Source organism: Streptomyces mesophilus, assembly GCF_040300965.1.
Taxonomy (GTDB): Bacteria; Actinomycetota; Actinomycetes; order Streptomycetales; family Streptomycetaceae; genus Streptomyces; species Streptomyces mesophilus_A.
This window is the reverse complement of record NZ_JBEPEW010000059.1, coordinates 1-47,101: the sequence shown is the minus strand read 5'-3', so window position 1 is coordinate 47,101 and position 47,101 is coordinate 1. Positions and strand designations below refer to the sequence as shown.

Genomic DNA, 47,101 nt, shown 5'->3' with positions numbered 1-47,101 from the left:
CGCCTGGATCACCGCGCGCGGCAGCGACGGCAGCCGGGTCCGCACCCCGGTCGGCATCCAGGCCGAGCCGGACAGCGCGACCCTGACGCTCGCGCCGGGCGACCTGCGCGAGGGCGTCAGCGAGACGTACACCCACGTGGTGTGGCAGAACGAGAAGACCGGCGCCTCCGACATCGTGGGCTTCACCACCGGCAGCGAGCAGGTCACGCTGCCCAAGGGCAGCTACCGGCTGCTCGCGGACGTCTGGGAGTACCGCAACGCCGCCAACGGCGAGACCACCGCCATGTCCACCGTCACGCTCGCCGAGCACGTGAAGCTCGACGGCGACAAGGCGCTGACCGTCGACGTCTCGGACGCGAAGCCAGTGGACCTCGGCGTCGACGACCCCAAGGCGCAGGTGGTGCCGGGCGGTTCCACGCAGGGGCTGGTGTCCGACACCGGTACGGGTCCCACAGGGCTGCTCACGCCGATCTTCGACGGCCAGTTCAAGGCGTACACCGTGCAGAGCGCGCGGATGGACGGCCTGACGTACTTCGCGGGCGGTACCTGGGCGGAGCCGCTCCTTCGGGCCACGACCCTCGGTGAGAAGCCGCTGAACATCCGCGTGAACCCGTACTTCTACGCCCGGATCGACTGGGACGTCGAGGCCGAGGTCGCGGACGCCGGCACGGGCAAGGACCTCACCGGGCTCGAACTCACGGACAAGATCGTGCTGTTCACCCCGGAGCGCGAGGCGCCGGGCGCCGAACGCACCCGCCGCTACCAGGCGATCATGGCCGAGAAGCCGGCCGCGGTGATCTTCTCCGGTACGTGGATCGACGGCGAGGAGGGCGACAACCTCCTGGTCACGCAGGAGCCCGGACCGACACTGCTTCGCGAACGGCTCGCGGACGGTCCGGTGCGGATGGAGATCGTCGGCAAGCGCAACGCCGACGACGTCTACTTCACCTTCCACCGCTCCGAGGACGGCGTGCCGGGCGGCGCGAAGTGGACGGACCGCAAGCGGGACCTCGCCTCCGTCGCGCACAGCCAGCGCACCACCGGGTACCCCAACGACCCCAAGGGCGTGTACGGCTGGGTGACATACGAGGGGGTCGTGCTCGCGCAGCAGCAGACCGTCGTGCGGGCGCCGCACCGGTTCACCGGGCACTACACGCCCGGACTGCCCTGGACGACGGCGACCTTCGAGTACGCCAGCGACGAGGCGGGTGCGCTCGGGGCCCAGTACACCGCGCCGACCGTGTACGAGGCGGGGAGCAAGGGCGCGGACCACTGGCTGTCCGGGCCGTTCGGGCCCGCGCTCGGGGTGACCACACTCGAAGGCCGTACACCCGTCACGCGCGACCGGGACCGGCTGCGGGTGGACGTGCCGATGTTCTCGGACGCGGCCGGACACCGGAGCGAGTCGCCGGCCGTGATCGACTCCGGCGGCACCGAACTGCGGGACTCCGACGGGGATTTGGTCGGACGCAACGGCTACGGCGGACGCGGTCTGTTCGACCTGCCGGCCCGCTCGGACTGGTACACGCTGAGCGCGACGGCAGAACGGGACGACCCCTCGTGGTTCCTCGGCACGGAGGTCAGCGACACCTGGAAGTTCCGGTCGGGGCGTACGGCCTCGTCGCGGGCGCTGCCGCTGCTCGATGTGCGGTACGACATGTCCGCCATGGACGGGGACAACTCCTTCGCCCCCGAGCGGCCGTTCGGGTTCGGGGTGTCCTTCCCGTACCAGGAGGGGTCGCGCGGGGCGCCGGTGAACCGGGTCGCCGTGGAGTACTCCACCGACGACGGCGCGACCTGGTCGGGGGCCGCCGTCTCCCGTGCCGGCAACGGCGCCTGGGAGGTCGAGGTCCCGGGCCTGGCCCAGTCCCGTGTGTCGCTGCGTGTGACGGGCACGGCTTCGGACGGCACGTCCGTCACGGAGACGGTGACGCGGGCGTTCAAGGTGGGCTGCCCTGAGGACTGGTGCTCCTACGCGCCGCCGTGGCCGGGCTGGAACGGCTAGGGAAGTGCATGGCTGAGGGGCCTCCCGGACATCCGGGAGGCCCCTCGGCTCGTGCGTCCTCAGGCGCGGAACGCGTCCGCGTGCTCCGCCGCCCATTCGGCGAACGTCCGCGCCGGGCGGCCCGTGACCCGCTGCACGACGTCGGTCACCGTCCGCCCCTCCTCGGGCGTGTTCCCGTACACCATCACCAGGAACTCGATCGTGTCCGCCGGCAGTCCCTGCGCGGCCCACTGCTCCCGAGCCTGCGCCTCGCTCAGCTCCACCAGTTCGACGGCGCGCCCACGGGCCGCCGCGAGGGCGGACACCTTGTCCTGGAGGGTGAGGACCTGCGGCCCGGTGACCACATACGACTGTCCGGCGTGCCCGGGCGAGACCAGTGCCTCGGCCGCCACCGCGCCGATGTCCGCCTCGTGCACCATCGCGCTGAGCCGGTCGACGAAGGGCTCGCGGACCTCGTCGGCGGTGCGGATGCCGTCCGCCCACTCCAGGGCGTTGGACATGAACTCGACCGGCATCACCACCGTCCAGTCGATGCCGGACGCCTTGACCGTGTCCTCCAGTGGGGTCGGACCGCCGCCGTGCAGCACGGTGATCCGCCGCACCCCGGCCTTCTCGGCGAGCGCCACGATCTGCGGGCCGGTCTCGAGGGGTGCGAACGCGGCGCCGCCGAAGGTGATCAGGTGCACTCCGGTGACGCCCTCGAAGGCCGGGGCCAGGCTGTCCGGGTCGGTGAGATCACCCCGTACGACCTCCACGCCCTCCGGAAAGGACGTCCGCGCCGGGTCACGGGTCAGAGCGCGTACCTTCACGCCCTTCGCCAGCAGCTGCTCGACGATCCGACGGCCTACGGAACCGCTTGCGCCTGCGACCAGAAAGGTCATGGTCCGAGCTCCTTCGTTTGGTTGATGAGACCAAGGTAGAAGCCGTTGCGGACAACTTCTGTCCTAGTTCCGGGCGGCTGGAGGAGATGAATTCGGACCGTTTCGAGGGTCCGTTTCAGGCCACTGCGACGCGGCCCGAGCACGGACCCTCTCGCTCAATCCGTCGATACGGGCTGGGGTGCAGGCGCCGTCCTGGCCCCGGGCCCCTCGTAGAACTGCCGTACCCGCGCGGCCACTTCGGCCGAGGCCCCCACCTGATCGAGGCCGAGCAGCGCCGCCCCCAGCACCGGCCGGGCGGTGACCACCTGGGCCTGCGCCAGCGGAGCCGCCGTGGCCAGACGTTCCCGTATCCCCGCGTCCAGGAGGGGGTGCCGGGCCGCCAGCACGCTCCCGCCAAGCACCACGGGCACCGGCGTCGACAGCAGGTCGAGGCGGCGCAGGGCCACCTTCACCATCGCGAGGACCTCGTCGGCCAGATGGTCCACGATCGACCGGGCCACCGCGTCGCCCGCCGCCGCCGTGGCGAAGAGCACCGGCGTCAGCTCGTGCCGGCGCGCCATCGGGATCCGGTCCAGATGCAGCGCCTCGATCAGCGCGTACATGGTCGGCAGGCCGAAGTGGCCGGGCAATGTGCGGGCCAGATCCGTCGGTTCGCCCCGGCCGTCCTCGGCGCGCGCGGCGAACCACAGGGCCTCCTCCGCAAGACCCCAACCGCCGCCCCAGTCACCGGAGATACGGCCGATCGCGGGGAAGCGTGCGGTACGCCCGTCGGGGGTCATGCCGACGCAGTTCATACCCGCGCCGCAGACCACCGCCACGCCGAGGGGCGTGTCCACTCCCGCCCGCAGGATCGCGAAGGTGTCGTTGCGGACCACGGCCGACGCACCCCAGCCGCGCGCGGCGACGGCGGCGGTCAACTCCCGTTCCTCGACCGGGAGATCGGCGTTCGCCAGACAGGCCGAGACCAGTGACACCGATGTCACGCCGGCCTCGTCCAGGGCCTTCGTGACCGGAACGGACAGGGTGTCCATCGCCGCCTCGACGCCCACCCGTGGCGGCTGGAAGCCTCCGCCGCGGGCGGTCGCGAGGACCGTGCCGTCCTCGCCGACCACCGCGACATCGGTCTTGCTGTTGCCCGCGTCGATGGCGAGCACACTTGCCGTCAGGCCCACGCGAGATGCTCCCGGTTGTGTGCGATCAGCCGGTCCGTGAGGCCTTCGGCCGCGTCGTACTGGCCGATGAGGGGGTGCGCGAGGAGCGCCTTGAACACCCGGTCGCGGCTCCCGTGCAGGGCGGCTTCGAGGGCCAGATCCTCGTACGCGGTGACATGGGCTATCAGGCCCGAGTACAGCGGGTCGAGCTTCGGCACCGCGAGCGGCACCGCACCCTCGCGGCCCACCCGCGCCTGCACCTCGATCACCGCGTCGTCCGGCAGGAAGGGCAGCGTCCCGTTGTTGTACGTGTTGACCACCTGGTGCGGCGATCCGCCCACCCGTCTCCCACCACCGCCCGTGCCGGAGGGGCCTTCGGCCCCGCCCCTCTGATCGCCGAGCAGCGAGGCCGCGAGGTCCACGGCCGCCTCCGAGTAGTACGCGCCGCCGCGCTTGGCGAGCAGCTCCGGCTTCTCGTCGAGCGCCGGGTCGCCGTACATGGCGAGCAACTGCCGTTCCATCTCGGCGACTTCGGCCGCCCGGGACGGCTTGGTCCCCAGCTCCCGTACGACCTCGTCATGCGCGTAGAAGTAGCGCAGATAGTACGAGGGCACGACGCCGAGGCGGTCGAGGACCGAGCGCGGCAGCTTCAGCATGTCCGCGAGCTCGTCGCCGCCCTCGGCCAGGATCTTCGGCAGCACGTTCTCGCCCTCGGGGCCCCCGATGCGTACACCGAACTCCCAGGTGAGGTGGTTCAACCCCACGTGGTCCAGATGGACTTGGGAGGGAGTGACGCCGAGCGCCGAGGCCCAGCGCCGCTGGAACCCGATGGCCACATTGCACAGCCCGACCGCCTTGTGCCCGGCCTGCAGCAGGGCCCGGGTCACGATCCCCACCGGGTTGGTGAAGTCGATGATCCAGGCGTCCGGGTTGGTGCGGCGGACGCGTTCGGCGATGTCGAGCACCACCGGCACGGTCCGCAGGGCCTTCGCGAGGCCGCCCGCGCCCGTGGTCTCCTGGCCGACGCAGCCGCACTCCAGCGGCCAGGTCTCGTCCTGGTTGCGGGCCGCCTGTCCGCCGACGCGCAGCTGGAGCAGCACCGCGTCGGCGCCCTCGACGCCCGCGTCCAGGTCGGAGGTGGTGACGATCCGGCCGGGATGACCCTGCTTGGCGAAGATACGGCGGGCCAGGCCCCCGACCAGCTCAAGCCGCTCGGCCGCCGGATCGACGAGCACGAGCTCCTCGATCGGCAGGACCTCCCTCAACCGGGCGAATCCATCGATGAGTTCGGGGGTGTACGTGGAGCCGCCCCCCACTACTGCGAGCTTCACAGCACTTAGCCTTTCACTCCGGTCAAGGTGACGCCCTCGACGAATGCCTTCTGGGCGAAGAAGAAGAGGAAGATCACGGGCGCCATGACGAGAACGGTCGCCGCCATGGTGAGGTTCCAGTCCGTCTGGTGCGCGCCCTTGAAGGACTCCAGGCCGTAACTCAGGGTCCACGCGGCCGGGTTCTCCGAGGCGTAGATCTGCGGTCCGAAGTAGTCGTTCCACGAGTAGAAGAAGTGGAAGAGCGCGGCCGCCGAGATGGCGGGCTTGCACATCGGCACCACCACGCGGATCAGCGTACGGAACTCGCCGCAGCCGTCGATCTTCGCGGCCTCCGTGTACTCACGCGGGATCGTGAGCAGGAACTGCCGCAGCAGGAAGATCGTGAACGCGTTGCCGAAGCCCATCGGGATGATCAGCGGCCACAGCGTGCCGGCCAGATCGAGCTGCTTGGCCCAGAACAGGTACATCGGCACGATGACCACCTGCGGCGGCAGCATCATCGCCGCGATCACGGCCATCATCATCACGTTGCGCCCGCGGAAGCGGAACTTGGCGAGCGCGTACGCCACCGGCAGGCTGCTGCAGATCGCGAGCAGCGTGCCGAGACCCGCGTACAGGAGGGTGTTCTTCCACCAGGTCAGAAAGCCCGGCGTCTCCCAGACGGTGCCGAAGTTGCCCCACTCCCAGGTCTTCGGCCACAGATCGCGGGTGAGCGCCTGGTCGTCGCTCATCACCGCGGTCAGGAAGACGAAGACGAACGGGAGCAGGAAGAACAGCCCGACCGCGATCGCGAGCGAGTGCACGGCGACCCATTCAAGTGCCGCCTTGCGCTTGGCCGTCCGGTGCGCCGGGGTTGCGGTACGGGGAGCCGGCGCCGGTGCCTTGACGGGGGCGAGGGTCGTGTCGGTCATCTCAGTCCTCCGCCGAAAGGAAGCCGCTGCGGCGGCGCATCAACAGCGCCGTGAACGCCATGGCGAGCGCGAAGAGCACAAGCGCCACCACACAGGCCGCGCCGGTGTCGAAGCGCTGGAAGCCCAGGTTGTAGATCACCTGCGGCACCGTGAGCGTGGACTTCTCGGGGTAGCCGGGCTCGAACTGCTGGCCCGAACCACCGATCACCCCGCTCGCCACCTTCGCGGCGACCAGCGGCTCCGTGTAGTACTGCATCGTCGCGATCACGCCCGTGACCACGGAGAACAGCACGATCGGCGAGATGTTCGGCAGCGTCACGTACCGGAAGCGGTGCCAGCCGTTCGCGCCGTCGAGCTCCGCCGCCTCGTACTGCTCCTTCGGTACGTCGAGCAGCGAGGCCATGAAGATGACCATGAGGTCGCCGATGCACCACAGGGCCAGGATCGTGAGCGAAGGCTTGGACCAGGACGCGTCGTTGAACCACTGCGGGCCCTCGATCCCGACCTTGTCGAGCAGGGTGTTGACCGGTCCCGTACCCGGGTTGAGCAGGAAGACGAAGGACATCGTCGCCGCCACCGGCGGGGCCAGGAACGGCAGGAAGAACAGGGTGCGGAAGAAGCCCGCGCCCGTCTTGATCTTCGTGATCAGCAGGCCGATGCCCAGCCCGAAGACCACGCGCAGCGACACCATCACGACCATCAGCCAGAGGGTGTTGCGCAGGGCCGGCCAGAAGAACGGGTTGTCCTGGAGGACATACGCCCAGTTCTTCAGGCCCACCCAGGTCGGGGCCGTGAACCCGTCGTACTTCATGAAGGAGAAGTAGACGGTGGAGATCAGGGGGTAGAGGAAGAAGACCGTGAGGCCGATGAGCCAGGGGGAGAGGAAGCCGAGGGTACGAAGCGTCGCCTTGCGACGCTTCGCCCTCAGCCCGTACGGGACGGTGCTCATCTGCCTCAGCCGGCCTGCTCGTTGTCCTTGTCGACCTGCTGGTCGTTCTTCTTCAGCAGGGCGTCGGTGTCCTTCTCCGTGCCCTTCTCGTACTTCAGCGCGTAGTCCTGGAGCGTCAGCAGGAAGGCGCCGCCGTTGACGGACGAGGGGGCATGCGAGGACTTCGGGTGCTGGGCGATGTCGACGAACGTGCGGTAGACCGGGTCGCTGTTGAGCTTGGGCGACTTGATGGCCTCCTGCGTGGAGGGCACGTTGTGGATCGCGTTGGCGAAGGAGACCACCGCGTCGGTGTCCGTTGACAGGTACTTCACCAGCTCCCAGGCGGCGTTCTTCTTCGCGCTGGTGTTGGCGATGCCGAGGATCGTGCCGGACAGATAGCCCTTGCCGTAGTCGGCGACCTGGTCGTCGGGGACGGGGAACGGGGCCGCGCCGATCTCGAAGTCCAGGTCCGCGTCGGCGGCCATCTTGCCGCGCCATTCGCCGTCCAGCTGCATGGCGACCTGGCCGGTGTGGAAGGGGTGCTTGGGGCCCCACTCGTCACCGAGCGAGGTGCGGAACTTGTTCAGTTTCGCGGCGCCGCCCAGGTCGTCGACCAGGTTCTTCTGCCACGTGAGCATGTTCTTCACGGCCGGGTCCTTGGCGGTGTTGGACTTGCCCTCGCCGTCCAGGTACTGCACGCCGAACTGCGAACCGTAGTGCTCGACCGTCGTCTCGTAACCGAGGTAGCTGGGCATGAAGCCGAGCCGCTCGAAGCCGTCGCCCTTGGTCTTGGTGAGCTTCTTGACCACCTTGTCGAACTCGGAGAGCGTCTTCGGCGGCTCGGTGATGCCGGCCTCCTTGAACGCGTCCTTGTTGTAGTAGAGGCCGTACGCGTCCCCGAGCAGCGGCACCGCGCAGCGCTTGCCGTTGTGCTCGGTGTACTTGGCCATCTGCGGCAGGAAGGTCTTCGCCGGGTCGATCTTCGCCTTGTCGAGGAAGGGCTTCAGATCGGCGAAGGCGTTGGAGGAGCAGAAGCGGCCGACGTTGTCCGTGGTGAAGGACGAGACGACGTCCGGGGCGTTCGAACCACCGGCCCTGAGCGCCTGGTTGATCTTGTCGTCCGTCAGGCCCTTGACGACCTTGACCTTGATGTTCGGGTGCGCCTTCTCGAACGCCTTCACGTTCTCGGCGATCGCCTTCACCTCGCTGGGCGCGGACCAGCCGTGCCAGAAGGTCAGCGTGGTCTTGGCGTCCGGATCGTCGTTCGCGCCGTTCTCGGACGAACCGACGCAGGCGGAGGCGAGCAGGGATATCGAGGCCACCGCTACGGCAGCGGTGATCTTCCGGTTTTTGGGCATGACGGTGTCTCCCAGGGCAGGGCTGAGTGCCGGAGGTGTGGGTGCTGTGGTGCCGGAGGTGTGGGGTGCTGTGCTGTGGAGCGGGGTGCTGTGGGGTCAGCGGGAGGTGTCGAAGATCTCGTCGCGGGTGTCGGCGAGGGCGCTCTCCAACGCCCCGCGCAGAACGGGCTGTTGCTGCACCTCACCGAGCACGAGCTGCGGCCGCGACGCGGCCAGCTCGGCGAGTTCGGCCTGGATCAGCGCACGCAGCGCCTCACCGCCGGCGGTCATCAACCCGCCGGACAGGACGATGAGTTCGGGATCGAGAACCGCCACGACCGAGGACAGACCGGTGGCGATCCGGTGGGCGGTCTGGTGCAGCAGTTCGGCGTGGCGGGGGTCGGTGGTGTCGGCGGACGCGCGGGTCAGGAGCTCGGCCGCGGCCCGTGCGTGCGGGGTGCGCTCGGACGTCCCTTCGATACCGAGCGATTTGGCGATACGGGGGACGGCCTGCGCACCGGCCAGCTCCTGGTAGCCGCCGCTGCCGGTCTTGGCGACCTGGCGTACCAGCGGTGTACCGGGCACGGGCAGGAAGCCCAGCTCGCCGGCGCCGCCGGTCCAGCCGCGGTGCAGACGGCCGTTGATGACGAGGGCGGCGCCGATGCCCTCCTCGTTCCACAGGAGGACGAAGTTGTCGTGCTCCCGCGCCGCGCCGAGCCGCTGCTCGGCGACCGCCGCGAGGTTCACGTCGTTCTCGTACTCGACGGGCATCGGCAGCGCGGCCGCCAACTCGTCGAGGAGGTCGGGGGAGTGCCAGCCCGGCAGGTGGTGGGCGTAGCGGAGGCGTCCGGTGTTGGGGTCGAAGGCGCCAGGCGTGCCGATGACGGCACGGTGCAGGTCCGAGCGGGCGAGTCCGGCGGCCTTGGTGGCGCCGTCGAGGGCCTTGAGCACCTGCTGCCGCACCCCGCCCGGTTCGGCACGGCCGGTGCGGCCGGGGGTGGCCAGCTCGAACTGTCCGACCGTGGCGCCGGTGATATCGGCGACCGCGGCGAGGATCCGGCCGGGGGTGACATCGAGTCCGGCGACGTGGGCGGCGCCCGCGTTCACCGCGTACAGCTGGGCGTTGGGGCCCGGGCGGCCCTCGCTCGTGCCGGTCTGCACGACGAGGCCCGAGGCCTCGAGCCGTGCGAGGAGCTGTGAGGCGGTGGGCTTGGACAGGCCGGTCAGCTTGCCGATCTTCGTACGGGACAGCGGGCCGTGCTCCAGGAGCAGGTCGAGCGCGGCACGGTCGTTCATCGCCCGCAGCACGCGCGGAGTCCCCGGTGTCGTCCCGGCCATGGTGCCCCCTCGTACAGCCCTGCTTCGTGACGGCAGGGACGGTACCCGGCTGTCTGTTAGGAAGGTTTCCTATCGCTTCTGGGGAAGTTAGCAGCGGGGGGCCGGGGGACGTCAAGGGTCGCGGCCGGCGGGGAGACCAACTCGTTACGGCAACTCGTCACGGCAACTCGTCACGGCAACTCGTCACGGGCAACGAGAAAGGGGCCGCGCCTTCCGGCACGGCCCCTTCGGTTCCTCTGGGTTACTTCGCCAAGTTGGGCGGCGGAGCGATCGGCGTCGCAGCGACGGACTGCGGCGACGTGGGCGACGCGTAGGCGGACGGCGCCGCGACACCCGCGGCCGGGTCGGGACCCGCGTCCTCCGCGGCGACCGGCGGCACCCCGCCCACGATCCTGATCCCCGCCGCGTCGAAGGCCTGCTTGATCCGCCAGCGCAGCTCCCGTTCGACCCCGAGCGCCTTGCCCGGCATGGTCTTCGCGGAGACACGTACGACCATCGAGTCCAGATACACGGCATCGAGCCCGAGCACCTCGACCGGTCCCCAGAGCCGCTCGTTCCAGGGCTCTTCCTTGGCCAGCTCCTCGCCGACCTCGACCAGCGTGGCGCGCACCTTCTCCAGGTCCTCGTCCGGCCGCACCGACACATCGACCATGGCGGTGGCCCAGCCCTGCGACAGGTTTCCGATCCGCTTGACCTCGCCGTTGCGCACGTACCAGATCTCGCCGTTGTCACCGCGCAGCTTGGTCACCCGGAGCCCGACCTCGATGACCTCGCCCGAGGCCACGCCCGCGTCGATGGAGTCACCGACCCCGTACTGGTCCTCGATGATCATGAAGACGCCGGACAGGAAGTCGGTCACGAGGTTGCGCGCACCGAAACCGAGCGCCACACCCGCGACACCCGCCGAGGCGAGCAGCGGCGCGAGATCGATCTCGAACGCGCCGAGGATCATCAGCGCCGCGGTCCCGAGGATCACGAAGGACGCCACCGACCGCAGCACGGAGCCGATCGCCTCGGACCGCTGCCGCCGCCGCTCGGCGTTGACGAGCAGACCGCCGAGTGCGGTGCCGTCGAGAGCCGGGGCGGTGCGGTTCATCCGTTCTATGAACTTGGTGATCGCCTTGCGGATGAAATGCCGCAGCACGGTCGCGATCACCAGGATCAGCAGCACCCGCAGCCCGACGGCCAGCCAGGTCGACCAGTTCTCCTCGACCCAGCCGGCGGCGTTCTCCGCCTTCTCCTGGGCGTCCTGGATCGACGGCGGCGCGCTGGGGTCGGCGGCCGCGAGAGCGGACAAGAGCACGGCAGGAACCTCCACGTGTAGCGGTCTGCCCGCCGGACAGCGTCGGCGGTGTGCGCGGGCAGACCAATAACACTAACGGGGCATTGCGCCTGGATCGTTGCCATGCAGAGGGGAGAGACGCGCCTCACCTGGGGATGTACTCAGTGTGGCCGACTGCACATTCCCGGGGGACAACCCCGGGACCCCCAGCCGGAGCAGTGGTGATGCCGTAAATTCCCTCGCCCCGTTACCGGGACATGGTGGCGCTTCGAGCAGCCATGAGGGGAGACTGGCTACAGATCGTCCCGGCGCGAGCCACGCGCCGCCGGCGTATTAGGAGGCATCGGTGCCGCATGTCCTGGTCCTCAACGCGTCGTACGAGCCGCTCGGCGTCGTACCGCTCCGCCGCGCGCTCATCCTCGTCCTCGAGAACAAGGCCATGTGCCTCGAGGAATCCGGCGCCTTCCTGCACAGTGCTACACGCACCATCCCAGCCCCCAGCGTCGTCCGGCTGAAGCGCTTCGTCCGGGTCCCCTATCGGGGGCCCGTTCCGCTCACCCGGCGTGCTCTGTTCGCCCGTGACGGCGGACGCTGTGTCTACTGCGGTGGCGTCGCAACCAGCGTCGACCACGTGATCCCCAAAAGCCGCGGCGGCCGCCACGCCTGGGACAACGTGGTGGCGTCCTGCCGGCGCTGCAACCACGTCAAGGCGGACCGCCACCTGGTCGAGATCGGCTGGCGGCTGCGCCACAAACCGGCCCCGCCCACCGGTCTTGCCTGGCGCATCATCGGCACCGGGCATAGGGACCCGCGCTGGCTGCCGTACCTGCAGCCATACGGCGCGGACGATGCGATGGCCCGGATCGACGGCATCTCTGCCTGATCTTCGATCCGGGTTTTTGTGTGCCCGTTTCCTGTACGGGGAGGTGGGCGCCGTCGCCTCGTACGGGGTGTGAGCACCGTCGCCGTCGTGCCTCTGCGAACGGGGGTGCCGCTGACGTTCAGCGGCACCCCCGTTCGCGTTCCCCCGTCGTCCCCCTCGGGACGGTCACTCGTAGCGGAGCTCCGCCGGATGCAGCGTGCGCCGCAGCAACGGCAAGGTGCAGGCGGTGGCCAGCAGGCACGCGGCGTACACACCGACCGGCACGAGCAGCGACGAGAGAAGCGGCAGCGGCCGTCCCATCAGGCCGCCGTACGCGACGTAGAGGGCCACTCCGCCGACACCCGCGACCAGCATCGCGGGAGCGAGCGGCAGCGCGGTCTCCAGGAGCACCGCCCGGCGCAGCACCGCCTGCGGGACACCCGCCGCGGACTGCGCGGCGAGCGCGCGGCGCCTGGTGATCAGCGATTCCGCGGTCCCCGTGAGCAGGGCGAGCAGCGCGATGACGGTGGCGACAAGCAAGGCGGCGGCGATCAGGTTGATGCCGCTGGAGTAGTAGCCGTCGTCGTCCTCGCTCCCGACGTCGGTCAGGATCAGGGCGCGGACGCCGACGAGGATCACGCCGGCCACGGTGACCAGGATCAGGGTGCCGTGGATACGGGCGGACGCCCAGGGGTCGGCCTTGAGCCGGCCGGCCGCGATCAGCACGTCGGCCCGCTGGGCGCGCTTGAGCAGGGCACCGCCCATCGACCGGGCGAAGGCGGCCGCGGAGGCCACCGCGCCGACTCCCACGAGGACGACGGCCACCAGGGCGAGCACGGGGAAGACCGCGGTCGCCAAGTCCGCCTGCAGGCCGAACTGGACCGTCACGTACGCGCCGGCCGTGCACAGCACGAACACCACGTAGAAGACACGGCTGCGCTGCTTGCGTGCCCGGCGCACCACCCCGAGCGGTGACGTCACGACGCGGTGCAGCACGAGGATGCTCAGGAGCGTGACGGCCAGCGGGACGGCGAGGGTCACCGCGAGGGCGGCGGGCCAGGCGACGCTCACGTCGCTGGGCCAGTTCAGCACCCGGTCGCCGGACTGGAGCCGTCCGAACAGGGCGTGCACGCCGAGGAAGAGCAGCAGTCCCGCCACCGCCCCGGCCAGACAGGTCAGCCCGGCCTCGACGGCCGCGAGCGAACGGACCTGGCGGGGCGTGGCACCGGCGAGCCGCAGGTTGGCGAACCTGCGGTCGCGATGGACGGCGCCGACCCGCGTGGTCTGGGCCAGGAAACCGAGCACCGGCACGAGCAGCATGGCGATGGCGAACGCGAAACCGGGGCGCACACCGGGGTCGTTCAGGACGGGGATGCTGTAGCGGTCGGCCACGGGCATCGCCTCGGTGCCACTCTGCAGACGGGTGTCCCAGGTGATCGACGCCACCAGGACCGCCGTGAGCGCGAACACCGTGGCCAGCAGCGACGCGAGCCCGGTGAGGCCTATCCGCCACCACTCCCGGCGGTTGGAGCCGCGCAGCAGGGTCGTCGCGAGCCTGGTGTTGCCGAGCAGCCCCGCTCGCACGGGTTTCGTCAGGAGGTCGCGCACGGGAGTGAGCTCAGTCATTGCCGTACACCTCCGCCGTGCTGAAGTGTTCGGCGGCCCACGGCTCGTCGGCCCTCACCACACCGTCGCGCAGCACCACTTCACGGTCCGCGTACGCCGCCACCTGGGCGTCATGGGTGATGAGCACGACCGCACAGCCGCTCTCGCGGGCCGACTGCACCAGGGTGGTCATCACCTGCTCCCCGGTCAGGGTGTCCAGGGCGCCCGTCGGCTCGTCGGCGAAGACCACCTTCGGCCCGGTCACCAACGCCCGTGCCAGGGAGACGCGTTGCGCCTGCCCGCCGCTCATCTCGCCGGGCCGCAGCCGCGCCTGTCCGTACACCCCGAACTTCCCCAGCCAGTCCGCGGCCTGTTGGTGCGCGGCGGCGCGGCGTACCCCCGCGAGCAGCAGCGGAAGCGCGACGTTGTCGATCGCCGACAGCTCGGGGATCAACTGGCCGAACTGGAAGAGGATCCCGAAGTCGGTCCGGCGCAGCTCCGTCCGCTGCGCCTCGGACAGGTTCTCCACCTGTTTCCCGTCATAGCGCACGCTGCCCGAGTCGGGCGTGACGATCCCCGCGAGGCAGTGCAGCAGCGTCGACTTGCCGCTTCCGCTCGTGCCGGTGACGGCGAGGATCTCGCCGGCGCCGAGGGTGAGCGAGGCGCCGCGCAGGGCGTCGGTCCTTCCGTACGCCTTCTCGAGTCCGCGTGCGGCGATCAAGGGCGCTGTCGATGTGGTCATACGTTCCTGATCTCCTCGGTGAGAGCGGCGAGCCGGCCGGCGGTGGTGGTCATCCAGCGCAGATCGGCGTCGAGATGGCTGAGCGCGTAATCGGCGGAGAGCACCGTCGCGAGATCCGCCCCCGGCGCGGTCTTCAGGGCCGTCAACTCCCGCATCCGCGCCATGTGGGCGGTGCGCTGTGCGCGCAGATACGCGGCCGGGTCGGCCGGTTCGCCGGCCGCCTCGGCGAGGATCGCGACGACGACCTTGGCGAAGATGTCGTTGGTGACGAAGGGGGCGGGCGGCGCGATCTCGCCCAGCCAGTGGGCGAGTTCGACGGAGCCCTTGTCGGTCGAGCGGTAGTGCGTGCGCTCCGGACCGCCGTCGGCGTCCGTGCCCTCGACCTCCGCGAGACCGTCCCGTACGAGCCGCTGCAGTGTCGTGTAGACCTGCCCGTACGCCAGTGGGCGCGCCTGCGGGAAGCGCTCGTCATGGCGTCGCTTGAGGTCGTAGCCGTGACTCGGGCCCGCGGTGAGCAGGCCGAGCAGGACGTGGCGGGTGCTCATGGCTCAACTATGTACCGGCTATATGTACTCAGTGAATAGCTGGCGGGAATGAGGCGGGAAGTGAGAGAAGGCGTTCCGCTCAAGTCCGGGACAAACAGGGGCGATACGGGGCGGAGTCTCGGCTACTCGGCGGCCGCGTAAGCCTCCACCGACCACAGCGACACCCCGTACTCGGTGGCCCGCTCGTCCATCTGCACCCGCACGAAGCGCACATCCCGCGCATCGAGGCCCACCGCCTCGCGCCCGCCCCGTCCGTCGCGCACGGTCGCGGCCGTACGCCAGACGCGGCCGTCGGAGGAGACCTGGATCCGGTAGCGGGAGGCGTGGGCGTCCTGCCAGGTGAGGACCACCTGGCCGACGCGGGCCGGCGAGGCGAGTTCCATCTGCCACCACTGGCCGTCCTCGACGAGCGAGGACCAACGGGTGTGCGGATCGCCGTCGTTGGCGTCCGCCGCGGGGAAGTCGGGGGTCTCGTCGCCCGAGGACGCGGCCTTCGCGGTGCGGGCCAGATCCGGGCCGGCCACGCGAGGATGCGCCCGTACGGTCAGCGTCCTGGTCTCCGAGCCGAACTTCACCGGAATCTCGTACGTCCCCGAGGGTGTGCCGGCCGGCACCTTGATCTCCACCGGCACGTCCCGCCGGGTGCCCCGCGCAAGCGTCGAGGAGACCGGGGTGCGCACCTCGATGCCGGCCGGGGGCTCCGCCGTGACCCGGCCGCTCACCGCGTCCGGGCGCCGGGAGGTGAGACGGGCGGCGATGCGCTGGGGAGCGCCGCCGATCTCCGCGTCGAGTTCGCCGCGGGAGAGCTTCAGGGCGGCGGACGGGCCGTCGGCGTACCAGGGGACGAGGTGTTCCACCCGGCCCGCCTCGCCCTGCCAGAGCACACGCAGCGAGTCCACGTTCTCCTGGGGAAGCCCGCGCGCCTCCGTCCAGCCGCTCTCCGACACCTCGCCGAGCGAGCGCCAGCCCTTGCCCGGGACATGGGCCTGCAGGGTGCCGCGCGTACCCGGCACCGTCATGACGGTCACCGCGTCGAGCGGGCGCGGACGGGAGAGCTCCAGGCGGTCCTTGTCCGGGCGCTCCACCGGGGCCTTGGAGTCCTTCGCGTCCTTGCGCGAGGGCGCGCGGTCGGCGCCGGTCCAGGCCGCGGCCTCCTCCTGGGCCCGGTCGAGGAACGCGTCCAGCACGCCCTCGCCGACCGTCACCTGCCCCGACCTCAGGGCGGCGCGCCGGGAGTCGAGCCGCCGCGCCGAGCGCCACGCGTCCTCGCCCTGCCCGCGCGCCTGCGCGAGCAGCAGCCCGACGGCGAGTTCGCCCGCCTCGCCGTAGCGTCCCAACTGCTCGGTCCACGGCCGCACTTCGCGCCCGAGGTCGGTGTCGTCGAGGCGGCCGGGGGTCTGCCGCATGACGGAGAACGCTTCGGAGAGCCGACGTGCCGCCTCGTCGAGTCGACCGTCGTCCGCCGTGGAGCGCGCCTGGAAGAACTCCTCGATCAGCGGCCGCAGATACGCCGACTCCCGGCCGCCGAGCACGGACGAGGCGTCATGGCCGGCCAGGGCGGCCACCGCCTCGCGCTCCTCGGCGTCGGTGCCGGCGAGATCGGCGATCGCCGCCCGCCAGGACTCCCCGGGCCGGTACGCCCTCGGGTTCCACGCGTAGTCGGCGGCCGTGAACAACGGGATGCGCGAGGCCGTGGGCTGCTGCATCGCATTGGCGAGCAGCGCCGCCGAACCGGTGGCCACGGCGGGTTCGCGTCCGGTGTACGGGCCGAGGAAGATCCGGTCCTCGGCGTAGTCGTTGACCGGGTAGTTGTCCATGGTCACCAGGTCATGGCCGTCGAACACCCGGCGTGCGCCGGCCAGTTCGCGCCCGGTGATGGTCTTCGGCACGACACCCACGCCGGTCCAGGCGACCTGCACCCCGTCGTTCAGCTCCTTCGCGAGCCGGTCGCGGTAGTCGGTCGAGCCCTCCTGGTAGTACTCGGTGGGCATCAAGGTCAGCGGTGCCGCCTGCGGGTGCCGCCCGGCCAGATGCTTCGCGACCGCGTTCGCCACGCGGGCCTGCGCCTTCGCCGCGGCCTCGGGGCCGGAGCCGAACTCGTCGGCGTCCTTGTCGCAGTGCCACTCGCTGTACGAGACGTCCTGGAAGTGGAGTTGGAAGGCCCGGGCGCCCAGCGCCCACATCGAGTCGACCTTCTTGATGAGCGCCTTGAGGTCGTCGCCCGAGGACAGGCACATCGACTGGCCGGGGGCGACCGCCCAGGCGAGCGTCACATGGTTGGCGCGGGCGCGCTCGGCGAGCTTCCTGAACTCCGCGCGCTGCGCCGCCGGATAGGGCTCGCGCCACTTCGCCTGGCGGTGGAGGTCGTCGCCGGGCGCGTACACATAGCGGTTCTGCTTGGTGCGGCCCATGAAGTCGAGCTGTTCCAGGCGCTCCTGGGTGGTCCAGGGGGTGCCGTAGAAGCCCTCGGTGGTGCCCCGTACCGCCGAAGCCGGCCAGTCCCGTACGCGCACCCCCGCGAACTGCCCGTCCGCGGCGAGCTGGCGCAGCGTCTGCACGGCGTGGAACAGGCCGTCGTCGCCGACGCCCGCGAGTGCCACCGTGTCCCGGCCGTCGACCCGGCCGACCCCGATGCGATAGCCGCCGGACGGCAGATCGCCGCGTTCGGCCACCTTCAGCGCCCGCAGTGCGGCGTCCGTCCCGGAACGGGGCGCGCGCGGGTGCAGAGCCGCCGGACTCGTCCGCCCCTGCTCCTGGCCGGCGCGCACGAGCAGCCCGGGCCCCGACACCTCGGCCGCGTCGCGCACCTCGGTGATCTGCCGCGCGCCGGCGTCCCGCAGCAGGGTGCGCAGCGCCTCGATCGCATACGGATCCGCCGCTTCGTCCGCGAGCAGGAACACCCGCTCGCCCACGGGCACGGGAGCGCCGGCGGACTGCAGCGAGTGGGGACGAGGCCATACGGAAGGGAGCGCCGCGTCGTTCTCGCGCTCGGGAGCGGTCAGGCCCGGCTCGGGCGGCTCGGCATACGCCCCCGGCGCACCACCGAGCAGACCGCCGATGACCGCGGCGGCGAGCGCGGCCGCACGCTTACGACCCCGGACCAGCACGGCTTCTCCCGCCCTTCTCCTTGGTTCCCACACGACCCCGACAGCCGCTTCGCACGGCCCTCGACGCGGGGATTCCGGATGGTGTCGAGCCCACCACCGCAGTGGTGACAGTGTCAATGCGAGTGGCCGTTGTGCCGGTTATATACCACCTGGGGGAGATCCTGGGCGGGACGTCGACGAAGCTGCGAACCGGGGTTCCAGGGGCTCCTGTTCGTCGCCCCTGGCGCCGGGTTTTTCCGTTCTGTCGCAGTCGGCGCCCGCGGTCTGGTCAACTCGCCGTCGATCCGCAGAATGTGAGCAGCGCCACGTTCGGCGCATGGCACCGAAAACGCTGGGTAGGGCTGAACGTCTGCCGATCACACCGGCCGGGCACGACCCGCGGCGGTGGATCGACGGGGACCGTCCCCCACACAAGGAGGCTCTGGGTGAGCGCTCAGCTGTTGTTCGACGCCCTGTCCAAACACGCGGAACTGCCGGAACTGCCGGACCTGTCCCGGGTCTCCGACCCGGACTCCGTGCTCTACGGCTCGTTCTCCGTGGAAGCACCCCTCACCAGCGAACCACCCCTGGCCGACGAGGCGCCGCTGACCAGCGAGCCCCCGCTCGCCGACGAGGCGCCACTGACCAGCGAGCCCACCGCGTTCGGCACCGCCTCCTTCCTCTGAACCCCCGCACCTCTTCGTATCCGGCCGCATACGACCGAAGGGGCGCCGATGTCCCTGGCCCAGCTCGCAGTGCTGTACGGCATCGACTCCTCCTACGAGCCCGCGCCCGGGGTGCGGCAGCCGGTCTCCCCGGCGGCCCTGCGGGCGGCGCTGGCGGCGTTCGGCGTGGACACCTCGACCGACGCGGCCGTCGACGGCGCGGTCTTCGACATCCAGGAACGGCGGCGCAAGCGCGTCCTGCCCGACACCGTCGTGGCGGGCTCGCGCGTCTTCGGCGCGCTGCCCGACGGCACACGGATGGTGGTCGCCCCGGAGGGCGGCGGCGCTTCGGTCGAGTGGTCCTGGTCCGGTGACCTGCCGCAACTCCCGTACGGCGTCCACCGGTTGTACGCGGAGACCCCCGACGGCCGCCGCGCCTCCGCGAGCCATCTGATCGTCGCCCCCGACCGCGCCCCCGCACCGCCGGGGCGCAGTCACGGCCTGCTCGTCCAGCTCTACTCCCTGCTCTCGCAGCGCTCCTGGGGCATGGGCGACCTCGGCGACCTCGCCGAACTCGCCGCCTGGTCGGGCCGTGACCTGGGTGTCGACTTCCTCCAGGTCAACCCCCTGCACGCCGCCGTCCCCGGCGCGCCCGGCGGCTCCACCGACCCCTCCCCGTACCGGCCCTCCTCGCGGCGCTTTCCGGACCCTGTCCATCTGCGGATCGAGGACATACCGGAGTACGCCTATCTCGCACCCGAGGACCGCGAACGGGCCGCGGCCCTGGCGGGGCGGGCCGCGGAGTTACGGGAGTCGGTGCTCGGCAAGGGAGCGCTGATCGACCGGGACGCCGTGTGGGAGCTCAAGTCCCAGGCCCTGGAGCTGATCCGGGCCGTGCCGCTCGGTCCGGGACGCCGCGCCGCGTACTGCGCGTTCCTGGCCGAGGGCGGAGACGACCTGGAGCGGCACGCCACCTGGTACGCCCTCGCCGAACGCCACGGTCCCGACTGGCGCGGCTGGCCCGAGGAGCTCCGCGATCCGGGCTCGGCCGCCACCGCGCGCGCCGCGCATGAACTGATGGACCGCATCGACTTCCACAGCCGCCTCATCTGGCTCACCGACACCCAGCTCGGCGCCGCGGCCGCTGCCGCACGCGACGCGGGCATGGCGCTCGGTCTCATCCACGACCTCGCCGTCGGTGTGCACCCCGACGGTGCGGACACCTGGGCGCACGGGGGCCTGTACGCGGCCGGCACCTCGGTCGGCGCCCCGCCGGACGCCTTCAACTCCCGCGGCCAGGACTGGGGCCTGCCGCCCTGGCGCCCGGACCGGTTGGCGGAGTGCGGCTACGCACCGTTCCGCGCGCTCCTGCGCGGTCTGTTCGCGCACGCGGGAGCCCTCCGTATCGACCACGTCATGGGCCTGTTCCGGCTCTGGTGGATCCCCGAGGGGCACCCGCCCACCGACGGGGCGTACGTCCGCTACGACTCCGAGGCCCTGCTCGCGCTGCTCGTCCTCGAAGCGCACCGGGCCGGCGCCGTCGTCATCGGCGAGGACCTCGGCACGGTCGAGCGCGGCGTACGGGAGGAGCTGGCCGCGCGCGGCATCCTCGGCACCTCGGTCCTCTGGTTCGAGCGCGACTGGGAGCACGGCAGCCGCCCCCTGCCACCCGACCGCTGGCGCGCGGACTGCCTGGCCACGGTCACCACCCACGATCTGCCGTCCACGGCGGCCAAGCTCACGGGCGACCACGTCCGTCTCCGCCACCGCCTCGGCCTGCTCTCCGGGCCGCTCGACTCCGAGCTCGCGGCCGAGGCCGCGGACGTCCGCGAGTGGCTGGCGCTCGCCGCCGAGCTCGGACTGCCGGCCGAAGGCCCCGAGGAGACCGATGTCCAGTCCCTCTACCGGCTGCTGCGCCGCACGCCCGCCCGCCTGACCGGCATCTGGCTGCCGGACGCGGTGGGGGACCGGCGGCCGCAGAACGTACCCGGCACCTGGGCGGAGTACCCGAACTGGCGTATCCCCGTCTCGGGGCCGGACGGGCGGGTGGTCACCCTGGAGGAGCTGGCGGGCTCGGCGCGGCTGCACGCGTTCATGGCGGCGGTGCGGGCCGAGTCGTGACGCCGGCGGGCACCCCGGGGCGCACACGGGTGAGCCCCGGACACGCGAGGGTGGCCCCTGGACGCGCGCGGGTGGGCACCCCGGGCGCGCGCGCCCGGAACGCATTCGCTAGGTTGGCACCGTGGACAAGAAGAACGCCCTGCGCGCCGGCGCCGTAGCAGCCGGTACGACGCTGATGATGCTGCTGATGTCGTCCCCCGCGCTCGCGCTGACCCGCGACGACGGTGACGACCCGGGTTCCGGTCTCTCCGTGGTGGAGACCCTCGGCCTGTTCGTCGTGGCCCCGGTCGCCCTGTTCCTGGTCATCGCCGGCCTGGTCATGGTCACGGACAAGTCCCGCAAGCAGCAGGGCTGACCCGAAACCTTCGAGAGCGCCTCCCGGTTCCGCCTCCGCGCGGAACCGGGAGGCGCTTTTGCGTGCCCGCTCACCGGCTCCCTGAACGTTCAGTTCAGCTTCATGGAACCATCGATTCTTTTCGATGGACCTAAGTGTCACCCTCCTGCCACTGTAGATCCCGAACGCACACGACAAGCGCCCCCACCAGGGCAGTTGGGCAAGGGATACCGATGGCAGTCCTCGACCGAGTACGCACCCCCGAGGCGACCGCGACGCCGACGAAGCCGAAGGGACGCGCGGCCGGTACCGCGACGCTCGGGCTGCTGCTCGCGCTCGTCGCGACGGTGGTCTGGTCGGGAAGCTTCATCGGCGCCCGGGCCCTCGCCGACACGGTGCCGCCGATCCAGCACGCCTACTGGCGCTGGATCGTCGCCCTGACCGCCGCCGCCCCCTTCGCCGCCCGGCACGCCTGGCGCGAGCGGCACATCATCGTCAAGCACTGGCGCTTCGTCGGCCTCGCCTCGCTGCTCGGCATCACCGTCTACAACACCCTCGTCTACCAGGCCGGCATCTCCACCTCGGCCGGCAACATGGGCATGATCATGGCCGCCTCGCCGGTCGTGATGACGGTCTACGAGAAGCTCGGCGGCGCCCGGCTCGGCGCCCGGCGGGTCGCCGGCATGCTGATCGCCTGTGTCGGTGTCCTGCTCCTGGTCAGCAAGGGCAAGCTCACCCCGGACTTCGCCCCCGGCGACCTGTGGATGCTGGCCGCGGCCCTCAGCTTCGCCTCGTACAGCGCGCTCCTTCGCCGCCGTCCGGCCGAACTGGGCGGTCTGGCCTTCCTGTTCACCAGCTTCGCGCTCGGCGCCGTGATCCTGTCGCCCGTCTTCCTCGCGAGCCTGGTCCTGCAGGGCGGCTTCACACCGACCGTCGGCACCGTCTCGCCGCTCCTGTACGCCGGAGTCTTCTCCTCCGCGGTCGCCTTCTTCACCTGGAACAAGGCGATCTCGCTGATCGGCGCCGGCCGCGCGGGCCTGGTCTACTACCTGCAGCCCGTCTTCGTCGCGATCCTCTCGTACGTGATCCTGGGCGAGCCGACCGGCCCGATGCAGATCCTGTGCATGGTCCTGATCCTGGGCGGCGTGGTCCTCGGTTCGGTGGGCCGGAGTGTCGCGGACGCCAAGGCCGGCCGGAGTGTCACAGCCCGCAAGTAACGTGCCGGGTATGACGATTCGCCGGATCACTCCCGATGTCCGTACCCAGGACCCCGACAAGAGCCGAGCGTTCTATGCGACGCTCGGCCTTGTCGAGGTCATGGACCTGGGCTGGGCCGTCATCATGGCCTCGCCGTCCAACCCCACCGCCCAGGTCATCCTGATCACCGAGGACGCCTCGGCCCCGGTGGTCCCCGATATGAGCATCGAGCTGCCGGACGGCGCGGCCGTCGACGCCGCGTACGAGGCGATGCGCACGGCCGGCGCGGAGATCGTCCATCCGCTGCGGGACGAGCCGTGGGGCGTACGGCGCTTCTTCGTGCGCGATCCGGACGGCAAGGTCGTGAATGTGGTGACCCACCACAAGTGATGCGGGAGGTGCGGGGATAAGTTGCGGGACATGACCGAGTGGGACATCAAGAAGCTGCAGATCCTGCGCACCCTCAGCGAGCGGGGCACCGTCACCGCGACCGCGGGTGCCCTCCTGATGACCCCCTCGGCCGTCTCGCAGCAGCTGGCCAATCTGGCCAAGCAGGTCGGCGTACCGCTGCTCGAGGCGCAGGGCCGGCGGGTCCGGCTGACCGACGCGGCGCATCTGGTGCTGCGGCACGCGGACGCCGTCTTCGCCCAACTGGAGCGCGCCGACGCCGAGTTGGCCGGCTATGTGCGCGGCGAGGCCGGCGAGGTGCGGATCGGCGCGTTCTCGACCGCGGTGCCCGCCCTGGTCGTACCGGCCGTGCGGCAGCTGCGCGAGGACGCGCCCGCACTGGACGTACGGGTGCGGGAGGCGGAGGCCGCCGAGGCGTACGAGCTGCTCTCCACCGGCGAGGTCGATCTCGCCCTGTCCCTGGCCGCGCACGCGCCGACCGCCCGTGACCCGAAGTTCACCCGGGTCCCGCTGCTCGCCGATCCGCTCGACGTGGCGCTGCCCGAGGACCACCGGCTCGCCGGGCGCAAGAGCGTGCGTCTGGCCGAGCTGTCGGGTGAGGCCTGGATCTTCGGCGGCAGCGGGCCCTGGTCGCAGATCACCACGGCGGCCTGCGAGGCGGCCGGTTTCGTCCCCGAGCAGGCGCACAGCGCGGCGGGCTGGACCGCGATCCTCGCCATGGTCTCGGCCGGGATGGGGGTCGCCCTGGTGCCGCGGATGGCGGCCTCCACGGCGGATGGCGTGGTCCGCGTGAGCATCGGCGGGGACCAGCCCAGGCGCCATGTCGTGGCCGCCGTGCGCAAGGGAGCGGAGTCGGGGCCCGCGCTGGCGCGGGTGCTCGACGCCCTCAAGGAGGCGGCACACAGGGAGTGAGGCACGGTGAGCGACGCACGGAGAGTGACACCCGGGCGTCACACACCGTGACCGAGGAGCCGGGCGGGCCGCGCTGACCCGGGCCGTCGGGTTCGACCGTCGGCCTCGGCGGGAGGGTGGCCCAACTCGGTTCAATCCGCAGGGTGTTCGCGGGCCCGCCGGTGACGTTGTGGTATACCAACCCGGGCGGTGCGGGGCGCCTGGGTCCGCGCGTACGACCGCCCCTCCCGGCGCCCGTCACCCGCTCAGATCACACACCGCGAACCTTTGGTCACCGTGTGCAAACACTGAGGCGTGGTCGCCATGGCCACCCCGCCACGCTTCACAGCACACACCAAGGAAACCTGATGCACGCACTTCTCAAGAAGGCCGCCGTAGCCCTCCCCGCCGCCGCCCTCATGGTGGCCCTCGCTCCGACGGCGGCCTCCGCCGACGAGCCGCTCGGCGTCCGGTGCGCCGGCGGCAACGCCCAGCTCAGCGCCAAGCCGGGTCTGACGATCGTCGGCTCCAAGCAGCAGACGTGGACCGGTGAGGGCGTCACGACCGGTTGCAAGAACGTCGGTTCCGGCAAGGCGGTCACCTCTGCCATCGTCTTCTTCGAGGGCAACGGCAAGGGTGCGTGTGTGCCCGAGTTCGGTATCCCCAACGCCGACCTGAACGGCCGCATCACGTGGAACGGGGGCGGCCCGGACGTCGAGAACAAGGTCAGCAACGTCACCGGCACCTCCAAGCTCACCTGGACCGGCGCCAACTTCACCGGCGTCGTGACCGACGGCCCGTTCAAGGGCAAGAAGGTCAACGCCACGGCCAGCTGGGACTTCGACCTCATCGCCGCTGCCGGCGGCTGCTTCCTCGGTGGCTACACGAACGCCATCGGCACCTGGGACTCCCTGAACATCGGCTGATTCCGAGCCGCGGCACAGAGGCCTGGCGCCGGTCGTCCGACCGGCGCCAGGCCTCTGCGTGTTCCCCAACTCGCGCGAGCGTGAGGGCCGTTGGCGTGCGCAGGCGCCAACGGCTTAATTCTGTTGGCCCTTTGGGCGCGCGGAAACCGACGGCCGGTGGTCCGATGATCGCAAGCATGACTACGTTGCGAAGTCATGAAACTACACACAGTGATAGTCCGGGCGCGGGTGACTGATCTGCCGCGCTCCGGGAGGAGAGCACCATGGCAGATAACGCAGTCCGCCCCAGACGGCGGACAGGAAGGCCCCGGCCCCCTTGGCGCGCCACCGCGCTCGGGGTCGCCGCCGTACTGGCGGCAGGAGGGCTGTCCCTGACGACCGCCGCGCCCGCCGCGGCGGTCGAGATCGGCAACGAGCCCTTCTCGGGCGAGCGGGTCAAGGACGAGTCGCTCTGGTACGCGGGCCCGTACCTCAAGGGCGACCCGACCGGCTGGGCCTGTCTCACCGCCGCGTCCATGAACCCCGTGGACAAGGGCGACGGCAAGGCAGGGCCCGCAGGACCCGTCGGAGACGCGACGGTCGCTCCGCTGCGCGGCTGCCAGACCCACCCGGGCATGCCCACCACGCCGGACAAGCCCGGCGAGGGCGCGCTGCGCCTGACATCCAACAAGAAGATGCAGAACGGGTACGTGATGACCACGCGTACCTTCGACGCCCGGGCCGGTCTGCGCTGGACCGTCGACTTCGCGATGTACAACCCGGCGACCGCACAGCCCGCCGACGGCCTCGCCCTGATGCTCATGGACGGCAGCAAGCCGCTGCCCGAGCACGCCGGAAAGAACGGCGCCGGTCTCGGCTACTCCAAGCTGCCGGGCGGCTACCTCGGCATCGGCTTCGACGTCTACGGCAACTTCACCCGCGACTGGATGCCGGACTATCACAAGGGCGGTCCCGCCACCGCCAAGCCCAACTCCGTCACCATCCGCGGCGCAGAGAAGGACGCCGCGGGTGCGGCGCTCAACAACCCCTTCGTCGCCTCGTACCAGTCGGGCCGCCGCTTCGCGCTCTCGGAGGCGAAGACCCGAGAGGAGGCCAAGCGCACCGCCATCGTCGAGCTGTCGCACGAGGGCGTCATGCGCGTCCAGGTCGACTTCCACGACGGTACGCCGCTGCGTGAGGTCATCCCGCCGGTCGACCTCGACACCATCGAGGGCCAGCCGCCCGTCCCGGACAAGCTGCGCATCGGCTTCTCCGCGTCCACCGGCGCCTCGACCCAGATCCACGAGATCTGGAACGGCAAGATCGAGACCCTGGACCCGAACCTGTTCACGAAGGTCGTGCCGGACGGCACCGTGAAGGCCGGCGAGCCGGCCAAGTTCACGATGACGACCACCAACGACAAGCTGGGCGGTCCGACCACGGGCCCGATCACGACCACGCAGACCTTCCCCGCCGGCATCGTGCCCAAGACCGCTTCGGGCGACGGCTGGGACTGCAAGGTCGAGGGCCAGACGGTCACCTGTACGCGTCCGGGCCCGGTGCTCAAGCCCGGTGAGTCGGCGCCGCCGGTCACCGTGACCACCGATGTCGCACCCACGGTCAAGGGCGAGCAGCCGATCATCTCGGACGCCGCGACGCCGAACGACATGAACACCAAGCCGGACACCAGCAAGGTCGACGTCATCCCGGCCAAGGGGCCGGACCTGACGGTCGTCACCAAGCCGCGCGGCGAGGTGCAGGCCGGTGAGCCGGCCGAGTACCAGATCGACGTCACCAACAAGCCCGAGGCCGGTCCGACCCGTACCGGCGACACCATCGCCGTGGTCCGCAGCTTCCCCGAGGGGATCAAGCCCGTGTCCGCCGCGGGCGACGGCTGGGACTGCGCGGTCGAGGGCCAGGAGGTCAAGTGCACCAGGCCCGGTGACAAGCCGGTGCTCAAGCCCGGCGACTCGGCCCCGTCGATCATCGTGAAGACCGAGGTCGCCGACGACGCCGCAGGCGATCTGACCGGCGCCACGGTCGTCGCGACGCCTGACATGCCGAACCCGACTCCGGTCAAGGACACCACCACGGTCAAGCCGGCCGTCAAGGACCCGAACCTGACGGTGGTCACCAAGCCCGACGGCGATGTCGTCGCCGGCAAGCCCGCGAACTTCGTGATCGCCGTGGCCGACGCTCCCGACGCCGGACCCACCACGGGCCCGACCACGGTCGAGCGGACCTTCCCCGACGGAATCAAGCCGGTCACGGCGTCGGGCGACGGCTGGACCTGCAAGATCGAGGGCCAGAAGGTCACCTGCACCCGGCCCGACACCCTGAAGCCGGGCGAGCAGTTCCCGCCGATCCACGTCGCCACCGAGGTCGACAAGGGCGCCAAGGGCGACCTGACCGGCACCACCGGTGCGAGCACCCCCGGTGCCGAGCCCAAGGCGCCGGTCAAGGACACCGTCACGGTCACCCCGGTCTCCACGAAGGAGCCCGACCTGTCCGTGGCCACCAAGCCCGAGGGCGAGGTGGTGGCCGGCAAGCCGGCCACGTTCCTGGTCGACGTCAGCAACGCCGCCGACGCCGGTCCGACGCATGACACGGTCACCGTCACGGAGACGTTCCCCGAGGGCGTCACCCCGAGGACCGCGGTCGGCCCCGGCTGGGATTGCAAGATCGTCGGCCAGACCGTCACCTGCACCCGTCCCGGCACGGGCGCGGACGCCCTGCAGCCCGGCAACCAGTACCCGTCGATCAAGGTCACGACCGAGGTCGCGGAAGGCGCCGAGGGCACCCTGAAGGGGCAGACCGGAGTCGTCACCGAAGGTGACAAGACCACCGACCCGGTCGAGCACAGCTTCGAGATCACCCCGAACGACGGTGCGGGCGGTCCCGGCGTCCACTGCTACGGCGGCCTCGCGTCGCTCAGCATCAAGCCGGGTCTGACCATGGGTGACAAGCTCCAGACCTTCATCGGCTCCGGCACCAGCGCCGGCTGCAAGTCGGTCGACTCCAAGCGGACCCCCGCCTTTGTGGAGGTCAACTTCGAGGGCTCCGGCAAGGGTTCGTGTCTGCCCTCGCTCGGTCTCCCGAACGCCGAGATGACGGGCACCATGACCTGGCAGATCAACGGCCGTACGGTCCAGAGCACGGTCATGGGTACCTCGAAGCTGACGCTCACGGGCGCCAACTTCGACGGCATCGTCACCGCGGGCCAGTACAAGGGCATGAAGGTGCACGCCACCGCGGACTGGGACATCGCGTCCAACCTGGTGACGGCCGTCCCCGCCTGCTTCCTCGGCGGATACACGGACGCCACGGGCACCTGGAACAGCGTGAGCGTCGGCTGATCCACCGCCCCTGACCGGTCTCCGGACTCCCGTACGCGGGAGGCCGGAGCCGGCCGAACGGCACAGCGCCCGGGCCCTCTTGGAGGGACCGGGCGCTGTGCCGTGTGTCAGTGGGTCAGGACGCGGCCCGCGCGTCCGCCGCCTGGGCCTTCAGGGCCCGCTCCACACCCGCGCGCGACTCCGAGACGAGCCGCCCGAGCGCCGCGTTGGGCTCGGCCTCGGCGACCCAGGCGTCCGTGGCGTCCAGGGTGGCCTGCTCGACCTGGAGCGCCGGGTAGAGCCCGACCGCGATCTGCTGCGCCATCTCGTGCGAGCGCGAGGCCCACACGTCCTTGACCGCAGCGAAGAACTTCCCGGTGTACGGGGCGAGCAGCTCCCGCTGGTCGCTCTGCACGAAGCCCCCGATCACCGCTTCCTGCAGGGCGTTGGGCAGCTTGTCGGAGTCGACGACCGACGCCCACGCCTCGGCCTTCGCCTCCGGTGTCGGACGCGAGGCCCGCGCGCTCGCGGCGTGCCGTTCGCCGGCCGCGGTCTTGTCCCGCGCGTACTCGGCGGCGATCTCCGCCTCCTCGTACCGCCCGGTGGCCGCGAGCCGCTGCACGAACGCCCAGCGCAGCTCGGTGTCGACCGCGAGACCCTCGATGGTCTCGGTGCCCTCCAACAGGCCCTTGAGGAGATCCAGTTGCTCCTCGGTACGGGCCGTGGCCGCGAACGCCCGCGCCCACGCCAGCTGGTGGTCGCTGCCCGGCTCGGCGGAACGCAGGTGCGCCAGGGCCGCGTCGGTCCAGCGGGTGAGCCCGGCCTCGCGGAAGTCCGGTGCCGCGTACAGGTCGAGCGCCAGCTTGACCTGCCGGTGCAGCGACTGAACCACGCCGATGTCGGACTCCTTGCCGACGCCGGAGAGCACGAGCGACAGGTAGTCGCGGGTCGGCAGCTCGCCGTCGCGGGTCATGTCCCAGGCCGAGGCCCAGCACAGGGCGCGCGGCAGCGAGGCCTCGAAGTCGCCCAGGTGCTGGGTGACATGGCGCAGCGACTCGGGGTCGAGGCGGACCTTCGCGTACGACAGATCGTCGTCGTTGAGCAGGATCACCGCGGGACGGTGGCGGCCGACGAGCTCGGGCACCTCGGTGATCTCACCGTCCACGTCCAGTTCGATGCGGTCGGAGCGGACCAGCTTGCCGGACGCTGTGCTTGTGCCGGGGGCGGCAAGGTCGTACAGGCCGATCGCGATCCGGTGCGGACGCAGCGTGGGCTCACCCTTGGCGCCGGCGGGCAGCGCGGGGGCCTCCTGGCGTACGGCGAAGGCGGTGATGGTGCCGTTCGCGTCGGTCTCGATCTGCGGCCGCAGGATGTTGATGCCCGCGGTCTGCAGCCATGCCTTCGACCAGGCGCTCAGATCGCGGCCGCTGGTCTCCTCCAGGGCGCCGAGCAGATCGCTGAGCCGGGTGTTCCCGAAGGCGTGGCGCTTGAAGTACGCCTGCACACCGGTGAAGAACTCGTCCATCCCGACGTACGCGACCAGCTGCTTGAGGACGCTGGCGCCCTTGGCGTACGTGATGCCGTCGAAGTTGACGAGCACGTCGTCGAGGTCGCGGATGTCCGCCATGATCGGGTGGGTTGAGGGCAGCTGGTCCTGCCGGTAGGCCCAGGTCTTCATGGAGTTGGCGAACGTGGTCCACGAGTGCGGCCACTTCGAGCCCTCCGCGTACGCCTGGCAGGCGATGGAGGTGTACGTGGCGAAGGACTCGTTGAGCCAGAGGTCGTTCCACCACTCCATGGTCACGAGGTCGCCGAACCACATGTGGGCGAGCTCGTGCAGGATCGTCTCGGCCCGCACCTCGTACGCGGCGTCGGTCACCTTGGAGCGGAAGACGTACTGGTCGCGGATGGTGACGGCGCCCGCGTTCTCCATCGCGCCCGCGTTGAACTCGGGCACGAAGAGCTGGTCGTACTTCTCGAAGGGGTACGCGTAGTCGAACTTCTCCTGGAACCAGTCGAAGCCCTGCCGCGTGACGTCGAAGATCGCGTCGGCGTCGAGGAACTCGGCGAGCGAGGGCCGGCAGTAGATGCCGAGCGGGACGCTCTGGCCGCCCTTCTCGTACGTGGCGTGCACCGAGTGGTACGGGCCCACGATCAGCGCCGTGATGTACGTGGAGATCCGCGGCGTGGGCGCGAACGTCCACACGTCGTCCTTGGGCTCCGGCGTGGGGGAGTTGGAGATCACGGTCCAGCCGCTGGGCGCCTTCACCGTGAACTGGAAGGTGGCCTTGAGGTCCGGCTGCTCGAAGTTCGCGAACACACGGCGGGCGTCCGGCACCTCGAACTGCGTGTACAGATACGCCTGGTCGTCCACCGGGTCGACGAACCGGTGCAGTCCCTCACCGGTGTTGGTGTACGCGCAGTCGGCGACGATCTTGAGGACGTTCTCGCCCTGCTGCAGGTGCTTCAGCGCGATGCGGGCGTCACGGAAGACGGCGGCGACGTCCAGCGACTTGCCGTTCAGGACCACCTCGTGGACGGCGTCGGCGACGAGGTCGATGAAGGACTCGGCGTTCTGCTCGGCGCATTCGAAACGCACCGTCGTCACCGACGGGTACGTGCCGCCCTCCTGCGCTCCGGAGAGGTCGAGATCGATCTCGTACGAGTCAACGGTGAGCAGCTTGGCCCGCTGCTGCGCCTCTTCACGGGTCAGATTGGTGCCTGGCACGCGGTCATCTCCTTGGATCTAAGACTGTGGCGCGTAGCGCCTCGTTGAGGGGCGGTGGTCGGGCGACGGGAGGGGCCGACTTTTCGGCCATCCTTCCACGGAGATACCGGGGTGGGCATCGCGTTATCGCCGTACGCGAAAGGGGCGGTCACCACACTGGGTGACCGCCCCTTTCGTACCGCTACGTGCTATTTGGCGCCGAGCTCCTCGGCTACCAGCTCCGCGATCTGGACGGCGTTGAGCGCCGCGCCCTTGCGGAGGTTGTCACCGGAGAGGAAGAGCGAGAGGCCGTTCTCGGCGGTCTCGTCGCTGCGGATGCGGCCCACGTAGGAGACGTCCTGGCCCGCGGCCTGCAGCGGGGTCGGGATCTCGGAGAGCTCGACGCCGGCGGCGGAGGCCAGGATCTCGGTGGCGCGCTCGGGGGAGAGGGGGCGCTCGAAGCGGGCGTTGACCTGGAGCGAGTGGCCGGAGAAGACCGGGACGCGCACGCAGGTGCCGGAGACCTTGAGCTCCGGGATCTCGAGGATCTTGCGGGACTCGTTGCGGAGCTTCTGCTCCTCGTCGGTCTCGTTCAGACCGTCGTCGACGATGCTGCCCGCGAGCGGAAGCACGTTGAAGGCGATGGGGCGCTTGTAGACGTCCGGCTCGGGGAAGTCCACGGCGGAGCCGTCGTGCGTGAGCTTGTCGGCCTCGGCGACGACCTTCTGCACCTGGCCGTGCAGCTCGGCCACGCCGGCGAGACCGGAGCCGGAGACGGCCTGGTACGTGGTGGCGATCAGCGCGGTGAGGCCCGCCTCCTCGTGCAGCGGCTTGAGGACCGGCATCGCGGCCATCGTCGTGCAGTTCGGATTGGCGATGATGCCCTTGGGGCGGTTCGCGATCGCGTGCGGGTTGACCTCGGAGACGACGAGGGGGACCTCGGGGTCCTTGCGCCAGGCGCTGGAGTTGTCGATCACCACGGCGCCCTGTCCCGCGACCTTCTCGGCGAGGGCCTTGGAGGTGGCGCCGCCCGCGGAGAAGAGCACGATGTCCAGGCCGCTGTAGTCGGCGGTGGCGGCGTCCTCGATCGTGATGCCGTCGAGAGTCTTGCCGGCGCTGCGGGCGGAGGCGAACAGGCGCAGCTCGTCGACCGGGAACTTCCGCTCGACGAGGATCCTGCGCATGACTGTGCCGACCTGACCGGTGGCTCCGACGATTCCGACCCTCACGGTGACTCCTTCTGCTGTGGCGCTCTGGCTCCGTGCGCCTGCCCTGGGGACGGTCCCATCATGCGGTGACGTGGGGCACTCGTGTCCAATCGTTTGCCCAGGAAGCGAGACGGGCGCGCGGTCCGGCCCGGACGCCGCCGGACCGCGCACCGGGCTCAGGCGCGGTCGTACTGCGCCTGCACCAGCTCCCTGGCCTCCTCACGGGTGGCCACCGAGGGCGGCGAACCCTCGAGCGGCTTGCCCGCCGACTCCTTCAGGGTGGCCACCGCGATGATGCCGACCACGGCGAAGGCCATCACGTAGTACGCGGGCATCAGGTCGTTCCCGGTCGCGCTGACCAGCGCCTCCACGGCCAGCGGCGCGGTACCGCCGAACAGGGACACCGAGATGTTGAACGCGATCGCGAGCGCGCCGTACCGCAGCGCCGTGGGGAACAGCGCGGGCAGCACCGAGGACATCGTGGCGAGCAGGCAGAGCAGCGGCAGACCGAGCAGCATGAGGCCCGCGAAGACCGAGATCCAGTGTCCGGTGCCGATCAGGAGGAAGGCCGGCACGGGCAGGACGAGGAAGCCGATCGACCCGGCGAGCAGCAGCGGCTTGCGGCCGATGCTGTCGGAGAGCCGCCCGACCGCGTTGATGAGCGCCATCAGGATCAGCATCACGATCACGATCGCCATCAGGCCCGCGGTCCCGGAGTAGCCGACGGTGTTCTGCAGATACGTCGGCATGTACGACAGCAGGATGTAGTCCGCGACGTTGTACGCGGCGACCAGCGCGATGCAGACCGTGATGGCGGGCCACAGACCCGCGAACCGCTGCAGGAACGGCACCTGCTCCTGCGGCGCCGCGTGCGCCGAGGACTCGTCCTCCATCTGCTGGAACGCCGGGGTCTCCTCCAGCCTCATCCGCAGATAGAGACCGACCAGGCCCATCGGGGCGGCGACCATGAACGGGATGCGCCAGCCCCAGTCGAGCATCTGCGCGTCGCTGAGCACGGTCTGGAGGACGGTGACGAGCACGGCCGCGAACGTGTAGCCGATCAGCGTGCCGAACTCCAGGAAGCTGCCGAAGAACCCGCGCCGCTTGTCCGGGGCGTACTCGGCGATGAAGGTGGCCGCGCCGCCGTACTCACCACCGGTGGAGAAGCCCTGCACCATACGGAAGAAGATCAGCAGCGCCGGCGCCCACAGACCCACCGTGGCGTAGCCCGGGAGCACGCCGATGGCGAAGGTCGCGGTCGACATCAGGATCATCGTCAGGGCGAGGACCTTCTTGCGGCCGATCCGGTCGCCGAGCGGACCGAAGACCATGCCGCCGAGCGGACGCACGAGGAAGGCCGCGGCGAACGTCGCCAGGGACGACAGGACCTGCGCGGTGTCGTTCCCGGAAGGGAAGAAGACCTTGCCGATGGTGACGGCGAGATACGCGTAGACGCCGAAGTCGAACCACTCCATGGCGTTGCCGAGCATCGTCGCCTTCACGGCGCGCTTCACCGCCGGCTCGGGCGTCACGGTGACATCGGTCTCGCGCAGCTTGGGGTTGCGCCGGCGCAGTGCCGCGCGGCGCAGGAAGTGGTGGTTCGAGCCGGGGTTCGAATGGAGCGGCTGCTCCTCGGGCGCGGGTGGGGTGTCCACCGGTGCGGACATGCGGGTGCTCCAGCAGGGGTTATTCGGTGCTTATCCGCCCAGGCTGAGGCATCCGAAAGGCCGTGCGCTCCCGGCAAAAGCCCCCGGTGACCAGGACGTCCGTCCTTGATCAACAGGGGCTTTGGTCCATCCGGGCCGCGGGTGTGCGCGGACTTCGGCGCTACACCGACAGCTCCCATTTGCCCGCGATCCGCACCTGCAGGAAGCCGGGGCCCGCGACGCGGAACTTTCCCGGTCCCACCTGGAGGCGGTCCACCGGCTCGAACGAGGCGTCGAGCCCCCAGACCGCGCCGATCACCCCGCCGTCCCCCTTGAAGACCAGATCCGCTCCGGGACCGGAGTAGTACACGAGCGTGTAACCACGCCCCTCGATCTTGCGGTCGAAGGACCCGGCGGACTGCGCGGCGGCCGGGGTGAGCTTCCAGGCCGTCTCACCCGGGGCGCGCACGCTGACGTAGCACTCGCCGTTCTGCACCCAGACCGGTCCGCTGACGGGCCGCCGCCCGTTGCCGGCCTGTGCGGTGATCGCCGTACGCCCACCGGTCTGGACCGAGTTCACCACCAGGGGAGTCTCGTCCCTGGAGGTGCGCTCCAGCGTCAGCATCATGGGCGCACCCGTGTGCCGGAACACCGCGCGGCCCACGCCCTCGACCGGACCCTGCAGTGGCGGCGCGTGCTCCAGCGGCATCGGGCGCAGACTCCAGTCGCCCGCACCCTTGATCCGTATCCGTATCTCCGCCTGTCCCTCGCGGAACGCGACGACCCGGCCGGTGTCCCCGTCCTGGGAGCCCTCGAGGAAGGTCTCGGCCTCGTCGTACTCGTCGAGCAGCTCGGTCCGGTATCCCCAGCTGTCCTCGGAGACGATCGTGTAGTCGAGCAGACAGGGCCGGCCCGGGGTCGGGTTGACCAGCGTCACCGTCTGCTCGCCGCGCCCCTCGTACATCCCGGTCCGCTGGGCGATGACGGGATCCGGGGTGGGCAGCGGGCGGGCGCGCAGCGACCAGGCGCCGTCCGCCTCGATGAGCAGGATCAGCGGGCCCTCGGTGAGCGGGAAGGTCTGGTTCAGGCGGCCGACCTCGTACATGAGCAGATCGCGCTTGTCCTCGTGCACGGTGCCGGCCGGTGCCGTGTAGATCGACATGGAGCCGCCCTCGTCGTCCCCGTCCTCGTCGCCGGCGAAGCTCACGTCGAGATCCGCGAGCTTTCCCCGGTACGTGAGGACCTCGGGGCCGCGTCCCTGCAAGCCCTCGCCGAGCTCACGGGCCACCGACACGGGGCGGATCTGCACGGTCCAGTCGTTGTCGGCGTCCACCCGCAGCCGCAGCGGGCGGTTGCCCTTGTGGTGGACGGCGGCGCTGCCGCGCAGGTCCACGAGCGTGGTGTTGAAGAGGAGATCGTCGTCCTTGTTGCGGCGGTTGAGCGTGTAGACGCAGGTGTAGCCCTCGCCCTGGTGCCACAACTCGACCAGGACCGGCCCCTCGGGCAGCCCGTCCACCGACACGACGCCCTGCCCGCGCCCGCGCTGCACGTACACGGGGAACTCCGGGCCGAAGGAGACGGGGCGGGCGTCCTGCGGCGCGGCGGGGTGCGGTACTTGGGGCTGGGCATCCTGCGGCGCGGCGGCCTGGGGCATGGCGGGCTGCGGCTGCTGGTACGCGGGAGCGGGGTGGGGCTGCTGGTACGCGGGAGCCGGCCCCGGCTGCTGGTACGCGGGAGCCGGCCCCGGCTGCTGGTACGCGGGAGCCGGCTGGGGCTGCTGGTACGTGGGCGCGTAAGCCGGTGCGGCATGCGCGGGGGCCTGAGCAGGAGCGGCGACCGGTGCGGGCGCCGCCCCGTCCACCACGATCCCGAAGTCCGTCGCGAGACCGGCGAGCCCCGTGGCCCACCCCTGCCCGACCGCACGGAACTTCCACACCCCGTCGCGCCGGTAGAACTCCCCGAGCACGAAGGCCGTTTCGGCCGCCGCGTCCACCACCGGGTAGTGCGCGACCGGCGCCCCCGACGCGGCGCTCACGGCCTGTACGTAGAGCCCGGGCACCGCGCCGAACGTGCCGCCCTCGCACGAGGCCGCGATCACCACGCGCTGGACGACGGGCTCGATCCGCGCGAGGTCGAGTTCGAGCCACTGCGCGAGCTGTCCGCCGCCTTCGGTCGCCCCCAGGTGGCGCACCGCGCCCGAGGGGTGCTGGGGCTGGTTGTAGAAGACGAGATCGGCGTCCCCGCGCACCTTGCCGACGGCGTCGAGCAGCAGGGCGGAGGCGTCCACGGCGGGCGAGCCGGACTGTGCGAGGCGGCTCACGGCCACCCGGAGCACCTCGGTGGGCACCGGCACATTGGCGCCCTTGATCATGTGCGACATGTGCTCATAGTTGCAGTTCAACTCCCGTGAGTCGATGAGTAGTTCGATGTTTGCGTTCGTAAGCAGAAGGGGTGAAACGGGGGACATGGGCGGCGATGAGTTCTGCGGCCGGACCCGGTCTGCCCCGTAACGATTGCTCACACGTAAGGAGAACCCTCATGAGCGTCACCTACACCTTCGATGTCTTCTCCAGCCTCGACGGCTACGGCGCGGCGGGCGGCGACTGGACCGGCTACTGGGGCAAGCAGGGCCCCGAACTCCTGGAGCACCGGCTCGCCCTGTACGAGGAGGAGCAGCGGATGGTCTTCGGGGCCGCCACGTTCGGGCTGTTCAAGGAGATGCTCGCGAACAGCACCGAGGACGCCGATGTGCGCGACCCCTGGGTCACGCGGATGGTGAACACGCCGATGACGGTGATCTCGAACTCGCTGAAGGAACCTCTCGACTGGCCGGACGCGACGGTCGCGCGCGGCGACGCGGTCGAGATCGTCGCCCGCCTGAAGGAGGAGTCGAAGGTGCCGCTGCGCTCGCACGGCAGCCTGACCCTCAACCGGGCGCTGCTCGCCGCCGGTCTGGTCGACCGGGTGCACGTGACGCTGTTCCCCGTCATCACCGGCCGCACCGGGCTCGACCCGGTCTTCAAGGGCGCGGAGGACTTCGATCTGGAACTGCTCGAGCACCGCACGCTCGACGGCCGCGTCCAGGAGCTCGTGTACCGGCCCACGCTGCACTGAGAAACTTCCACCGCCTCGGGGCGAACGTTTCGGCCCGCCCCCGCGTCGTAAGGGCAGAACGGGGTGAGGAAGGGGTGGGCTTTGCTGCGCAGAGGGACGCTTCGGCGCGGGCGGGGAGCGGAAGAGGGGGATCCGCGGGACCCCCTGGACCCGGCTCAGGTGAGCCGGGTCCGGGCGGTCCTCGCGCTCGGCGGCGTGCCCGCGTCCGAACTGCCGGACGGGGTGCAGCAGGTGCGCCTCAAGCTGCTCGAACGGGCCGCCGACGGACGCGAGGCGCCCCGTGACGTGTCCGCCTGGGCCGCCGTCGTCGCCTCCAACTGGGCGATGGACTACCACCGGGCCCGCCGCCGCCAGGAGCGCCTGGGGGAGCGGCTCGCCTCGCTGCGTGCGGAGAGCCATGCGGTGGAGGAGAGCAAGGTGCTCTCGATGGCGGTCGCGAAGGGGCTCGACGAACTGACCGACACCCAGCGGCAGGTGGTCGTGCTGCGCTTCTACGCGGATCTGTCCGTCCGTGGCATCGCGGAACGGCTCGGCGTCCCCGAGGGCACGGTCAAGAGCAGGCTGCACGGTGCGGTACGGGCCCTGCGCGCGCGGCTGCACGAGGGCGAGGTGGTGTGACGTGGCCGGCGACAAGAGCTTCAAGGCCGATGCGTACGAGCCGGACGACCTGCTGATGGCGGCGATCACCGGTGCGGACGTGCCGGAGGAGCTCGCTCAGGACGCGGGGTATCGGGCCGCGCTCGGAGACCTCGATCAACTCCGGTTCGCACTCCGCGAGTTGGGCGATGAACTCGCCGCCGAGCCGGTCGGGGATCCGGTGCCCGCTCCGGCTCCGGTGCCGCCTCGCGTGCAGCCCGCAAGGGTACGGACGCGCCGGCTCTTCGCCGTATCGGTGCGGGTGGCCGTCGCGGCCTGTGCGCTCGCCCTGTTCGGGGGGCTGTTCTGGCTGGGGGCGCAGGACGGGTTGCACATGGGCGCGGCGGACTCGGACAAGAGTGCCGGGGAAGGCGTTCGAGGGCCGGCGCACGACAGCGGTGGCGACCACAAGGAGGGCGAGGGCGAAAAGGGCGCCGCCTCCCGCGCGCCCGACTCCGACTCCGCCCAGAGCGACGCCGGGTTCAGCCGCGCCGAGCAGATCGCCTGCGCCAAGGTCCTCGTCGAGGGCAGGGCGACCGAGATCGTCGTGCGCAAGGACGGCAAGGTGGACGTCACGGTCGAGGTGGACCGCTGGTACCGGCCGGAGCAGTCCGCAAGGACCCACGCGACGACGACCGTCACGCTGCCGGCGCTCGTCGCGTCGGACATCGAGCGCGGTGAACTCGTCCTGATCAACGTCCCCTTGCACCCCGAGGACGGCTACGACGCCGAACAGGGCGGGGGCGTGGACGACGTACGGCCGGAGCTCCTCGAAGCCCTTCCGGAGTCCCGCACCCTCGACTGCCCGGACCCGCTGCGGTGAGAAAAAGGGCGGGCGCCCGGAAACCGGACGCCCGCCCCTGTTCGTACCGATCGGAGCTCGGAGTTCTCAGCTCAGACCACTGAGAGAGCCGTCCCTTACGGAATGACCTTCTCGATCTTCACACTGCCCGAACCCGCAGCAGTGCCCTTGCCGTTGAGGATGCGGACCTCGCCGAAGAACTGGCGTCCCTCGGGAGCGGCACCGGCGACGAGGACCTCGGCGGAGACCGCGGCCGACGCGCCCTGCGCCAGGTCGATGCTCTTCGAGCCGTCGACCTTCAGCTCGCCGAGCGACGGCGCGAAGTACAGGTCGAGGTAGTCGAAGGCCGTGGTCCCGGCCGGGACGTCATAGCCGTCCACGACCGCGATGTACTGACCGGCGGCCGGCTTCGGCAGCGAGACCGCCTCCTCCGAGTCGCCGTCCGCGGCCGAACCGACCAGCGTGCGAACGCCGTTCACCTCGAGGTAGACGGCCAGGTCCAGGTCGGCGCCCTTGTCGGCGGTGTTGCCGATCGACACGTCGAGCCGCTCGGTGCCGGCCGGAACCGTCACCGCGTACTCCTGCGACTCGTGGTGCGCGATCGTCGGACGCGCCTGCTTCGACGAACCCAGCGAACCGCCGGCGAGCTTGCCGCCGGTGATCGGACCGAACTCGTTGGTGACGTTCCAGTCCACCGCGGTCGGCGTGCCGATCTTCGCCTCGGCGACGGTCTGCACCGCCGGGTCGAAGGTGACACCGAGCGCGGTCGCCGTCAGCTCGTACGGGTTGTCGAGCAGCGGCGACGTACGGCGGGACTCGACCTCGATCTCCCAGACACCCGGCTGCGGGTTCGCGTACGAACGCAGGTCGGGGCGGCAGGTGTTGGCCGGGTTGTTGTAGTTCGGGTAGCAGTTCGGCGTGCCGGTCGGGTCGACCGGGACACCGTACGGGTGGATCGAGATGAAGCGGGTCTGGCTGCCCGCCTTCAGACCGCCGAGCGCGACCTCGAAGGTCTTGGCGCCCGCGGGGACCGTCACGAAGTACGACTTGTGGCTGTTGCGCTGCACCGAGCCCGAGGCCTTGAAGGCGTACGAGGGCTTGGCGAGCTGCGCCGAGGCGACCACGGTCGTCATGATCTGCTTGTCGACGCCCTCGGTGCGCTCGTCGTCGAGCTCCAGGATCGCGCTGTGGATCCCGGCGGAGCCGGCCTTCGCCTGGACCTTCACGGTCACCGGCTTGTTGAGCGGCAGCGAGACCTCGTCGTCACCGAGGACACGGAACGTGCCGTCGTTGTTCTCGAAGTCCAGCTCGTGCTCCACCGCACGGCTCGAACCCGACGTACGCGTGATGGTGACGTCGTACGTCTTGCGCTCGCCGACCTTCAGACCGCCCTCACGGTCGTAGAGACCGGTGCCGAAGCCGGGCGTGGCCAGGAACTCGTCGATCGCGGTGTCGACCGGCGCCGAGACCTTGTAGCCGTGCGCGGTCGCGCCGTCCTCGATGGCCTCCCACGCGTCCTCGATGTCGATGAGGCCCGCGCCTTCCTCGTGCGCGCCCACACCGGGGATGTGGTTCGCGGTCGAGGTGAGCGCGGTGCGCAGGGTGAGCGGCGAGAGCTCGATCTTCTTCTGCTTCGCTGCCGAGATGAGCAGCGCCGAGGCGCCCGCGGCCTGCGGGGACGCCATCGAGGTGCCCTGCAGCATCGAGTAGCCGGCCGGCAGGGTGTAGCCCGCCTCGGCGACCGGGCTGCCGGGGATCCAGGTCTGCGTGGTGTTGATCGCCGCACCCGGGGCGGACAGGGTCGGCGTGAAGCCGCCGTCCTCACGCGGACCGCGCGAGGAGAACGGCATCATGGCGTACCGCTTCTCCACGCCCGAGCCGTAGTTGGCGGCCCAGGTCTCCTTGGAGATGGTCGCGCCGACCGAGATCACCTTGTCGGCGAGCGCGGGGTCGCCGATGGTGTTGGTGCCCGGGCCGCTGTTGCCGGCCGAGATCACCAGCTGGACGCCGTACTCGTCGATGAGACGGGTGTACAGCGCGGCGCGCGCGTTGTTGCCGTCGTTCAGCGGCGGCAGACCGCCGATCGACATGTTCACGATGTCCACGCCACGGTTGGTGACGAGGTCGATCATGCCCTCGGTGAGCGCGACGTTGGTGCAGCCGCCGCCCCACGAGCAGGCGCGCGAGGAGACCAGCTTGGCGCCGGGCGCCGCACCGTTCATCCGGCCGCCGAACAGCGAGTTGGCGGCGGTGATGCCGGCGACGTGGGTGCCGTGCTCGGACTCGATGATGCCGATGTTGACGAAGTCGGACTTGGCTCCGGCCGCGTTGTAGACGACGTCCTTGCGGATCTCGACCACGAACGGGACGCGCTCGACGACGTCGGTCGCCGGGTTGTCGGTGCCGAAGTAGCCGACCTGGAAGCCGCTCTTGTACGGCTTCATGGCTTCGTCGTTGGTGAAGTTCTTGTCGTCGTTCAGGTCGACGCGGACCGTGCCGGCGGCCGCGTCGTACAGGACGCCCCACAGGTCGGTGGTGTCGCCGTCCCGGTTCAGGTCACCGTTCGCGTCGCCGCCGGTGGAGGCGGACTCGCGGAAGTACTGCACCTGGTAGCTGCCCGCGGGCGCGGTCCAGGTCTTGCCGTCGAAGGTGAACGTCGGCCCGGCCACCGGGGCCACCGCGTTCATCCGCCGCCAGGTCGCGTCGCCGTCGATGACCGGGTCGGTCGCGGTGACCCAGTCGACGATCTTGCGCTCGCCCGTGGTGGTCTTCTGCAGCGCCGGGTGGCCGAGGTCGACACCCGAGTCGAGGATGCCGATGGTCACCCCGCGGCCGTCGGCCTTCGGGTTGTCCTGCACGAAGTCCACCGCGCCCGTCTCGAAGGACGGGTTGTACGGGTTCTTCGCGGGGGTCTTCTTGCCCGGCGCCGGGTACGAGCCGGGAGCCGTGCCCCCGGCGCTCTTCGCGCCCTTGGCGCGGTCGGCGGCCGGTGTCGGGTCGTCGAGCTCGATCTCGTGCAGCAGATCGATGCCCTTGACCGACGAGAGCGCGGAGGCCTCCTTGATGGCGGCCTTCGCGCTCTTGGTGGGAACGGTGGCCCGGACGTAGCCGAGCTTGTCGTTCCGCTTGCCGACGATGCCGCCCTTGACCTCGTCGAAGGTCTGCGCGGCCTGCTCGGTCGCGCCTTGCGTGGTGGCCACCATGACCGTGACGGTCTTCTCGCCTTCGGCCTCGGCCTGGGCGAGCAGCTTGGCGTCGTCGGAGCCGAGCTTCTCGGCTGCGGACTTCGCGGGAGCGGGCTCACCGCCGGGGTCGGCGGAGAAGGCGGGCACGGGCCCTGCGGCGCCGAGCGCCGCAACAAGCCCTGCCGCCACGGCTATTCGGGCCGCGCGTCTGGCACCCGGTCGGGGTGCGCGCGGGGATTCGAGCGTCATCTGCGTCCCTGTGTGAAAGACGGGCAGGAAAGGGAAAACCGATCCGTAATTCGGTCCGTAATCCGGTACCGAATGACCGCTCAGCATTACGTATGGGACTGCTGTTTGAGGAGGGCAGTCCGTGGCGGGAAGGGGTCATGGCGCACTTCCGCCATACGCCAGCGGGGGCGAAGGGGGTGATACAGGGCTGAACGGTCCACGTCTCCTTACGGATGTCCGCAGAGCGAGACGATGATTGACCGCAGAAGGATCAACTCGCTACGTTCGGCGACATGTTGCGTTCAGTCATGCTCACCACGCGCGGTCACATCGACCTGCTGCGGGTGGCCTCCGCCGCGTGTCGTCGCGGCCGCTGACCCCTCTGCGCAGCTTTTCCCGCTGAGCCCCGGTGGCCTTTGCGTGCCTCCCGGCGCTCTTTGTATGCCTCTTTGAATTCGGTGCGCTGTTTTCCGTGCGCCGTCGTCGAGGGGTGATTCCCGGCCGCCCTGCGCGCGCCGTCCGGCAGGCCCCGTAACGGGCCCTCGTACGCCTGGAGTTCCCGTGACCGTCAGTCATGCCCCACCGCAACCCGGCGCACCCGAAATATCCCTGCAAAAGCGGCAGGCGCCCCCCTCTGCTCCTGACCTGGAACCCCTGCTCTCCACCCGCACCCACCGGCCCCGCGTCCCCCGCTGGCTGCGCCGCACCAGCGGACCGCTGCTGCTGCTCGGCCTGTGGCAACTCCTCAGCTCCACCGGCGTACTGACCGCCGAAGTGCTCGCCTCACCCGGCACCATCGCCGGCGTCGCCCGCGATCTGTTCGCCGACGGCTCGCTCCCGCAGGCCATGGGTGTCTCGCTGCAACGGGTCGCGGTCGGACTGCTTTTCGGGGCCGTCATCGGGATCACGCTCGCCCTGCTCTCCGGGCTCTTCCGGATCGGCGAGGACCTGGTGGACGCCGGGATGCAGATGCTGCGGACAGTGCCGTTCGTCGGGCTCATCCCGCTGTTCATCATCTGGTTCGGGATCGGCGAGGCACCCAAGATCGCCATCATCACGCTCGGCGTGGTCTTCCCCCTCTACCTCAACGCGTACGCCGGGATCCGCGGCGTCGACTCCCAGCTGATCGAGGCAGGACAGTCACTGGGCCTGTCCCGCTGGGGACTTGTGCGGCACGTCGTCCTGCCGGGCGCCCTGCCCGGCGCGCTCACCGGACTGCGCTACGCGCTCGGCGTCGCCTGGCTCGCGCTCGTCTTCGCCGAGCAGGTCAACGCCGACGCGGGGATCGGGTTCCTGATGATGCAGGCCCGCGACTTCCTGCGCACCGACGTGATCGTCGTCTGCCTGATCGTCTACGCCTTCCTCGGCCTGCTCGCCGATCTCGCCGTCCGCACCCTCGAAAGGCTGCTCCTGCAATGGCGACCGACCTTCACCGGCCAGTGACCGGCTCATCCGCGGCAGTACGGGTCGAGGGGCTCAGCCGCACCTTCGACGGCCGCCGCGTCATCGACGACCTCGAACTCACCGTGCAGCCGGGCGAGTTCGTGGCCCTGCTCGGCCGCAGCGGATGCGGGAAGTCCACGCTCCTGAAGATCCTCGCAGGACTCGACCGCGAGATCGACGGCACCGTGCTCGTGCCGCGCCGCAGGGCCACCGCGTTCCAGGCGCCGCGGCTCCTGCCCTGGAAGAAGGTGTGGCGCAACGTGCTGCTCGGGCTCCCGGGCCGCCCCGGCCGCGAGGTGGCCGAGCAGGTGCTCGCGGAGGTCGGTCTCGGCCACCGTGCCGACGCCTGGCCCAAGACGCTCTCCGGCGGCGAGGCCCAACGCGGCTCGCTGGCCCGCGCGTTGGTACGCGAACCGGACCTCCTGCTCCTCGACGAACCCTTCGGCGCCCTGGATGCCCTCACCCGGCTCAAGGCCCAGCACCTGGTCGGCGAGGTGTGGCAGCGGCGCGGCTGCGCGGTGCTCCTGGTCACCCATGACGTGGAGGAGGCCGTGCTGCTCGCGGACCGGGTCCTGGTGATGGAGGACGGAGTGATCGCCCACGAGGTGAACGTCGGCCTCGACCGCCCCCGCTCCCTCACCGACCCGCGGTTCGCGGCCCTGCGCGGGGAACTGCTCGATCTGCTCGGCGTCGGCCCCGTGCACGCCTCCTGAACATCCGTACAAGCAAAGGAACATCGCCATGCGCGCACGCCGCATCCTGCCCGCCCTGCTCCTCCCGCTCACCCTCCTCGCCACCGCCTGCGGCGGCTCCTCCTCCGCCGACACCGGCGGCGACGGGACCGACGGCAAGGGCTCGCTCACGCTCAACGTCGGTGACCAGAAGGGCGGTTCGGAGGCCGTGCTGCGGGCCGCGGGGGAGCTCGACGATCTCGATTACAAGATCAAGTGGTCCACGTTCACCTCCGGACCACCTCTCCTCGAAGCCGTCAACGCCAAGGCCGTGGACATCGGAGCGGTCGGCAACACCCCGCCGGTCTTCGCGGCCGGCGCCGGCTCCGAGATCACGGTGGTGGCCGCCAGCCACGGCAGCCCCGCCGGCGAGGCGATCCTCGTACCGGAGGACTCACCGCTCAAGAGTCCCGAGCAGCTCGAGGGCAAGTCCGTCGCCGTCGCGCAGGGCAGCTCGGCGCACTTCCAGCTGATCTCCGCCCTCAAGAAGGCGGGCCTGACCCTCGAGGACATCGAGGTCAGCTATCTGCAGCCGGCCGACGCACTCGCCGCGTTCAACGGCGGCAAGGTGGACGCCTGGGCGGTCTGGGACCCGTACACCTCGCAGGTGCTCACCGCGAAGCAGGGCAAGGTCCTCACCGACGGCGAAGGCGTCGTCAACGGTCTGAGCTTCCAGGTGGCGTCCCCCTCGGCGCTGAAGGACAAGAAGAAGTCCGCCGCGATCGAGGACTATCTGGCGCGACTGCGGCGGGCCCAGGACTGGGTGTTCGACCACCCCGAGGAGTGGGCGAAGGTCTGGGCGAAGGACACCGGACTGCCCTACGAAGCGGCCCTCGCGGCCGTGAAGCGCTCCAACGGCACACGGGTCCCTGTCGCCGTCGACAAGGCCGCCGTCGCCTCCGAGCAGCAGATCGTCGACACCTTCGCCGAGCTGAAGCTGATCCCGCGCAAGGTCACCTTCGCCGATTTCGTGGACCCCCGCTTCAACGGCGACCTGCCGCCCTCCACCACGCCGGCCCGCATCTACAAGGAGAAGTGACCATGACCGTCCACCTGCACTGGTTCCTGCCGACCGGCGGCGACGGCCGCACGCTCGTCGACCGGCACGCCTACACCGACGGCGGCATCAAGCGCTCCCGGATCACCCCCATCAGCGGGGTGCGGGCGCCCGACATCGAGTACCTGGCCCAAATCGCCAAAGCCGCCGAACAGTTGGGCTTCGAGGCGGTCCTCACGCCGACCGGCACCTGGTGCGAGGACGCCTGGCTCACCACGGTCGCGCTGGCCCAGCACACGGAGCGGTTGAAGTTCCTGGTGGCGTTCCGGCCCGGCGTGATCTCACCGGTGCTCGCCGCGCAGATGGCGGCCACCTACCAGCGCATCACGCGCGGCCGGCTGCTGCTCAACGTGGTGACCGGCGGCGACTCCACGGAGCAGCGCCGCTTCGGCGACCATCTCGGCCACGATCAGCGTTATGCCCGTACGGACGAATTCCTCTCCGTCGTACGGGGAGCATGGGGCGGTCTTCCGTACGACTTCACGGGTGAGCACTACCGCGTCGACGGCGCCCTGACCGCGCTGCCGCCGGACCCGCTGCCGCAGATCTTCTTCGGCGGGTCCTCACCGGCGGCGGGGCCGGTGGCGGCACGGCACTCGGATGTGTATCTGACCTGGGGTGAACCGCCGGCGCAGGTCAAGGAGAAGATCGACTGGATCCGGGGGCTCGCGGAGGCGGAGGGGCGGACGGTCCGCTTCGGGATCAGGCTGCACTCGATCTCGCGCGACTCGTCCGCGGAGGCCTGGTCGGTGGCGCACCGGCTGCTCGACGACCTGGACACGGAGACGGTCGCCGCGGCCCAACAGGCTCTCGGGCGCAGCGAGTCGGTGGGCCAGCAGCGGATGCTCGCACTGCACGGAGGCAGCCGCGACCGTCTCGAGATCGCACCGAACCTGTGGGCCGGGGTGGGGCTGGTGCGCGGTGGTGCGGGGACCGCGCTGGTCGGGTCGCACGGGGAGGTCGCGGACCGGATCGAGGAGTACCACGCCCTCGGCGTCGAGCACTTCGTGCTCTCCGGCTACCCGCACTTGGAGGAGGCGTACTGGTTCGGGGAAGGCGTGATCCCGGAGCTTGTCGCGCGCGGTCTGACCGGGCCGGTTCCGGGGGTGGGCCGCCCCCTGACAAACGGCCGCCCGGCCTCGGCGCCGGGCGGAGCGCCGTTGGTGGTGGCCGGCGGCCGGTAAGGGGGTGGTCGGGGGACCGATTGTCTTGCGGAGTAGGGGATTTGGGGCTTTTGCGGCGACAGATGGTCCCCTATTGGAGGCGGAGGCGGAGGCGGAGGCGGGGGCGGGGGAGAGGGGGTGTCCCCTCTTACCGCTCTGCCTCCACCCGGCCCACCGCAGGGCGCTTGCGCCACAGGCCCAAGCCGACGTCGACCAGACCCACCCGCGGCAGGCCCGCCACCGAGTCCAGTGGGTGCCAGGCTGCCATGTCGGTCGAGCCGTCCGTCTCGTGGCGCAGGTCGCCCCCGGTGATCTCACCCTCGTACACAAGGCGCAGCCCGTGGAAATCCGCGAACGAGCCGAGCTTGCGCGGATAGCGGCGGCGGATGGAATCCACGCCTAGCAGCGTGACGGGCCGCACCGCGTACCCCGTCTCCTCCTCGGCCTCGCGGATCACCGTGTCGTACGGATCCTCGCCGTGCTCCATCCCGCCGCCCGGCAGCGTCCACCGCTTGCTGCCGTCCCCGGCCACCCAGCGGGCGAGCAGAAGCTGCCCGTCGCGTACGCAGACGGCGTAGGCCGCCACCCTCAGCTCTTTGTGCACCCTGCACACGTTAAGGGCTGGACACCTTCCGGCAGACCTCCGTTCCCCAAACGGCCCCCGGGCGCCGGGCGCGTGGGCTACCGACGCCGGGCGCGTGGGGACCGACGCCGAGCGCACCGGCTGCTGGCGCCCGGCCCGTCGGCTGACGGAGCCCCGCCCGCCGGCTACCGGAGCCCAGCCCGTCGGCTACCGGCGGCGCGCCCGCGGCCTACCCCGCCGGATGAACGCAGCGTGACCGCTTCCGGTCGAGCCGACGAGCCCCCCATGAGCCGCGGATGACGACCGCACCGGGCCGTGATCCACGTACGGAGATCGGCCCGCGACGTTGCGGTCTCGTTTACGCACAGGTCATCCCCGCTGCCAACGATCCAGTACGAGCGGGGAGTTCGACGAGCAGCCTGTCGGTCACCCCCGCGAACCGCGTTCGTACCCGGGGAGACGCGCCATGCCGCGCACACGCTCTGTCGCCACCGCCCTCGACCGCCGTTCCTTCCTCGCCGCCGCGGGCGCCGTCTCCGCCTCGACCGGCATCGCCCTCGCCATCGGGCTCGACGGAGGCGGCCACGAAGCACAGGCCGCCCGGCCCGCACAGCCGCTCGACCGGCTCAGCAACCGTCCGGCTCCGGCCCCGCCCCTCGCGCCGTACAACCGCGGCACCACGCTCAGCACCGTCGCCGCCCCGGGCTCGGGCCGCGGCTACCGGCGGCTCGGCAGCGG

The 47,101-nt window shown here is 70.7% G+C and carries 37 protein-coding genes; 19 read left to right on the top strand and 18 right to left on the bottom strand.

Annotated features, from left to right (window positions below; translation table 11 throughout):
- Positions 1 to 2,005: hypothetical protein (locus ABT367_RS21345; protein ID WP_352254654.1), on the top strand; the 2,005-nt coding region annotated here is incomplete at its 5' end.
- 59 nt (positions 2,006 to 2,064) lie between these two features.
- On the opposite strand, the gene ABT367_RS21340 is transcribed toward ABT367_RS21345, so the two are convergent.
- The 8 genes from ABT367_RS21340 to ABT367_RS21305 form a co-directional block, all read right to left on the bottom strand.
- Positions 2,065 to 2,886 carry an NAD(P)H-binding protein gene (locus ABT367_RS21340; protein ID WP_352254653.1) on the bottom strand — a complete coding sequence of 274 codons (822 nt, stop codon included), beginning with the start codon at positions 2,884 to 2,886 and terminating at the stop codon, positions 2,065 to 2,067.
- Positions 2,887 to 3,041: 155 nt separating this feature from the next.
- Positions 3,042 to 4,058 carry an N-acetylglucosamine kinase gene (locus tag ABT367_RS21335; protein ID WP_352254652.1) on the bottom strand — a complete coding sequence of 339 codons (1,017 nt, stop codon included), beginning with the start codon at positions 4,056 to 4,058 and terminating at the stop codon, positions 3,042 to 3,044.
- Positions 4,049 to 5,368: a 6-phospho-beta-glucosidase gene (locus ABT367_RS21330; protein ID WP_352254651.1), complete on the bottom strand. Its 1,320-nt coding sequence runs from the start codon at positions 5,366 to 5,368 to the stop codon at positions 4,049 to 4,051. The genes ABT367_RS21335 and ABT367_RS21330 overlap by 10 nt, the downstream gene beginning before the upstream one ends.
- A 5-nt stretch (positions 5,369 to 5,373) precedes the next feature.
- The gene (locus tag ABT367_RS21325) at positions 5,374 to 6,279 is read right to left on the bottom strand and encodes a carbohydrate ABC transporter permease (RefSeq protein WP_352254650.1); all 906 of its coding nucleotides are present in this window, start codon (positions 6,277 to 6,279) and stop codon (positions 5,374 to 5,376) included.
- Between the two features lies 1 nt (position 6,280).
- The gene (locus ABT367_RS21320) at positions 6,281 to 7,228 is read right to left on the bottom strand and encodes a carbohydrate ABC transporter permease (protein WP_352254649.1); all 948 of its coding nucleotides are present in this window, start codon (positions 7,226 to 7,228) and stop codon (positions 6,281 to 6,283) included.
- 5 nt (positions 7,229 to 7,233) lie between these two features.
- A complete protein-coding gene (locus tag ABT367_RS21315) occupies positions 7,234 to 8,565 on the bottom strand; it encodes an ABC transporter substrate-binding protein (RefSeq protein ID WP_352254648.1) in 1,332 nt (443 codons plus the stop codon).
- Positions 8,566 to 8,661: 96 nt separating this feature from the next.
- Positions 8,662 to 9,882 (bottom strand): ROK family transcriptional regulator, encoded by a 1,221-nt coding sequence (locus ABT367_RS21310; RefSeq protein ID WP_352254647.1) that lies wholly within the window; start codon positions 9,880 to 9,882, stop codon positions 8,662 to 8,664.
- Positions 9,883 to 10,123: 241 nt separating this feature from the next.
- Positions 10,124 to 11,185: a mechanosensitive ion channel family protein gene (locus ABT367_RS21305; protein ID WP_352254646.1), complete on the bottom strand. Its 1,062-nt coding sequence runs from the start codon at positions 11,183 to 11,185 to the stop codon at positions 10,124 to 10,126.
- A gap of 325 nt (positions 11,186 to 11,510) precedes the next feature.
- Between ABT367_RS21305 and ABT367_RS21300 the strand changes: the two genes are divergently transcribed.
- Positions 11,511 to 12,047 carry an HNH endonuclease gene (locus ABT367_RS21300; protein ID WP_165331883.1) on the top strand — a complete coding sequence of 179 codons (537 nt, stop codon included), beginning with the start codon at positions 11,511 to 11,513 and terminating at the stop codon, positions 12,045 to 12,047.
- 165 nt (positions 12,048 to 12,212) lie between these two features.
- Here the strand turns inward: ABT367_RS21300 and ABT367_RS21295 are convergent, their stop codons facing one another.
- From ABT367_RS21295 to ABT367_RS21280, 4 genes are all read right to left on the bottom strand, one after another.
- The gene (locus ABT367_RS21295; protein ID WP_352254645.1) at positions 12,213 to 13,652 is read right to left on the bottom strand and encodes an FtsX-like permease family protein; all 1,440 of its coding nucleotides are present in this window, start codon (positions 13,650 to 13,652) and stop codon (positions 12,213 to 12,215) included.
- The gene (locus tag ABT367_RS21290; RefSeq protein ID WP_352254644.1) at positions 13,645 to 14,373 is read right to left on the bottom strand and encodes an ABC transporter ATP-binding protein; all 729 of its coding nucleotides are present in this window, start codon (positions 14,371 to 14,373) and stop codon (positions 13,645 to 13,647) included. The genes ABT367_RS21295 and ABT367_RS21290 overlap by 8 nt, the downstream gene beginning before the upstream one ends.
- Complete coding sequence (locus ABT367_RS21285; RefSeq protein WP_165331881.1) at positions 14,370 to 14,918, bottom strand: PadR family transcriptional regulator; 549 nt, start codon at positions 14,916 to 14,918, stop codon at positions 14,370 to 14,372. The genes ABT367_RS21290 and ABT367_RS21285 overlap by 4 nt, the downstream gene beginning before the upstream one ends.
- Positions 14,919 to 15,040: 122 nt before the next feature.
- Positions 15,041 to 18,025 carry a beta-N-acetylglucosaminidase domain-containing protein gene (locus ABT367_RS21280; RefSeq protein ID WP_352254643.1) on the bottom strand — a complete coding sequence of 995 codons (2,985 nt, stop codon included), beginning with the start codon at positions 18,023 to 18,025 and terminating at the stop codon, positions 15,041 to 15,043.
- A 425-nt stretch (positions 18,026 to 18,450) separates the two neighbouring features.
- Between ABT367_RS21280 and ABT367_RS21275 the strand changes: the two genes are divergently transcribed.
- From ABT367_RS21275 to ABT367_RS21240, 8 genes are all read left to right on the top strand, one after another.
- A complete protein-coding gene (locus ABT367_RS21275) occupies positions 18,451 to 18,690 on the top strand; it encodes a hypothetical protein (protein ID WP_352254642.1) in 240 nt (79 codons plus the stop codon).
- Positions 18,691 to 18,738: 48 nt separating this feature from the next.
- Positions 18,739 to 20,790: a 4-alpha-glucanotransferase gene (gene malQ / locus ABT367_RS21270; RefSeq protein ID WP_352254641.1), complete on the top strand. Its 2,052-nt coding sequence runs from the start codon at positions 18,739 to 18,741 to the stop codon at positions 20,788 to 20,790.
- 121 nt (positions 20,791 to 20,911) lie between these two features.
- Positions 20,912 to 21,145 carry a hypothetical protein gene (locus ABT367_RS21265; RefSeq protein ID WP_165331878.1) on the top strand — a complete coding sequence of 78 codons (234 nt, stop codon included), beginning with the start codon at positions 20,912 to 20,914 and terminating at the stop codon, positions 21,143 to 21,145.
- A gap of 212 nt (positions 21,146 to 21,357) precedes the next feature.
- Complete coding sequence (locus tag ABT367_RS21260) at positions 21,358 to 22,341, top strand: DMT family transporter (protein WP_352254640.1); 984 nt, start codon at positions 21,358 to 21,360, stop codon at positions 22,339 to 22,341.
- Between the two features lie 10 nt (positions 22,342 to 22,351).
- Complete coding sequence (locus ABT367_RS21255; RefSeq protein WP_352254639.1) at positions 22,352 to 22,711, top strand: VOC family protein; 360 nt, start codon at positions 22,352 to 22,354, stop codon at positions 22,709 to 22,711.
- 30 nt (positions 22,712 to 22,741) lie between these two features.
- Positions 22,742 to 23,641, top strand: a complete 900-nt coding sequence (locus ABT367_RS21250) for a LysR family transcriptional regulator (protein WP_352254638.1) — start codon at positions 22,742 to 22,744, stop codon at positions 23,639 to 23,641.
- 347 nt (positions 23,642 to 23,988) lie between these two features.
- Positions 23,989 to 24,546 (top strand): hypothetical protein, encoded by a 558-nt coding sequence (locus tag ABT367_RS21245; protein WP_352254637.1) that lies wholly within the window; start codon positions 23,989 to 23,991, stop codon positions 24,544 to 24,546.
- 263 nt (positions 24,547 to 24,809) lie between these two features.
- Positions 24,810 to 27,881 carry a lectin-like domain-containing protein gene (locus tag ABT367_RS21240; RefSeq protein WP_352254636.1) on the top strand — a complete coding sequence of 1,024 codons (3,072 nt, stop codon included), beginning with the start codon at positions 24,810 to 24,812 and terminating at the stop codon, positions 27,879 to 27,881.
- A gap of 115 nt (positions 27,882 to 27,996) precedes the next feature.
- On the opposite strand, the gene pepN is transcribed toward ABT367_RS21240, so the two are convergent.
- From pepN to ABT367_RS21220, 4 genes are all read right to left on the bottom strand, one after another.
- Positions 27,997 to 30,588 (bottom strand): aminopeptidase N, encoded by a 2,592-nt coding sequence (gene pepN / locus ABT367_RS21235; RefSeq protein ID WP_352254635.1) that lies wholly within the window; start codon positions 30,586 to 30,588, stop codon positions 27,997 to 27,999.
- Between the two features lie 188 nt (positions 30,589 to 30,776).
- Positions 30,777 to 31,796 (bottom strand): aspartate-semialdehyde dehydrogenase, encoded by a 1,020-nt coding sequence (locus ABT367_RS21230; RefSeq protein ID WP_352254634.1) that lies wholly within the window; start codon positions 31,794 to 31,796, stop codon positions 30,777 to 30,779.
- 155 nt (positions 31,797 to 31,951) lie between these two features.
- Positions 31,952 to 33,442, bottom strand: a complete 1,491-nt coding sequence (locus tag ABT367_RS21225; protein ID WP_352254633.1) for an MFS transporter — start codon at positions 33,440 to 33,442, stop codon at positions 31,952 to 31,954.
- A gap of 160 nt (positions 33,443 to 33,602) precedes the next feature.
- Positions 33,603 to 35,801 carry a TerD family protein gene (locus tag ABT367_RS21220; protein WP_352254632.1) on the bottom strand — a complete coding sequence of 733 codons (2,199 nt, stop codon included), beginning with the start codon at positions 35,799 to 35,801 and terminating at the stop codon, positions 33,603 to 33,605.
- 158 nt (positions 35,802 to 35,959) lie between these two features.
- Between ABT367_RS21220 and ABT367_RS21215 the strand changes: the two genes are divergently transcribed.
- The 3 genes from ABT367_RS21215 to ABT367_RS21205 all read left to right on the top strand — a co-directional run bounded on the left by ABT367_RS21215 (position 35,960) and on the right by ABT367_RS21205 (position 37,994).
- The gene (locus ABT367_RS21215) at positions 35,960 to 36,535 is read left to right on the top strand and encodes a dihydrofolate reductase family protein (RefSeq protein WP_352254631.1); all 576 of its coding nucleotides are present in this window, start codon (positions 35,960 to 35,962) and stop codon (positions 36,533 to 36,535) included.
- An 84-nt stretch (positions 36,536 to 36,619) separates the two neighbouring features.
- Positions 36,620 to 37,153, top strand: coding sequence for a sigma-70 family RNA polymerase sigma factor (locus tag ABT367_RS21210; protein WP_199548129.1), 534 nt, complete (start codon positions 36,620 to 36,622; stop codon positions 37,151 to 37,153).
- A gap of 1 nt (position 37,154) precedes the next feature.
- Positions 37,155 to 37,994: a hypothetical protein gene (locus ABT367_RS21205; RefSeq protein ID WP_352254630.1), complete on the top strand. Its 840-nt coding sequence runs from the start codon at positions 37,155 to 37,157 to the stop codon at positions 37,992 to 37,994.
- A gap of 95 nt (positions 37,995 to 38,089) precedes the next feature.
- Here ABT367_RS21205 and ABT367_RS21200 read toward each other — a convergent pair whose 3' ends face one another.
- Positions 38,090 to 41,407 (bottom strand): S8 family serine peptidase, encoded by a 3,318-nt coding sequence (locus tag ABT367_RS21200; RefSeq protein WP_352254629.1) that lies wholly within the window; start codon positions 41,405 to 41,407, stop codon positions 38,090 to 38,092.
- A gap of 272 nt (positions 41,408 to 41,679) precedes the next feature.
- Here ABT367_RS21200 and ABT367_RS21195 point away from each other — a divergent pair, with 272 nt between their 5' ends.
- From ABT367_RS21195 to ABT367_RS21175, 5 genes are all read left to right on the top strand, one after another.
- Positions 41,680 to 41,763, top strand: coding sequence for a putative leader peptide (locus ABT367_RS21195; RefSeq protein ID WP_352254655.1), 84 nt, complete (start codon positions 41,680 to 41,682; stop codon positions 41,761 to 41,763).
- A 184-nt stretch (positions 41,764 to 41,947) separates the two neighbouring features.
- Complete coding sequence (locus tag ABT367_RS21190) at positions 41,948 to 42,829, top strand: ABC transporter permease (protein ID WP_352254628.1); 882 nt, start codon at positions 41,948 to 41,950, stop codon at positions 42,827 to 42,829.
- Positions 42,802 to 43,542, top strand: coding sequence for an ABC transporter ATP-binding protein (locus ABT367_RS21185; protein ID WP_352254627.1), 741 nt, complete (start codon positions 42,802 to 42,804; stop codon positions 43,540 to 43,542). The genes ABT367_RS21190 and ABT367_RS21185 overlap by 28 nt, the downstream gene beginning before the upstream one ends.
- 28 nt (positions 43,543 to 43,570) lie before the next feature.
- Positions 43,571 to 44,599, top strand: a complete 1,029-nt coding sequence (locus ABT367_RS21180) for an ABC transporter substrate-binding protein (protein WP_352254626.1) — start codon at positions 43,571 to 43,573, stop codon at positions 44,597 to 44,599.
- A gap of 2 nt (positions 44,600 to 44,601) precedes the next feature.
- On the top strand, positions 44,602 to 45,801 hold the full coding sequence (locus ABT367_RS21175; protein ID WP_352254625.1) for an LLM class flavin-dependent oxidoreductase: 1,200 nt from the start codon (positions 44,602 to 44,604) through the stop codon (positions 45,799 to 45,801).
- Positions 45,802 to 45,928: 127 nt separating this feature from the next.
- On the opposite strand, the gene ABT367_RS21170 is transcribed toward ABT367_RS21175, so the two are convergent.
- Entirely contained in the window at positions 45,929 to 46,384 is a 456-nt protein-coding gene (locus ABT367_RS21170) for an NUDIX hydrolase (RefSeq protein WP_352254624.1), read from the bottom strand.
- A gap of 445 nt (positions 46,385 to 46,829) precedes the next feature.
- Here ABT367_RS21170 and ABT367_RS21165 point away from each other — a divergent pair.
- Positions 46,830 to 47,101: twin-arginine translocation signal domain-containing protein (locus ABT367_RS21165; RefSeq protein WP_352254623.1), on the top strand; the 272-nt coding region annotated here is incomplete at its 3' end.

What these genes read in the sequence shown, in the direction of transcription:
- ABT367_RS21340 (WP_352254653.1), bottom strand. Translation starts at nt 2,886, where the DNA reads ATGACCTTTCTGGTCGCAGGCGCAAGCGGTTCCGTAGGCCGTCGGATC.
- ABT367_RS21325 (WP_352254650.1), bottom strand. Translation starts at nt 6,279, where the DNA reads ATGACCGACACGACCCTCGCCCCCGTCAAGGCACCGGCGCCGGCTCCC.
- ABT367_RS21320 (WP_352254649.1), bottom strand. Translation starts at nt 7,228, where the DNA reads ATGAGCACCGTCCCGTACGGGCTGAGGGCGAAGCGTCGCAAGGCGACG.
- ABT367_RS21315 (WP_352254648.1), bottom strand. Translation starts at nt 8,565, where the DNA reads ATGCCCAAAAACCGGAAGATCACCGCTGCCGTAGCGGTGGCCTCGATA.
- ABT367_RS21310 (WP_352254647.1), bottom strand. Translation starts at nt 9,882, where the DNA reads ATGGCCGGGACGACACCGGGGACTCCGCGCGTGCTGCGGGCGATGAAC.
- ABT367_RS21295 (WP_352254645.1), bottom strand. Translation starts at nt 13,652, where the DNA reads ATGACTGAGCTCACTCCCGTGCGCGACCTCCTGACGAAACCCGTGCGA.
- ABT367_RS21290 (WP_352254644.1), bottom strand. Translation starts at nt 14,373, where the DNA reads ATGACCACATCGACAGCGCCCTTGATCGCCGCACGCGGACTCGAGAAG.
- ABT367_RS21285 (WP_165331881.1), bottom strand. Translation starts at nt 14,918, where the DNA reads ATGAGCACCCGCCACGTCCTGCTCGGCCTGCTCACCGCGGGCCCGAGT.
- malQ (WP_352254641.1), top strand. Translation starts at nt 18,739, where the DNA reads ATGTCCCTGGCCCAGCTCGCAGTGCTGTACGGCATCGACTCCTCCTAC.
- ABT367_RS21260 (WP_352254640.1), top strand. Translation starts at nt 21,358, where the DNA reads ATGGCAGTCCTCGACCGAGTACGCACCCCCGAGGCGACCGCGACGCCG.
- ABT367_RS21255 (WP_352254639.1), top strand. Translation starts at nt 22,352, where the DNA reads ATGACGATTCGCCGGATCACTCCCGATGTCCGTACCCAGGACCCCGAC.
- ABT367_RS21250 (WP_352254638.1), top strand. Translation starts at nt 22,742, where the DNA reads ATGACCGAGTGGGACATCAAGAAGCTGCAGATCCTGCGCACCCTCAGC.
- ABT367_RS21245 (WP_352254637.1), top strand. Translation starts at nt 23,989, where the DNA reads ATGCACGCACTTCTCAAGAAGGCCGCCGTAGCCCTCCCCGCCGCCGCC.
- ABT367_RS21240 (WP_352254636.1), top strand. Translation starts at nt 24,810, where the DNA reads ATGGCAGATAACGCAGTCCGCCCCAGACGGCGGACAGGAAGGCCCCGG.
- ABT367_RS21225 (WP_352254633.1), bottom strand. Translation starts at nt 33,442, where the DNA reads ATGTCCGCACCGGTGGACACCCCACCCGCGCCCGAGGAGCAGCCGCTC.
- ABT367_RS21220 (WP_352254632.1), bottom strand. Translation starts at nt 35,801, where the DNA reads ATGTCGCACATGATCAAGGGCGCCAATGTGCCGGTGCCCACCGAGGTG.
- ABT367_RS21215 (WP_352254631.1), top strand. Translation starts at nt 35,960, where the DNA reads ATGAGCGTCACCTACACCTTCGATGTCTTCTCCAGCCTCGACGGCTAC.
- ABT367_RS21200 (WP_352254629.1), bottom strand. Translation starts at nt 41,407, where the DNA reads ATGACGCTCGAATCCCCGCGCGCACCCCGACCGGGTGCCAGACGCGCG.
- ABT367_RS21195 (WP_352254655.1), top strand. Translation starts at nt 41,680, where the DNA reads ATGTTGCGTTCAGTCATGCTCACCACGCGCGGTCACATCGACCTGCTG.
- ABT367_RS21185 (WP_352254627.1), top strand. Translation starts at nt 42,802, where the DNA reads ATGGCGACCGACCTTCACCGGCCAGTGACCGGCTCATCCGCGGCAGTA.
- ABT367_RS21180 (WP_352254626.1), top strand. Translation starts at nt 43,571, where the DNA reads ATGCGCGCACGCCGCATCCTGCCCGCCCTGCTCCTCCCGCTCACCCTC.
- ABT367_RS21175 (WP_352254625.1), top strand. Translation starts at nt 44,602, where the DNA reads ATGACCGTCCACCTGCACTGGTTCCTGCCGACCGGCGGCGACGGCCGC.